At 71.3% G+C, this 57,671-nt stretch carries 46 protein-coding genes and 1 tRNA gene (1 of these 47 running past the window's edge); 39 read left to right on the top strand and 8 right to left on the bottom strand.

What is annotated here, in order from left to right:
- From ACWCPY_RS31290 to secD, 6 genes are all read left to right on the top strand, one after another.
- Positions 1-77: the final stretch of a hypothetical protein gene (locus ACWCPY_RS31290; protein ID WP_451270605.1), read on the top strand. 337 nt of this gene lie to the left of the window's left edge; only the last 77 of its 414 coding nucleotides appear in the window; its start codon lies off the left edge, out of view; the stop codon is at positions 75-77.
- A gap of 98 nt (positions 78-175) precedes the next feature.
- Positions 176-2,275: an alkaline phosphatase family protein gene (locus tag ACWCPY_RS31285; protein WP_451270603.1), complete on the top strand. Its 2,100-nt coding sequence runs from the start codon at positions 176-178 to the stop codon at positions 2,273-2,275.
- Positions 2,276-2,302: 27 nt separating this feature from the next.
- Positions 2,303-4,411 carry an NAD-dependent DNA ligase LigA gene (gene ligA, locus ACWCPY_RS31280; protein WP_451270601.1) on the top strand — a complete coding sequence of 703 codons (2,109 nt, stop codon included), beginning with the start codon at positions 2,303-2,305 and terminating at the stop codon, positions 4,409-4,411.
- 149 nt (positions 4,412-4,560) lie between these two features.
- A complete protein-coding gene (locus tag ACWCPY_RS31275; protein ID WP_451270599.1) occupies positions 4,561-5,394 on the top strand; it encodes a rod shape-determining protein in 834 nt (277 codons plus the stop codon).
- Positions 5,395-5,423: 29 nt separating this feature from the next.
- Positions 5,424-6,035 carry a hypothetical protein gene (locus tag ACWCPY_RS31270; RefSeq protein ID WP_451270597.1) on the top strand — a complete coding sequence of 204 codons (612 nt, stop codon included), beginning with the start codon at positions 5,424-5,426 and terminating at the stop codon, positions 6,033-6,035.
- A 30-nt stretch (positions 6,036-6,065) separates the two neighbouring features.
- The gene (gene secD, locus ACWCPY_RS31265; protein WP_451270595.1) at positions 6,066-8,369 is read left to right on the top strand and encodes a protein translocase subunit SecD; all 2,304 of its coding nucleotides are present in this window, start codon (positions 6,066-6,068) and stop codon (positions 8,367-8,369) included.
- A 159-nt stretch (positions 8,370-8,528) separates the two neighbouring features.
- Here secD and ACWCPY_RS31260 read toward each other — a convergent pair whose 3' ends face one another.
- A complete protein-coding gene (locus ACWCPY_RS31260; RefSeq protein ID WP_451270593.1) occupies positions 8,529-9,323 on the bottom strand; it encodes a helix-turn-helix domain-containing protein in 795 nt (264 codons plus the stop codon).
- A 63-nt stretch (positions 9,324-9,386) separates the two neighbouring features.
- Here ACWCPY_RS31260 and ACWCPY_RS31255 point away from each other — a divergent pair, with 63 nt between their 5' ends.
- Positions 9,387-9,692 (top strand): 4a-hydroxytetrahydrobiopterin dehydratase, encoded by a 306-nt coding sequence (locus ACWCPY_RS31255; RefSeq protein WP_451270591.1) that lies wholly within the window; start codon positions 9,387-9,389, stop codon positions 9,690-9,692.
- Between the two features lie 22 nt (positions 9,693-9,714).
- Here the strand turns inward: ACWCPY_RS31255 and ACWCPY_RS31250 are convergent, their stop codons facing one another.
- Entirely contained in the window at positions 9,715-10,677 is a 963-nt protein-coding gene (locus ACWCPY_RS31250; protein WP_451270590.1) for a LysR family transcriptional regulator, read from the bottom strand.
- A 169-nt stretch (positions 10,678-10,846) separates the two neighbouring features.
- Here ACWCPY_RS31250 and ACWCPY_RS31245 point away from each other — a divergent pair, with 169 nt between their 5' ends.
- Together ACWCPY_RS31245 and ACWCPY_RS31240 are read left to right on the top strand one after the other, a co-directional pair.
- Positions 10,847-11,800: a class I SAM-dependent methyltransferase gene (locus tag ACWCPY_RS31245; RefSeq protein ID WP_451270588.1), complete on the top strand. Its 954-nt coding sequence runs from the start codon at positions 10,847-10,849 to the stop codon at positions 11,798-11,800.
- A gap of 440 nt (positions 11,801-12,240) precedes the next feature.
- Positions 12,241-12,798 (top strand): hypothetical protein, encoded by a 558-nt coding sequence (locus tag ACWCPY_RS31240; RefSeq protein ID WP_451270586.1) that lies wholly within the window; start codon positions 12,241-12,243, stop codon positions 12,796-12,798.
- A 606-nt stretch (positions 12,799-13,404) separates the two neighbouring features.
- Here ACWCPY_RS31240 and ACWCPY_RS31235 read toward each other — a convergent pair.
- Positions 13,405-14,241, bottom strand: coding sequence for an aldo/keto reductase (locus tag ACWCPY_RS31235; RefSeq protein WP_451270584.1), 837 nt, complete (start codon positions 14,239-14,241; stop codon positions 13,405-13,407).
- A gap of 201 nt (positions 14,242-14,442) precedes the next feature.
- Between ACWCPY_RS31235 and ACWCPY_RS31230 the strand changes: the two genes are divergently transcribed.
- The 4 genes from ACWCPY_RS31230 (at position 14,443) to ACWCPY_RS31215 (ending at position 19,931) form a co-directional block, all read left to right on the top strand.
- Entirely contained in the window at positions 14,443-14,949 is a 507-nt protein-coding gene (locus ACWCPY_RS31230; RefSeq protein ID WP_451270582.1) for a hypothetical protein, read from the top strand.
- A 210-nt stretch (positions 14,950-15,159) separates the two neighbouring features.
- Complete coding sequence (locus tag ACWCPY_RS31225) at positions 15,160-16,206, top strand: chitinase (protein WP_451270580.1); 1,047 nt, start codon at positions 15,160-15,162, stop codon at positions 16,204-16,206.
- A 9-nt stretch (positions 16,207-16,215) separates the two neighbouring features.
- Positions 16,216-17,856 (top strand): glycosyl hydrolase family 8, encoded by a 1,641-nt coding sequence (locus ACWCPY_RS31220; protein WP_451270578.1) that lies wholly within the window; start codon positions 16,216-16,218, stop codon positions 17,854-17,856.
- Between the two features lie 11 nt (positions 17,857-17,867).
- Entirely contained in the window at positions 17,868-19,931 is a 2,064-nt protein-coding gene (locus tag ACWCPY_RS31215; RefSeq protein ID WP_451270576.1) for a PQQ-dependent sugar dehydrogenase, read from the top strand.
- Positions 19,932-19,974: 43 nt separating this feature from the next.
- On the opposite strand, the gene ACWCPY_RS31210 is transcribed toward ACWCPY_RS31215, so the two are convergent.
- A complete protein-coding gene (locus ACWCPY_RS31210) occupies positions 19,975-21,774 on the bottom strand; it encodes an AMP-dependent synthetase/ligase (protein ID WP_451270574.1) in 1,800 nt (599 codons plus the stop codon).
- Between the two features lie 336 nt (positions 21,775-22,110).
- Positions 22,111-23,025 carry a LysR substrate-binding domain-containing protein gene (locus ACWCPY_RS31205; protein ID WP_451270572.1) on the bottom strand — a complete coding sequence of 305 codons (915 nt, stop codon included), beginning with the start codon at positions 23,023-23,025 and terminating at the stop codon, positions 22,111-22,113.
- 119 nt (positions 23,026-23,144) lie between these two features.
- Here ACWCPY_RS31205 and ACWCPY_RS31200 point away from each other — a divergent pair, with 119 nt between their 5' ends.
- Positions 23,145-24,176, top strand: coding sequence for a bile acid:sodium symporter family protein (locus tag ACWCPY_RS31200; RefSeq protein ID WP_451270570.1), 1,032 nt, complete (start codon positions 23,145-23,147; stop codon positions 24,174-24,176).
- Between the two features lie 42 nt (positions 24,177-24,218).
- Here the strand turns inward: ACWCPY_RS31200 and fdhD are convergent, their stop codons facing one another.
- Entirely contained in the window at positions 24,219-25,067 is an 849-nt protein-coding gene (gene fdhD, locus ACWCPY_RS31195; protein WP_451270568.1) for a formate dehydrogenase accessory sulfurtransferase FdhD, read from the bottom strand.
- Between the two features lie 276 nt (positions 25,068-25,343).
- Between fdhD and ACWCPY_RS31190 the strand changes: the two genes are divergently transcribed.
- Positions 25,344-26,294 carry a beta-ketoacyl-ACP synthase III gene (locus ACWCPY_RS31190; RefSeq protein ID WP_451270566.1) on the top strand — a complete coding sequence of 317 codons (951 nt, stop codon included), beginning with the start codon at positions 25,344-25,346 and terminating at the stop codon, positions 26,292-26,294.
- A 107-nt stretch (positions 26,295-26,401) separates the two neighbouring features.
- On the opposite strand, the gene ACWCPY_RS31185 is transcribed toward ACWCPY_RS31190, so the two are convergent.
- Positions 26,402-26,767 (bottom strand): DUF6083 domain-containing protein, encoded by a 366-nt coding sequence (locus tag ACWCPY_RS31185; protein ID WP_451270564.1) that lies wholly within the window; start codon positions 26,765-26,767, stop codon positions 26,402-26,404.
- A gap of 119 nt (positions 26,768-26,886) precedes the next feature.
- On the opposite strand from ACWCPY_RS31185, the gene ACWCPY_RS31180 reads away from it, so the two are divergent.
- The 24 genes from ACWCPY_RS31180 (at position 26,887) to ACWCPY_RS31065 (ending at position 56,943) form a co-directional block, all read left to right on the top strand.
- Positions 26,887-28,299 (top strand): VWA domain-containing protein, encoded by a 1,413-nt coding sequence (locus ACWCPY_RS31180; RefSeq protein ID WP_451270562.1) that lies wholly within the window; start codon positions 26,887-26,889, stop codon positions 28,297-28,299.
- Positions 28,300-28,462: 163 nt separating this feature from the next.
- Entirely contained in the window at positions 28,463-29,644 is a 1,182-nt protein-coding gene (locus ACWCPY_RS31175; RefSeq protein WP_358944890.1) for an ROK family transcriptional regulator, read from the top strand.
- Between the two features lie 155 nt (positions 29,645-29,799).
- A complete protein-coding gene (locus tag ACWCPY_RS31170; RefSeq protein WP_451270560.1) occupies positions 29,800-31,326 on the top strand; it encodes a sugar ABC transporter ATP-binding protein in 1,527 nt (508 codons plus the stop codon).
- On the top strand, positions 31,323-32,372 hold the full coding sequence (locus tag ACWCPY_RS31165; protein ID WP_451270558.1) for an ABC transporter permease: 1,050 nt from the start codon (positions 31,323-31,325) through the stop codon (positions 32,370-32,372). Before ACWCPY_RS31170 ends, ACWCPY_RS31165 begins: the two co-directional genes overlap by 4 nt.
- Positions 32,373-32,445: 73 nt before the next feature.
- Complete coding sequence (locus ACWCPY_RS31160; RefSeq protein ID WP_451270556.1) at positions 32,446-33,483, top strand: substrate-binding domain-containing protein; 1,038 nt, start codon at positions 32,446-32,448, stop codon at positions 33,481-33,483.
- Between the two features lie 68 nt (positions 33,484-33,551).
- The gene (locus tag ACWCPY_RS31155; protein ID WP_451270554.1) at positions 33,552-34,790 is read left to right on the top strand and encodes a Gfo/Idh/MocA family protein; all 1,239 of its coding nucleotides are present in this window, start codon (positions 33,552-33,554) and stop codon (positions 34,788-34,790) included.
- Between the two features lie 12 nt (positions 34,791-34,802).
- On the top strand, positions 34,803-35,807 hold the full coding sequence (locus ACWCPY_RS31150; protein WP_451270552.1) for a sugar phosphate isomerase/epimerase family protein: 1,005 nt from the start codon (positions 34,803-34,805) through the stop codon (positions 35,805-35,807).
- A 316-nt stretch (positions 35,808-36,123) separates the two neighbouring features.
- Entirely contained in the window at positions 36,124-39,852 is a 3,729-nt protein-coding gene (locus ACWCPY_RS31145) for a ThuA domain-containing protein (protein WP_451270550.1), read from the top strand.
- A gap of 132 nt (positions 39,853-39,984) precedes the next feature.
- A complete protein-coding gene (locus ACWCPY_RS31140; protein WP_451270548.1) occupies positions 39,985-41,103 on the top strand; it encodes an inositol-3-phosphate synthase in 1,119 nt (372 codons plus the stop codon).
- Entirely contained in the window at positions 41,100-42,164 is a 1,065-nt protein-coding gene (locus ACWCPY_RS31135) for an SCO3242 family prenyltransferase (protein WP_451270546.1), read from the top strand. Before ACWCPY_RS31140 ends, ACWCPY_RS31135 begins: the two co-directional genes overlap by 4 nt.
- Positions 42,161-43,078, top strand: a complete 918-nt coding sequence (locus ACWCPY_RS31130; RefSeq protein WP_451270544.1) for a sugar phosphate isomerase/epimerase family protein — start codon at positions 42,161-42,163, stop codon at positions 43,076-43,078. The genes ACWCPY_RS31135 and ACWCPY_RS31130 overlap by 4 nt, the downstream gene beginning before the upstream one ends.
- A 21-nt stretch (positions 43,079-43,099) precedes the next feature.
- A complete protein-coding gene (locus ACWCPY_RS31125) occupies positions 43,100-43,762 on the top strand; it encodes an EboA domain-containing protein (RefSeq protein ID WP_451270542.1) in 663 nt (220 codons plus the stop codon).
- Positions 43,762-44,610: a TatD family hydrolase gene (locus ACWCPY_RS31120; protein WP_451270540.1), complete on the top strand. Its 849-nt coding sequence runs from the start codon at positions 43,762-43,764 to the stop codon at positions 44,608-44,610. The genes ACWCPY_RS31125 and ACWCPY_RS31120 overlap by 1 nt, the downstream gene beginning before the upstream one ends.
- A gap of 4 nt (positions 44,611-44,614) precedes the next feature.
- Entirely contained in the window at positions 44,615-45,790 is a 1,176-nt protein-coding gene (eboE, locus tag ACWCPY_RS31115) for a metabolite traffic protein EboE (RefSeq protein ID WP_451270538.1), read from the top strand.
- Positions 45,787-47,193 (top strand): alkaline phosphatase family protein, encoded by a 1,407-nt coding sequence (locus ACWCPY_RS31110; RefSeq protein ID WP_451270536.1) that lies wholly within the window; start codon positions 45,787-45,789, stop codon positions 47,191-47,193. The genes eboE and ACWCPY_RS31110 overlap by 4 nt, the downstream gene beginning before the upstream one ends.
- A gap of 30 nt (positions 47,194-47,223) precedes the next feature.
- Positions 47,224-48,255, top strand: coding sequence for a sugar phosphate isomerase/epimerase family protein (locus ACWCPY_RS31105; RefSeq protein ID WP_451270534.1), 1,032 nt, complete (start codon positions 47,224-47,226; stop codon positions 48,253-48,255).
- A 373-nt stretch (positions 48,256-48,628) separates the two neighbouring features.
- Positions 48,629-48,716: transfer RNA gene (locus ACWCPY_RS31100), tRNA-Leu, on the top strand.
- 285 nt (positions 48,717-49,001) lie between these two features.
- On the top strand, positions 49,002-50,018 hold the full coding sequence (locus ACWCPY_RS31095; RefSeq protein WP_406740498.1) for a LacI family DNA-binding transcriptional regulator: 1,017 nt from the start codon (positions 49,002-49,004) through the stop codon (positions 50,016-50,018).
- Complete coding sequence (locus ACWCPY_RS31090; protein ID WP_451270531.1) at positions 50,015-51,574, top strand: sugar ABC transporter ATP-binding protein; 1,560 nt, start codon at positions 50,015-50,017, stop codon at positions 51,572-51,574. The genes ACWCPY_RS31095 and ACWCPY_RS31090 overlap by 4 nt, the downstream gene beginning before the upstream one ends.
- A complete protein-coding gene (locus tag ACWCPY_RS31085) occupies positions 51,564-53,537 on the top strand; it encodes an ABC transporter permease/substrate-binding protein (protein ID WP_451270529.1) in 1,974 nt (657 codons plus the stop codon). Before ACWCPY_RS31090 ends, ACWCPY_RS31085 begins: the two co-directional genes overlap by 11 nt.
- A gap of 95 nt (positions 53,538-53,632) precedes the next feature.
- Positions 53,633-54,559, top strand: a complete 927-nt coding sequence (locus ACWCPY_RS31080) for a ribokinase (RefSeq protein ID WP_451270527.1) — start codon at positions 53,633-53,635, stop codon at positions 54,557-54,559.
- Positions 54,556-54,945: a D-ribose pyranase gene (gene rbsD / locus ACWCPY_RS31075; protein ID WP_451270525.1), complete on the top strand. Its 390-nt coding sequence runs from the start codon at positions 54,556-54,558 to the stop codon at positions 54,943-54,945. The genes ACWCPY_RS31080 and rbsD overlap by 4 nt, the downstream gene beginning before the upstream one ends.
- A 157-nt stretch (positions 54,946-55,102) precedes the next feature.
- Entirely contained in the window at positions 55,103-56,056 is a 954-nt protein-coding gene (locus ACWCPY_RS31070) for an ATP-grasp domain-containing protein (RefSeq protein ID WP_451270523.1), read from the top strand.
- Entirely contained in the window at positions 56,053-56,943 is an 891-nt protein-coding gene (locus tag ACWCPY_RS31065; protein WP_451270521.1) for an ATP-grasp domain-containing protein, read from the top strand. The genes ACWCPY_RS31070 and ACWCPY_RS31065 overlap by 4 nt, the downstream gene beginning before the upstream one ends.
- On the opposite strand, the gene ACWCPY_RS31060 is transcribed toward ACWCPY_RS31065, so the two are convergent.
- Positions 56,918-57,550, bottom strand: coding sequence for a class F sortase (locus ACWCPY_RS31060; protein WP_451270519.1), 633 nt, complete (start codon positions 57,548-57,550; stop codon positions 56,918-56,920). The two genes, ACWCPY_RS31065 and ACWCPY_RS31060, sit on opposite strands and share 26 nt — an antisense overlap.
- Positions 57,551-57,671: the final 121 nt, after the last annotated feature.

Genomic DNA, 57,671 nt, shown 5'->3' with positions numbered 1-57,671 from the left:
CGCCGTACAACGCCCGGACGAAGGCGAGCGTGCACCGCAGGCTCTCCATGCCGACCGCCGGCTACGACGGCCGCTGACCCGGCTCCCGGCCGCTGCGGCCGGGGCCGCGGGCCCGCTGTGAAAAGCTGGGGGCCGGGACCCGGAACGGCGGGGTCCGGACGTGAGGTGGAACGGCGTGGGTGACGGGCGATGGCGAACAGCCGGGAGCGCCCTGATGCGAGTGGTCGTGGTGTGGGCGGTCTCGACGCTCACGATGCTGGTGCTCGCCGGGATTCTGCCTGACTTCCAGCTCCAGTCGGCCGACGGCGACAGCATAACCAAGATCGCGTTCACCGCGGCCTGGGGCGCCGGCGCCTTCGGTCTGCTCTCCGCGCTGGTCTGGCCGGCCCTGGTGCGGGCCCTGCTCATCGTGCCCGCACTGGTCCTCGGGCTGCTCGTCTTCTTCCTGAACGGCTCGCTGCTGCTGGTGGCCCTGCGGCTCATCCCGGACGGGCGCGGCGCCGCCGACCCGGAGACGGCCGTCGTCGTCGCGGCCGTGATGTCCGCCGTCGCCTCGGCGACCTCCACCGCGCTCGCCGTCCGCGACGACAACGCCTACCGGCGCAGGCTCTCCCGGCTGGCCGTCCGCCGCCGACGGCGCAGCGGTGCGGACAACGGGCGCAGCGGGCCGCCGGGAACCGTCTTCATCCAGCTCGACGGCGTCGGCCACGACGTGCTCGCCCGCGCCGCCGACGAGGGCCTGATGCCGACCGTCGCGCAGTGGCTGGCGGACCGGGACGGGCACCGGCTCACCCCGTGGCGCACCGACTGGTCCAGCCAGACCGGGGCCAGCCAGCTCGGCATCCTGCACGGCAGCAACCACGACGTCCCCGCCTTCCGCTGGTACGAGAAGGAGACCGGCGACGTCATGGTCTCCAGCAGGCCCGCGAGCGCTCTCGAACTCCAGCGCAGGGCCGTCGCGCGCACCCACGACGGCGGGCTGCTCAGGCTGGACGGCGCCAGCCGCGGCAACCTCTTCAGCGGCGGCGCCGACCAGCTGGCGCTCGTCCTGTCCATGGCGGCCCGGTTCGGCAAGGGCCGCCGCTCCAGGGCCGGGTACTTCGCGTACTTCTCCGACCCGGCCAACGCCGTACGCACCGCCGTGTCGTTCGTCGCCGAGGTCTGCCGGGAGATCGGCCAGTCGACCCGGGCACGGATGCGGAAGGTCACGCCCCGGATCAAGCGCGGTGGGCTCTACCCCTTCATCCGCGCCTTCGCGACCGTCGTCGAACGCGATGTGGTGGTCGCCGCCGTCATCGGGGACATGTTCGCCGGCCGCACCGCCGTCTACGCCGACCTGGTCGCCTACGACGAGGTGGCGCACCACTCCGGACCGAACAGCCGCGACGCGGAGAAGGTGCTCGCGCGCCTGGACCGCTCGCTGGCCCTGATCGTCAAGGTCGCCGAACACACCCCGCGCACCTACCGGATCGTGCTCCTGTCCGACCACGGCCAGAGCCCCGGGGAGACCTTCGCGGGGGCGTACGGGCTGACCCTCAAGGACCTGGTGCGGGCGGGCTGCGGGCTGCCCGTGCCCCGTCGGGCGCAGCGCACCCGCAGCGGCTCGGAGGCGCGCGACGCGGTACGGATCGCCCTGCACCGGCCGGTCGACGAGGGGGTGGCGGAGCACCTCGCGAAGCCGTCCGACCCCGTGGTCCTCGCCTCCGGGAACCTCGGCCTGATCTCCTTCCCCGACATCGAGGGGCGGGCCTCGCGCGAACAGCTCGACCACTGCCACCCCGCCCTGCTCGGCACCCTCGCCAACCACCCCGGCATCGGCTTCCTGCTGGTCCGCAGCGAGCGCCACGGATCGGTGGTGCTGGGCCGCGGCGGCACGGAGATCCCGGTCTCGGAGCTGGTCGACGGGGAAGGGCCACTGGCCCCGTTCGGCCCCGGAGCGGCCGCGGCGGTGCGGCGGACGGACACCTTCCCGCACGTCGCCGACATCATGGTCAACTCGATGTACGACGGCGCCACGGGCTGTGTGCACGCCTTCGAGGAGCAGATCGGCTCGCACGGCGGCCTGGGCGGCGAGCAGTCCCACCCGTTCCTGCTGTGGCCGTCCCAGCTGTCCGCGCCGGTGGCACCCGGCACGGAGCTGGTGGGCGCCGAACAGGTGCACAAGGTACTGCGCCGCTGGCTGGGGGAGTGTCCGGGCCCGCAGATTCCCGTGTCGGTGCCGGGTGAGGCCGGAGGCGCCGGAGAAGCGGACGGAACGGTCCAGGCCGCCGGCTGAGGGGCGTTGTCAGTGGTGGGCGGCAGGATGGGGGCCATGACGAACTCAGCTGTTGTGCTCGCCGACACCGCCGCCTACGCCGCCGCGGTCGAAGAAGCGGCGAAGGCCGCCGCCGCGTACTACGCCACGGGCGAGAGCACGCTCGACGACGACGCCTACGACCGGCTGGTGCGGGGGATCGCCGCATACGAGCAGGAGCACCCGCAGGAGGTGCTGGACGCCTCCCCGACCGGCAAGGTGGCGGGCGGCGCCGCGGTCGGCGACGTACCGCACACGGTGCCGATGCTCTCGCTGGACAACGTGTTCTCGGCCGACCAGTTCGTCACCTGGACGGCGTCGCTGGAACGCCGGATAGGCCGGCCCGTCGCGGCCTGGAGCGTGGAGCCGAAGCTCGACGGCCTGGCCGTCGCGGCCCGCTACCGGGCGGGCCGCCTGGAGCAGCTGATCACCCGGGGCGACGGCACCGCGGGCGAGGACGTCTCCCATGCGATCGGCACCGTGGTGGGGCTGCCCGAGCGGCTCGCCGAGCCGGTGACGATCGAGATGCGCGGCGAGATCCTGATGACGACCGAGCAGTTCGAGCAGGCCAACGCCGTGCGCACCGAACACGGCGGCGCCCCCTTCGCCAATCCGAGGAACGGCGCGGCGGGCACCCTGCGCGCCAAGGACCGCGCGTACACGGTGGAGATGACGTTCTTCGCCTACGGCGCCCTGCCGCTGCCCGACTCCGGCGGGCTCACCGACATCCTCGCCGGCCTCCCGCACAGCGAGGTCCTCGCGTACGTCGCCCGCCTCGGTGTGCACACCGCCGCGGACACGGACGTGGCGCCGCGCACCGTCGCCACCGTCGAGGAGGTACAGAGCCGGGTCGAGGAAGTCGCCGCCCTGCGCGCCTCGTTGCCGTTCGGCATCGACGGCATCGTGATCAAGGCCGACCTCGCGGCCGACCAGCGCGAGGCCGGTTCCGGCAGCCGGGCGCCGCGCTGGGCCATCGCCTTCAAGCTTCCGGCCGTCGAGAAGGTCACCCGGCTCCTCGGCGTCGAGTGGAACGTGGGGCGGACGGGCATCATCGCGCCGCGCGCCGTGCTGGAGCCGGTGGAGATCGACGGCTCGACCGTCAGCTACGCCACGCTGCACAACCCCGCCGACATCACCCGCCGCGATCTGCGCCTGGGCGACCGGGTGATGGTCTACAAGGCGGGCGACATCATCCCCCGTATCGAGGCGCCCGTCGCCCATCTGCGGACCGGTGACGAAACGCCGATCGACTTCCCCGAGTCGTGCCCGCAGTGCGGCTCCGGGATAGACACCAGCGAGCAGCGCTGGCGCTGCGTCCGGGGCCGCGACTGCCGGCTCGTCGCCTCCGTCTCGTACGCGGCGGGCCGCGACCAGCTCGATATCGAGGGCCTCGGAGCGACCCGTGTCGTCCAGCTCGTCGACGCCGGTCTGGTGGCCGACTTCGCCGACCTCTTCACCCTCGACCGCGAGCAGTTGCTGGGCCTGGAGCGGATGGGCGAGACCAGCACCGACAACCTCCTGGCCGCCATCGAGGCGGCACGGACCCAGCCGCTCTCCCGGGTCTTCTGCGCGCTGGGGGTGCGCGGCACCGGGCGCTCCATGTCGCGGCGGATCGCCCGGTACTTCGCGCACATGGACCGCATCAGGACGGCCGACGCCGAGGAGCTCCAGCGGGTCGACGGCATCGGCAAGGAGAAGGCCGCGGGTGTCGTCGCGGAGCTGGTGGAGCTGGCCCCGCTGATCGAGAAGCTGGTGGCCGCCGGGGTCAACATGACGGAGCCCGGCGCCACGCCGCCGCCCGAGCCGGGGGAGGAGAGCGAGGAGGCGGCCGCCGCCACGGACGGGGAGCGCGGCGCCCTGCCGCTGGACGGGATGACGGTGGTGGTCACCGGTGCCATGACCGGCGTACTGGAGAAGCTCTCCCGGAACGAGATGAACGAGCTGATCGAGCGGGCCGGCGGCAAGTCCTCGTCCAGCGTCTCCAAGCGCACCTCGCTCCTGGTCGCCGGGGAGAAGGCCGGATCCAAGCGCACCAAGGCGGAGGACCTCGGCATCCGGATAGCCGCGCCGGACGAGTTCGCCGACCTGGTCGCCGTGTTCCTGCCGTCGGAGGTGTGAGGCACGGCGCCGTGTGACCGGCCCTTGGATTTTGCCCGGGAGTGGCTTTCTTTGCCTCCCTATTGCATAGTGAGGGCTCGACCATGCCTCGCTATCAGCGGGTTCATGGGTGTGTGCGCGGCCGCGACGGCAGGCCGGTGGGAGGGGCGATGCGTTCTCTGCACGAGGGGCGACGACTCGGCTCCTCCGTCCGCCGGGACCACCAGGACCACCGGGGTGTCACCCGTGGCCTCGCACTCGACCTCGGCAGCTCCCGCACGCGCGTCTGGGTGCCCGGACACGGGCTCCTGGCCGACACCGACGTCTGTGGCGAAGCGGGTACGGGAGCCGGGCACGGCCGCCCGGTCCGGCGGGGACGCATCGTCGACCCCGAGTCCTGCGGCCGGATGCTCGGCCGCATCGCCGACACCGCACTGGGCGCGGACCGCACCGGCACCGTGATCGTCCTCAGCCACCCCGTCCTCGCCGGGGCCCGCCGGCGCGCCGAGGCGAGGGAACTGATCGCGGCCCTGGGGCCGACCACCGTCATCGTCCTCGACAGCGCGAGGGCCGCCGCCGCATACGCCGGACCGCGCGACGGCGGCCCACTGCTCGTCGTCGACATCGGCGCCGAACTGACCGAGGCGACCCTGCTCGTCGACGGGCAGGTCCGCGACGCCCGCCAGGCCGAGACGGGGCTGGGCGACCTCGCCCCGGCGCAGCCGCCCACCGAGGTGGTCCGCACCGTCCTGGACATGATCATGGAGATGTGGAAGCAGGACCGGCACGGCGCCGTCCTCGGGGCCCTGCGCAGGGGCCCGTTGCTCACCGGGGGCGGCGCCGCCCGCCCCGACGTCACCAATCGGATCGCGGTCCGCCTCGGGGCCCCGGTGCGTCTCGCCGACGACCCGGCGACCGCCGTCGTACGCGGCGCCGGGATGGTCCTCGACTCCGTGCTCCGCCGGGCCGGCGCGGCCCCGGCCCTGACCGGCCGAACCGGGTGACCCCCCTCCCGGGGCCGCCCCCGGGGAACGTGCCCCCGGGGGCCTGTCCGACGGATCAGGGCCGGACCGGCCCGAGCGCACGGCCGGGCAACCCGGCACACCACGGCACCGCGCAGGCGGCCCGGCTGCTCCTCGCCGCCCTCCTGCTCGCCGTCCTCACCGTCGTCGGCGGCACCCCCGCAGCCGCCGGATCCGCACTGCCGGCCCGGCCGTTCGCCGGCGTACCGCCGTCCGCCGCGTACACCCCGGGCGCCCACCAGCCCACCCCGCACACCGACCGGACCGCCCGCACGGGCACCGCCCACGACACCCGGCGCACCCGCACGGCCACGGCGACCGACCACCACCGGTCCGGGCCGCCGACCGCGCCCCGCCCCCAGCCCCGGGCCGGCAGCGACCAGGCCCGCACCGCGCACCACCTCCCGCCGCCCGGCCCCGACGCCCTGCTGCCCGGCACGCCCGGCGTCCACACACCTCACCGGGCCGACCGCCCGGCCCCCACCGCACCCCCTCGTGCCACCGACCACGCGCGCCTCGCGCTCCCCGGCGTACGCGGGCCTCCACGGACGGCCGTTCACCGGCCACCGGTCCTGCCACCGGTCCCGTCCCACAGAACCGCCGTGCCGCCCCCGCCGAGGTGAGGGCGCCCGGCGCCCCCTCGGAGGAAACCCATGACTCGCGCCACCACGGTGCGAGCGGTGCTGGCTGCCGCCGTACTGCTCGTCTCCGTGCTCATCACGCTGACCATGTCACCCAGACTCGGCCTCGACCTTCAGGGCGGCACCAGAATGGTGCTCCAGGCCAAGGACTCGGACACCGCGAAGGCGGACCGGGAGAGCACCGAACGCACACTCGAAGTACTGCGCCAGCGCATCGACTCGCTCGGCGTCGCCGAACCCACGCTGACCCGCTCCGGCGAGGACCGGATCATCGTCGAACTCCCGGACGTCCAGGACCCCCGCAAGGCCGCCGAGGTCATCGGCAGAACCGCACAGCTCAGCTTCCACGCGGTCCAGGGCCCGGGGAGCGGCGGCGAGGACAGGGCCGGCGCGGGGCCGACCCTCCCCGACGAACAGGGGCGCGCCCTCGACCTCGGCCCGGCCAGGCTCTCCGGCGCGGGCGTCAAGGACGCCACCGCGGCGTTCGACGGCCAGCAGGGTGCCGGCTGGACCGTGTCCCTGGACTTCCACAAGAAGGCCGGCCGGGACTGGACCCGGCTGACCGGCGAAGCCGCCTGCCACCCGGTCCAGGACGACCGCCGCCGCGTCGCCATCGTCCTCGACCAGCAGATCATCTCTTCGCCACAGGTCTCCCCGACGGTCGCCTGCAACGCCGGTCTGCCCTCCGGATCCACCCAGATCACCGGATCGTTCAGCGCGGACGAGGCCCGTGAACTGGCCCTGCTGATCAAGGGCGGTGCCCTGCCGCTCCCCGTCGAGATCGTCGAGCAGCGGACCGTCGGACCGACGCTCGGCGCCGCCGCGATCGACGCCAGCGCCCGCGCCGCCCTCATCGGGGCCGCCGCCACCGCCCTCTTCATCACCGTCGTCTACCGGCTCTTCGGCGCACTCGCCGCCGTCGCGCTCGCAGCCTACGGACTGATCTCCTACGCCGCCCTGGTCGGCCTCGGTGTCACCCTCACCCTGCCCGGCCTCGCCGGATTCGTCCTGGCCATCGGGATGGCGGTCGACGCCAACGTACTGGTCTTCGAACGGGCCAGGGAGGAACATGCACAGCATCCGGGCCGCTCCCTGCGCTCCTCGCTGACGGCCGGGTTCAAGGGCGCCTGGAGCGCCGTAGCCGACTCGAACGTGACGACGCTGATCGCGGCCGGGCTGCTCTTCTTCCTCGGCTCCGGACCGGTGAAGGGCTTCGGCATCACTCTCGCCATCGGTGTGATCGCCTCCATGTTCTCCGCCCTCGTCATCGCCCGCGCACTCACCGAGATCGCCGCGGGCTCCCGGTTCGTCAGCGCCTACCGGGGCGTCAACGGCATCGCGTTCCCCGGCCGGGTACGCACCTGGCTGACCCGCCGCGACCCCCGGCTGATGCGGTCTCCGCGCCGCTGGCTGATGGTCTCCGCCGCACTGGTCGCCGTCGCGGTCCTCGGCATCGTCGTACGCGGTGTCAACCTGGGCGTCGAGTTCACCGGCGGCCGGCTCATCGAGTACTCGACCAGCCGGCCCGTCGACGTGGAGCGGGCCCGCACCGCGCTGGCCGGCGCGGGCTTCGGCGACGCCGAGGTCACCACGGCCGGGGCGGGAGACCTCTCCGTACGGACCGGTGAGCTCGACAACGACGGCGAACACGCCCTGCGCGCCGCCCTCGCGGAGGAGGGCGGCAGGACGACCAAGGTCCGCGACGAGCTGATCGGCCCCAGCCTCGGCGACGAGCTGCGGCGCAATGCCCTGATCGCGCTCGGCATCGCCGTGTTCGTGCAGCTGGCCTATCTCGCGGTCCGGTTCCGCTGGACGTTCGCCGTGGCCTCGGTCGGGGCGCTGGTCCACGACGTGATCATCCTGGTCGGCGCCTTCGCCTGGCTCGGCCGCACCGTCGACGGCATCTTCCTGGCCGCGCTCCTCACCGTCATCGGATACTCCGTCAACGACTCGGTGGTGGTCTTCGACCGGGTGCGGGAACTCTGGGCGAAGGCCCGTCGCGTACCGCTGGCCACCATCGCCGACCGGGCCGTTCTCCAGACCGTCCCACGAACGGTCAACACCGGAATGGGCGCGCTCTTCATCCTCGTCGCGCTCGCGGTGCTGGGCGGTGACTCCCTCGCGGACTTCGCCCTCGCCCTGCTCATCGGCATCTGCGTCGGTACGTACTCCTCGGTGCTGACCGCCGTGCCGGCCGCCCTCGTCCTGGAGCGCAGCAGCAAGGCCCCGCCACCGGCCCGCACACGGGCACCGGGACGCCGGTCCGGTACGGGGCGGGCGCGCAGGGATCCGCTCGACAACGGAGCACGCGTCTGACGTCGTGAAATCGGCTGCTCCGGATCAGCTCCGGCGCTCGAAGTCCGCTTCGGGCGCCGGTCGCCGACCACCTGACCGCAGAAGGTCACCGGCGAGCAGTACGACCGCCCCGCACCCGCAGCCGGTATCCGTGCGGCCCGCGGTCACGCGTCCCGCGTCTCAGGGGGCGAGGGACCGCAGATGGTCGGCGGTGGCCCGGTCGGCGGGCAGGAAGGTCTCGATCGCCAGCTCGGCCACCGTCACATCCATCGGTGTGTTGAACGTCGCGATGGAGCAGACGAAGGAGAGCACCCGCCCGTCGTGCTCGATGAGCAGGGGCAGCGCGAAGGGCAGCGAAGCAACGGGCCCGGGGCCGGTGCCCTCCGGTACGGGATAGCCCGCGATCTCCTCGTACAGCTCACGCAGCTCCGTCGAACGGGCCAGGGCGATCTGGCGGTCCATCTGGTCCAGCAGATCGGCCCGCCACTCCCGCAGATTGCGGATGCGCGGGGCCATACCTTCCGGGTGCAACGTGATCCGCATGGCGTTCAGCGGTGGTACGAGCAGGTGATCGGCGACTCCCTCCAGCAGCGTCGCCATGCCCCGATTGGCCGCCACCACGTTGTACGTACCGTCGACGACCAGCGCCGGATACGGGTCGTACGCCTGGAGCAGCCGCTCCATCCCCTCGCGCAGCGCGTCCAGCGCCGGGTCGTCGAACGCGGTCTGCGCGTAGCGGGGTGCGTAACCGGCCACCAGCAGAAGGGCGTTGCGTTCTCTGACGGGGACGTCGAGATGCTCGGCCAGTCGCAGGATCATCTCCTCGCTGGGGCGGGAGCGGCCCGTCTCGATGAAGGAGATGTGCCGGGCGGATGAATCGGCACGGAGCGCCAGCTCCAGCTGGCTGATCCGGCGCTGCTCACGCCAACTGCGCAGCAGCGGCCCTACCCCCGTGTCAAGCGCGACAGTTGTCATACCCAGACCGTAACGTCACCGGCACCGCCGACCGGCACCGATCGCCGACGAGGGAGTCGCCGTATGCCCGCCGCACCGCTGTCGCAGGAAGAGATCGAGGAACGTCTGGCCGGACTGCCCGGCTGGTCGCTGGAAGGGGACCGGATCACCTGTACGTACCGGCTCCACACCCACTTCGCCGCCCTCGGGCTGACCGTGCATGTCGCCGCCATCCAGGACGAACTGAACCATCACTCCGATCTGACCCTCGGGTACAACACCGTCTCCCTCTCCGTGAACACGCACGACGCGGGCGGTGTGGTCACCGAGAACGATCTGAACCTGGCCGCGCGGGTGGCGGCGATCGCCGACGGGCACGGTGTGCGGTAGCCACGGCGACCCGAGCGGCAGGTCACATCGCCGCGCCGAACCGTGGATGCGCGGCGAGCCAGCGCGCATAGCTCTCGCTGCGCTCCACCGCCTCCGTGTACGCCGCCCGTGTGTACCCGCTCACCGCGCCCGCCGCCGCGCCGGCCGCCGTCGAACGGGGATGCCAGCCCAGCAGGTGGCGCCAGCTGAGCGGTGAGCCGGTGATCGGCCGGGTCACCACGCCCGGGGTGGGCGGGAACGTCGCCCGGCACAGTCCGACCGCCCGTCCCACCTGCACCAGATGGACGACGGAGGCCGTATCCGTCTCGTACACCGAGACGGGGCTGAATCCGGCCCGCGCGCAGGCGCCGATGAAACAGTCGGCGAAACAGCCCTCGCCCGGCACGTCCGTCCAGCATTCGTCCGCCAGCGCGGAGAGGTCGAGCTCCTGTTCACCGGCGAGCGGGTGGGAGTCCGGCAGCATCACGAAGACCGGGTCGACGCCGATCACCTGCCATGTCAGCCGGTCGCTGCCGGGCGGCGGGCTCTCCCCGCAGGTCCCGATGAGGGCGAAGTCGAGTCTTCCGTCCACCAGCTGGGAGGCGATCTCGCCGACCGACCAGGAGGTGTACGTCGACACGGGCGCGGTCGGGTGCGCGGTGACCAGGCGGTCCACGAGGCCGCCCAGCAGCGGACCGTGCGTACCGCCCAGCCGGAAGCGCTCCATCGTCCCCCACGCGTTGGCGAACCGCACCGCCTCCTCCTGGAGCTCGCTCACGGCGGGCAGCACCACCCGGGCCCGTTCGAGCACCAGCTCACCGAGGAGCGTGGGCCGGGCGCCGGTGTGGTCACGGTCGAAGAGCGGGCCGCCGAGCGCCTTCTCGATCCTTCGCAGCTGTGCGCTCAACGCCGGCTGGGCGAGCCCGAGCGTCGCGGCCGCCTTGGTGAGGCTCCCGGTGTCGGCGATGGCACGTACGGTTCGCAGATGGCGTAACTCCAGCTCCATAAACGCAAGTTATGGGCCCGGCGGCGTACCGGCAATATGCAGGTGTCCAATGAGCGCGATGTGTCCGGACTCGGACGGGTGCCGGGCGCGCGGCGTCGGCGGGAGCGAGTGACTTGCTGAACCGGCAAGGAAACTTGCCATGAGGTCGGTCCGTAATGACGCTGTTTCCATGAGCCAGCACACCGGACACGGTCATCACCAGAACACCGCCCACAGCCACCACCCGGACGCGGCCCATGGCCGGCACGGCGACCGGACCCATGGCCACCATCACGACGCCGGAGACATCGACTGGGACGTGATGGGGCCGCAGCTGGAACAGGAGGCCGAGGTCAGCCGTCCGCAGTACGAGGCGGCGGCCCGGTGGATCGCGGGGCTCCCCACGGCCCCGAAGGTCCGCCGGGTGCTCGACATCGGCAGCGGACCGGGTGTGATCACCTGCCTGCTCGCCGAGGTGTTCCCCGAGGCGGAGGTCGTCGCAGTCGACGGCACCCCGGCGCTCCTGGAACGCACCCGAGGTCACGCCGAGCGCCTCGGTCTCGGCGACCGGGTCCGCACGCACGAGGCGGACCTCCCCGAAGGCCTCGCCGGACTGGCGGAGGCGGACCTGATCTGGGTGGGCAACGCCCTGCATCACATGGGCGACCAGCGCGCCGTCCTGGCCGGATTCGCCGCGCTGCTGCGCCCGGGCGGGACCGTCGCCCTGGTCGAGGGCGGGCTGCAGCCCCGCCGGCTCCCGCGTGACATCGGCATCGGGCGGCCCGGCCTGGAGGCCAGGCTCGAAGCGATCAACGCGGCCCGGTTCGAGGACATGCGGGCGGCACTGCCCGGCGCCACGCGGGAGACCGAGGACTGGAGCGCCCTGTTCACGGCGGTCGGACTGGCCCCGCAGGGCACTCGCAGCTTCCTGCTCGACCTTCCGGCGCCGCTCTCCGACCGGGCCCAGGACCATGTCGTCACCGAGTTCGCCCGTCGGCGCCAGATGTTCGAGGAGGAGCTCACGGCCGAGGACGTCGCCGTGCTGGACCGGCTGCTCGACCCCGACGATCCGGCCGGGCTGCGTCGGCGCCCCGATGTCCACCTGCTCTCGGCGCGCACCGTGCACCTGGGCCGACGAGGCTGACGGCGCGCGACCGCATCGGACGGGAGTCGGGTCGGGCCCGGCTCCCACCAGGGCAGGAGGTCCGTGCGGGGGCGTATTCCCGGGCCTTCCCGTACCCCGCCGCGGCCCGTACCGGAGGAGTGCGGGCAAGCCGCGGATGACGGATATTCACGGGTTCCGGCCGCTGCCCGGGCCCTGTCAAGAAAAGACACGCTGCTACCAGGGTGAGCGCGTATCAGGAAGTCCCCTGTGCGGTCTAATCGCAGATCAATTCGCCCAAAAACAGGGGCAATTGGCAGCTCATCAAATTATGCGAATATCGCATATGGCGCATTTATGTACCTCGATCGGAGTGTGGGTGTCGAACTTCGCCGTGTCCGATATGACACGTATGAAGATCTTCAGTAATTTCATCCACGGGTCGACTGCTCAGCCGACCTTTCTGAGACAGGAGAAGCGAAATGATTACGCGTTCCACCGTCGTCACTGCCGCCGTCGCGGCCGCTGCAGCCCTGGCCGCCACCGGTATCACCTACGCCTCGGCCGCCACCTCGGAGCCGGCCCAGGCGACCCAGGCCGTCCAGCAGGCCGTTCCCGCTTCGGCTCTCGGCGGCGGCGACGTCGGCAAGGGTAACGAGGGCAAGGGTAACGAGGGCCGTGGCGGCAACGAGGGCCGTGGCGGCAACGAGGGTCGTGGCCACTACTACGAGGGCCGTATCCACATCAACGAGCGGACGTACGCCGACGAGCTCGGCGGCTGCGTGACCGTGGTCAGCGGCCTCGGTTCCAACAGCCTCAACATCCGCAACGACAGCCGCCGGACCGTCGAGGTCTTCCGTGGCGCCACCTGCGACAACGGCGCGCCCATCGCCACCGTCGGACCGCACAGCTCCAGCGACGGGGTGTTCCCCGGTCACGTCAAGGGCGGCGTGTGGGTCAAGAACGGTGTCGTGGGCAGCTTCCGCGTCATCGAGCGTCACTTCGACGAGGGCCGTGAGGGCGGTGGCCGGGACTGGTGACCGAGTCACCAGGTTGACGTGAGCCCCGGCCCGCCGTAATCGGGCCGGGGCTCCAGTCAGGGTATCCGACCGGAGTGATCCGGTCGGATATCCGCACCTGAACGACGACTGACACTCACAAACACCTGCAAGGTCATATTAGATCCGGACGGTGAGGCGTTGCCAGTCGACTGGAGGGGCCGCGCCGCACGCGGCCACCAGGGTCGGGTCGGCGCCTTTCGGTCCGGGTTCCGGAATTCGGCTTCCGGTTTCGTTTCTCGGCCCGCGGCCCTCGGCGGAGCCCGGCAACCGGGCGGCAGAACGTGGCGCCGGCGTGGCAGACGCCGCCCATGTCCCGTCCGTCAGGGGGTCGACGGGTCGTCTTGGTCCGGGTGGGGGACGGCCCGGTCGGCATGGCGTCGAAGGGCCGTTCGGAGTTCTGGTCCGCACGCATCCGTACAGATCGCCGTGCCGGCCCGTATCCGGCCCTTGCCCCGGGGTGTTCCCGCATCGGCTCCAACTGTCACCAGTGGCTGCTGCCGTTCCGGTCGCTCCCCGCGGGCGGACCGCCGCCCGGCTCGGCAGCCGGGCGGCGGTCCGTATGCGTCAATGGCGCGATGGCGGGGCTCAGGCGCCGACGTTGAATTCGCCGGGGTTCGGGCCCAGGCGCCTGCCCTCGTCCAGCGCGGCGAACGCGGCGAGGTCGTCGGCGTCCAGTTCGAAGCCGAACACATCGAGGTTCTCCGCGATGCGCGACGGCGTCACGGACTTCGGGATCACCACATTGCCGGTCTGGATGTGCCAGCGGAGCACCACCTGGGCGGCCGTGCGGTCGTGCTTGCGGGCGATCGCGACGACCGTCGGGACCTCCAGGAGGCCCTTGCCCTGCCCCAGCGGCGACCAGGCCTCGGTCGCGATGCCGTGCTCGGCGTGGAACGCGCGCGACTCGGCCTGCTGGAGCTGCGGGTGGAGCTCGATCTGGTTGATCACCGGGACCACCGAGGTCTCGCCGAGCAGACGCTCCAGGTGCTCGGGGAGGAAGTTCGAGACGCCGATGGCCTTGGCACGGCCGTCGGCGTGGATCTTCTCGAAGGCCTTGTACGTGTCCACGTACGCGTCCTTGGCCGGCACCGGCCAGTGGATCAGGTACAGGTCGACGTAGTCGAGCCCCAGCTTGTCGAGCGAGGCGTCGAAGGCGCGCAGGGTCGCGTCGTAGCCCTGCTCGGAATTCCACAGCTTCGTGGTGACGAACAGCTCCTCGCGGGCGACCCCGGAGGCCGCGATCGCCCGGCCGGTGCCCTGCTCGTTCTCGTAGATCGCGGCGGTGTCGATGCTCCGGTACCCGGACTCGATGGCCGTGGTGACCGCTTTCGCAGCCTCGTCGTCCGGCACCTGCCAGACACCGAAACCGAGCTGCGGCATCGCGACACCGTTGTTGAGGGTGATGGAGGGGACCTGGCTCACGAGCGGTCGATCCTTACGTCGTCGGTTGGTACTCCCCTGGTCAACGATCACCGGCGGCCAGGCATTCCCCGCAGACCTCATCCGTACAGGGCATTGACCGCGTCCGGTCATCACGCAACTCTGGAGCACGTCACTGAACGACGACCACTCTTGTGAACGTGTACTCCGGGATCACGGCGAGCGACTCCGAGCGAGGTCGACATGACGAACCCTTCCGGGAGGGCGCTGTTGGGTGCGGCCATCGGCGGCGCCGTCGCCGCGACCGCCGGGCTCCCCGCCACCGCGCACACGGCGAGCCGGAAACTGCGCTGGTCGCCCTCGGCCGGCAGTGGCGGACTCGACGCCTTCGAGACCGTCGAGGACGACCGGGCCGACTCCCATCCGGCGGGCCGGCCGCACATCCTCGCCGAGGGGGACAACTTCAGGTTCAACATGCACACCGCCGACCGGGACACCTCGACGGACCGCCGGCACCAGGAGGTCACCGGGCTGCGCACCGTCGGTGACGGTGCGTCAGATGCGGTCCGCTGGATCCTGAAGGACGGGGCGACCACCGTCGTCGGCAGGTCGAAATCCGGCGTCGACGCCCTCCTCGCCGACCGGGTCCGGCCCGAATGGGGCATCTACCGGCCGCTCGGCGACACCTCGGGATCGCTTCAGGACGCCCACCTCCTGCTCACCGGGATGCGCGGGTACCAGCTGGTCTGACCCGTCCCGGGAAGCAGGAGGCGAAGGGCCCTGGCACGGCAGGGCGGCGGGGTGTGCCCCGCCGCCCCCGAGGGCTGCCCGCGCTCCATCCAACCCACCGGCGCCGCTTGGGATTTGGGCCCGCGCGGGGCATTGACAGAAAGCTCCGCAGGGAATCCTATGCAGTGTCGGTTAGGAACCTTTCCTAACACCGAACCGGAAGGGATCACCGTGCACCCTGCCGCACCCCCACGCCGCTTGGTGGCCGCCCTCGCAGGACTCAGCTGTCTGCTCCTGCCCCTGCTGGGCCATCTGCCGAAGGCCTACGCCGCCGCGGACGAGGCCGCCGACGCCCACGACTTCCCGGCCGCGAGCGCGACCGCCGCGGCTCCCGGCGCCATGGCCGCGGCCCCGTACGAATACCTCGGCTGGGGAGACCCGCAGAGACCCGACGATGTGATGGCGGCCACCGGCGTGAAGTGGTTCACGCTCGCGTTCGTCCTCTCGGACGGCACCTGCAACCCGAAGTGGGACGGGGACCGGCCGCTGACCGGCGGCTCGGACGAGGACGCCATCGACGCCATCCGGGCGGCCGGCGGCGACATCGTCGTCTCGGTGGGCGGCTGGAGCGGCGACAAGCTCGGCGAGAAGTGCACCGGCGCCGCCGCCCTGGCCGGGGCCTACCAGAAGGTGATCGACGCCTACCACCTCAAGGCGCTGGACATCGACATCGAGGACACCGAGTTCTCCAGGGCCACCGTGCGGCAACGGGTGGTCGACGCGCTGAAGACCGTCAGGAAGGCCAACCCGGGCCTCGTGACGTACGTGACGATGGGGACCACCCCGACCGGTCCCGACGCCACCGGCAAGGACCTCATCGAGCGAGGCGCGGCAGCGGGGCTCGACAACGACGGCTGGGTCGTCATGCCCTTCGACTTCGGCGGGCACAGCGGCACGATGGGCGCGGCCACGGTCGGTGCGCTGGACGGGCTGAAGTCTGCCGTGAAGAGCGCCTACGGCTACAGCGACGACGCCGCCTACCGGCACATCGGGGTCTCCTCGATGAACGGGAAGACGGACGAGCCGGACGAGACCGTCACGACCAAGGACTTCCGCACGATCCTCGGCTACGCGCAGCAGCACCACATCGCGCGCTATGCCTTCTGGTCCGTCAACCGGGACCGGTCCTGCGGCTCCGGCAGCGACGGGGACACCTGCAGCGGGGTGTCCCAGTCCCCGTACGAATTCACCAAGATCGTCGTCCAGTACAAGGGCTGAGGAGATCCCATGCGTACCACCACGAGCAGAGTGACCCTCGCCGGAGCGGCACTCGCCACCGCCGGGCTGCTGATGCCACTGCTCGGCGCGCCCTCGGCCGCCGCAGCGGACACCCGCTACGAGGCGGAGGGGGCGAAGCTCTCCCAGGCGGCCGTGGCGACCAACCACACCGGCTACTCCGGCACCGGCTTCGTCGACTACACCAACGTCGCCGGATCCTCAGTGGAGTTCACGGTGAGCACCACCGCGGCCGGCAATTCGCTGGCCATCCGCTACGCCAACGGAACCACTACCGACCGTCCACTGGACATCAGCGTCAACGGCACGGTCGTCGCCTCCGGCGTCTCGTTCGGCTCCACCGGATCCTGGGACACCTGGGCGACGAAGACCATCGGCGCACAGCTCCCCGCCGGAACCAGCACCGTGCGGGCCACCGCGACCACGGCCGACGGCGGCCCCAACCTCGACTACCTGGACACCGCGATCCCCGCCACCGGCGGTCCCGCCGTGCCCTTCGGCAGCCACACGATCCCGTACGCCGCGGGGACGCTGAAGCCCTCGGGCTCGCAGTCGGCACTCGACCAGGCCGTGGTCAGGACGTACAACGCCTGGAAGTCCGCGTTCGTGAAGAAGAACTGCGGCAACGGCTGGTACGAGGTCATCTCGCCGGACGCCGACCACCCCTACGTCGCCGAGGCCCAGGGCTACGGGATGGTCGTCACCGCGACGATGGCGGGCGCCGACCCGGAGGCGAAGACCGTCTTCGACGGCATGGTCAAGTACATGCTCGCGCACCCCTCGGTGAACAACGCCAACCTCCTCGCCGCCGAACAGGACGCCTCCTGCAAGAGCGTCGACGGCTCCGACTCGGCGACCGACGGTGACCTGGACGTCGCCTACGGGCTGCTCCTCGCCGACCGGCAGTGGGGTTCCACCGGGACGTACAACTACAAGGACCTCGCGGTCAAACACATCAACGCCATCAAGAAGAGCGAGGTCAACCCGACCACGCACCTGATGCTGTTCGGCGACTGGTCGGACTCGGGGGAGTCCCACTACTGGATGACCCGCTCCTCCGACTGGATGATCGACCACTTCCGCGCGTTCAGGGCCGCCACCGGTGACAGCACCTGGGACACCGTCCGCACCGCGCACCAGGACCTGATCACCTCCCAGCAGTCCAAGTATGCGGCCGGCACAGGGCTGTTGGCGGACTTCGTCGTCAACACCAACACCACGGCCAAGCCCGCCCCGGGCGAGGTGCTCGAAAGCCCCAACGACGGCGACTACTCCTGGAACGCCTGCCGCGACCCGTGGCGCATCGGCGCCGACGCCGTCACCAGCGGGGACAGCGCCTCGCTCGCCGCGGCCCGCAAGCTGAACACCTGGATCAAGGCCAAGACGGGTGGCGACCCGGGCAAGATCGCCAGTGGCTACCACCTGAACGGCTCGGTGTTCGACAGCGGCAACGACATGGCGTTCACCGCCCCGTTCGCCGTGACCGCGCTGACCGACCCCGGCTCCCAGGCCTGGCTCGACGCGCTCTGGAACAAGCTCGCCACCACCCCGATCGACCCGGATCTCTACTACGGCGGGAGCGTCCAGCTCCAGTCGATGATCGTCGCGTCCGGCAACTACTGGGTTCCCTGATGGAGGGTCAGATGCAGACCGGCACGCTCACCACGTCACGAGGAAGAGTGGCGGCCCTCACCGCCCTACTGCTCTGTACCGCCCTGGTGCAGGCAATCCCGCAGCCGGCCTCCGCGGCTGCCACCCGCTACGAGGCGGAGTCCGCGACGATCGTCAAGGGCGCCGCCGAGTCCAACCACTCCGGCTACTCGGGCACCGGATTCGTCAATGGCGACAACGTCGCCGGGAGCTATGTGGAGTTCACCGTCGACGCGGCCTCCGCCGGCACCGGGAAGATAGCCGTCCGCTACTCCAACGGCACGGCGGACGCCCGGCCCGCCGATGTCGCCGTCAACGGCTCGGTGGTCTCGGCCGCCCGCGCCTTCAGCGCGACCACCGACTGGGACACCTGGGCCACCTCCACCCTGACCACACCGGTCAAGGCGGGCAGCAACAGGATCCGGCTGACCTCCACGACGGCCAACGGGCTGCCCAACCTCGACTATCTCGACGTCACGGTCACCTCCTCGGACACCGAGGCGCCCACCGCACCCACGGCACCGAGCTGTTCGGGGATCACCGAGAACAGCCTCACGCTCGGCTGGGGCGCCGCCACGGACAACGTGGGAGTCGCCGCGTACGACATCTACGAACACGGCAACAAGTTCGGTGAGGCACCCGGCACCGCCACCACGAAGAACCTGACCGGGCTCACCCCCGACACCACCTACAACCTCACGGTGTTCGCACGTGACGCGGCCGGCAACGTGTCGTCGGTCAGCCCGATCGTGGACTGCACCACCCTGCGCAGCTCCGACACCACCGCACCCACGGCACCCGGCACCCTGTCCACCTCAGGCCTCACCGCGAACAGCGTCGCCCTGACCTGGGGGGCGTCGACGGACGACAAGGCCGTCACCGCCTACGAGGTACGCAGCGGCAGCACCGTCTACAAGACCGTGACCGGCACCCCACCGGCCACCACGACCACCCTCACCGGGCTCGCCTGCGCCAGCCCGTACAGCCTGGACGTCGTCGCCGAGGACGCGGCGGGCAACACCTCACCGCCGAGCAACACGGTCACCTTCACCACCCCGGACTGCGCCACCGACGGCGGTGTGCCGTCCGGCATCGCCACCGTCTCCGGCGGCTGGTCCATCCCCTGGGGCACCTACTGGATGCCCGACGGCAAGAGCGCGCTCGTCACCGAACGGGACAGCTTCAAGGTCCTCAAGGCCACCCCCGACGGCACCAGGACCCAGGTCGGGACCGTGCCCGACGCCGTCACGACCGACGGCGAGGGAGGTCTGCTCGGCGTCGCCGTCGACCCGAAGTGGTCCACCAACCACTACGTGTACTTCATGCACACCGCGTCCGAGGGCAACCGCGTGGCACGCATGACCTACGACGGCAGCTCGCTCGGCGGGTACACGGTCCTGCTCCAGGGGATCAAGAAGAGCAGGTACCACAACGGCGGGCGGCTGCTGTTCGGCCCCGACGGCTACCTGTACGTGTCGACCGGCGAGGCGCAGACCCCCGACCTGGCCCAGGACAAGAACTCGCTGAACGGCAAGATCCTTCGGATGACGACGGACGGCAGGGCCGCCCCGGGCAATCCCTTCGGCAACTACGTCTACAGCTACGGCCACCGCAACCCGCAGGGGCTCGCCTTCGACCGCAACGGCCGGCTGTGGGAGGCGGAGTTCGGCGACAGCAAGAAGGACGAGCTCAACCTCATCAAACCGGGCAAGAACTACGGCTGGCCGGTCTGCGAGGGCACCTGCACCACCGACGGCATGACCAACCCGAAGAAGACCTGGAACATCTCCGAGGCCTCGCCCAGCGGGATCGCCATCGTCCGCAACGTCATCTACATGGCCGCGCTGAAGGGCGAACGGCTGTGGCGGGTGCCGATCACCGGTGACACCGAGAACCTCGGCACGCCGAGCGCGTACTACGTCGGAACGTACGGCAGGCTGCGCACCGTCACCAAGGTGCCCGGCCAGGACCAGCTCTGGCTCTCCACCACCAACTGCGACAACAAGGGCAACGAGCCCGACGGCTCGGACAAGCTGTTGCGCGTCTCGATCACGTAGCACGGGACGCCGTACGCGCTGTACCGCCGGGGCACGCCGGGCCTCAGCGGTACAGCGCGTCGACCTCCGCCGCGTACGCCGTCTCGATCGCCCGGCGCTTCAGTTTCAGCGACGGGGTGAGCAGGCCGTGCTCCTCGCTGAAGGGGTGCGCCAGGATCCGGAACGTACGGATCGACTCGGCCTGGGACACCGCCGTGTTGGCGGCCACCACCGCCCGCCGGACCTCCATCTCCAGCTCCGGGTCGCGCACCAGGCCCTCCGGCTTCAGCGGCTCCCGTCCCTGCATCTGGAGCCAGTGGTCCACCGCCTCCTGGTCGACCGTGACCAGCGCCGCGATGTACGGCCGGTCGTTGCCGACCACGATGCACTGCGCGACCAGCGGATGCGCCCGCACCCGCTCCTCCAGACCGGCCGGCGCCACACTCTTGCCGCCCGAGGTCACCAGGATCTCCTTCTTCCGCCCGGTGATCGTCAGATATCCGTCCTCGTCGAGCGAGCCCAGGTCACCGGTGGCCAGCCAGCCCTCGCGCAGCACCGCCTCGGTGGCCTGTGGGGCGCCGAGATAGCCCGCGAACACATTGTCGCCGTGCACCCACACCTCACCGTCCTCGGCGATGTGCACGGTCGTCCCCGGGATCGGCAGCCCGACCGTGCCGTACCTGGTGCGTTCCGGCGGGTTGGCCGTCGCCGCCGCGGTCGACTCCGTCAGCCCGTACCCCTCGTACACCGTGACGCCCGCGCCCTCGAAGAACAGCCCGAGCTGCCGCTCCATCCCGGATCCACCGGACATGGCGTGGCGGATCCGGCCGCCCATCGCCTCGCGCACCTTCCTGTACACGACCTTGTCGAAGAACTGGTGCTGTATGCGCAGCCCGGCCGACGGCCCCGGGCCGGTCCCGAACGCCCGCGCCTCCAGCGCCTCGGCGTACTTCACCGCGATGTCCACGGCCTTGTCGAACGGCCCGATCCGGCCCTCCGCCTCGGCCCTGCGCCGGGCGGCGTTGAAGACCTTCTCGAAGATGTACGGAACCGCCAGGATGAACGTCGGCCGGAAGGACACCAGATCCGGCATCAGCGCCTTGGCCGACAGCTCGGGCTGATGGCCCAGCTTCACCCTGCCCCGGATCGCCGCGACCTCGACCATCCGGCCGAAGACGTGGGCCAGCGGCAGGAAGAGCAGTGTCGCCGCCTCGTCACCCGGCCGGGAGCGGAACACCGACTTCCAGCGGGCGACCATGGTGTCCGTCTCGAACATGAAGTTGGCGTGGGTGAGCACACAGCCCTTGGGGCGTCCGGTCGTCCCCGAGGTGTAGATGACGGTGGCCACCGATTCGGGCGTCACGGCGCGGCGGTGGCGGTGCACCACCTCGTCCTCGACGTCCGCCCCCGCCTCGATTAGCTCGGCCACCGCGCCGGCGTCCAGCTGCCAGAGCCGCTTGAGGCCGGGCAGCCGGTCGATCACCGAGGCGATCGTCATCGCGTGGTCCTCGTGCTCGACCATGACGGCGGACACCTCGGAGTCGTGCAGCATCCACAGCACCTGCTCGGCCGAGGAGGTCGGGTAGACCGGGACGGACTGGGCGCCCACCGTCCACAGCGCGAGGTCGAAGAGCGTCCACTCGTAACGCGTACGCGACATCAGGGCCACCCGGTCGCCGAATCTGACGCCGTGGGCGATCAGTCCCTTGGCAAGCGCCAGCACCTCGTCACGAAGGGCCGCAGCGGTGACATCCCGCCAGTTTCCGTTCGTGTCCTTGCGGCCGAGCGCGACCCGGTGCGGGTCCTCCTCGGCATGGTCGAAGACCACGTCGGCCAGCCCGCCCACGAGGGGCGCGGCCGCCATGGGTGGGACAGTGAACTCGCGCAATGACCTGCTCCTTGTGGCGCTCCGCACAGCGCCGTGACGCTACCCCACCGGGCGGCGCGGCGGGAGGGCCCCGAACCGGTGGACAATGTGGCATATGCACAGGTCAGCCACCGAAATCCGGCCAGATGGGCAAGGCTCGGGCATGGCCGGGACCACGGAGCGAAGGGCGGGCGCCGGAATCTCCACCGAATCTGTACGGCACTGCCACTCCCGTTCCGAGGGCATCTGCGGTGGTTCATCCTTGTTCACGCCGATCGGATGGGGCGTGTGTGCGACCGCCGGTGTGTCCGTGGCTCCCGAGCGCCCGGGCCGTCATGCGTGTGGCCGTGCGCCGTCCCGGCCGCTGACCGGAGCGAGGGGGCCGACGCCGCGGATCAGCCGGTCGCCGCCTGCCAGGATCGCCGTCGCCAGCGCGTCGGCGGCCTCGTGGGCCCCGTCGCGACGGCGGCCGTGCGACAGGACGAAGTCCACCCCGCCCAGCTCCGGCAGCCCCGCCCTGGCCGGCACCGGCACCAGGCCCGGCGGGATCAGACCCCGGCTGTGGACCATCACGCCCAGCCCCGCGTGGGCCGCCGCGACCAGCCCGCTCAGGCTGGTGCTCGTGCAGGCGATCCGCCAGGACCGGCCGTGTTCCTCCAGGACCTCCAGGGCGCGGGCCCGGGTGATGCCCGGCGGCGGGAAGACGATCAGGGGCACCGGGCGGTCCGGGTCGACCCGGAGCTGGGGTGCGCCGATCCAGGCCAGCGCGTCCTGCCAGACCAGTTCGCCGTGCGTGTCGCCGGTGCGCCGCTTGGCCAGCACCAGATCGAGACGGCCGGCCGCGAGACGTTGCTGGAGCGTCCCGGAGAGCTCCACCGTCAGTTCCAGCTCGACCTCCGGATGGTCGTGGCGGAACGACTCCAGGATCTCCGGCAGCCGGGTCAGCACGAAGTCCTCGGAGGCGCCGAACCGCAGCCGCCCGCGCAGCCGGGTGCCGGTGAAGAAGGCCGCGGCCCGCTCATGGGCCGCGAGTATCGTCCGGGCGAAGCCGAGCATGGCCTCGCCGTCCACGGTGAGATCGACGCGGTGCGTGTCCCGGGTGAACAACTGCCGCCCCGCCGCCTCCTCCAGGCGCCGCACATGCTGGCTCACCGTGGACTGCCGTACCCCCAGCCGCCGGGCGGCCCGGGTGAAGCTCAGCGTCTGGGCGACGGCGAGAAAGGTACGGAGCTGTGCGGGGTCGTACATGGCTGCCAGGCTATCGCGCTCCGTGATGACAGTGAGAACGGTGTGCGGGATTCCCGATCGCCTCGATGGGGAGCAGCATGGGGCGGGCACGACCGGAACCAAGAGAGCATGTGGAGCACATGAGCCGCCGCACCCTGAAGCTGCCGTCCTGGCTGCCGCTCGACCCGTACATCCTGGCGCTGATCGGCACCGTCGTGCTCGCGGCGATACTGCCGGCCTCGGGGGCCGCGGCCGATGTGGCGGGCGGTGCCTCCACCGGGGCGGTCGCCTTTCTCTTCTTCCTGTACGGCGCCCGGCTCTCCACCGCCGAGGCCCTGGACGGGCTCAGGCACTGGCGGCTCCACCTCACGGTGCTGATCTGCACCTTCGTGGCGTTCCCGCTGCTCGGGCTGGCGGGCAGGGGACTGGTTCCGTACGTTCTGACGCCGCAGCTGTACAGCGGTTTCCTCTTCCTCTGCCTCGTCCCGTCGACCATCCAGTCGTCGATCGCCTTCACCTCGATCGCCCGGGGCAATGTGCCCGCGGCCATCTGTGCGGGATCCTTCTCGTCGCTCGCCGGGATCTTCCTCACCCCGCTGCTCGCGGCCGCCCTGCTCGGCAACGACGGCGGCGGATTCTCGGCGGACGCGCTGCTGAGGATCTGCGTCCAGCTGCTGCTGCCGTTCGTCGCCGGGCAATTGCTGCGCCGCTGGATCGGCGGTTTCATCACCCGCCACAAGAAGGTCCTCGGCTACGTCGACCGCGGTTCGATCCTGCTCGTCGTCTACACGGCCTTCAGCGAGGGCATGGTCGCGGGCATCTGGCACCAGGTCACCCCCGCCCGGCTCGGGGCGCTGCTCGGCGCCGAAGCGCTGCTGCTCGCGCTGATGCTCATGCTGACCTGGTACGGGGCGAAGCGGCTCGGCTTCGACCGGGAGGACCGGATCGCCATCCAGTTCGCCGGTTCGAAGAAGAGCCTGGCCTCGGGGCTGCCGATGGCGAGCGTGCTGTTCGGGGCGCAGGCCTCGCTCGCCGTGCTGCCGCTGATGCTCTTCCACCAGATGCAGCTGATGGTCTGCGCCGTGATCGCCAAGCGCCGCTCGCGCGACGCGGAGCGGGAGAGCCCGGCGAGCGGAGCGGTGCCACGGGAGCCTGCCGCAGTGGTGGGCTGAGCCGGGACCGGGGGGCCGGGACCGGGGCGGCCCGAAGGGGCCTCAGCCCCGGCCGACCGGCGTCTCCAGGGCGATGCGGTGCTCGCCCGCGTACACGTTCATCGAAGGGCCCCGCAGGAAGCCGACCAGGGTCAGTCCGGCCTCGGCCGCCAGGTCGACGGCGAGGGACGACGGCGCCGAGACCGACGCGAGCACCGGGATCCCGGCCATCACCGCCTTCTGGGCCAGCTCGAACGAGGCCCGCCCCGACACCAGCAGAATGGCCCGGGACAGCGGCAGCCGGTGGTCGGTGAGGGCCCGGCCGACCAGTTTGTCGACCGCGTTGTGCCGGCCGACGTCCTCCCGGACGTCGAGCAGCTCGCCCGCTTCGGAGAACAGCGCCGCCGCGTGCAGCCCGCCGGTCCGGTCGAAGACCCGCTGCGCGGCGCGCAGCCGGTCGGGGAGTGCGGAGAGAAGGGCGGGCCCGACCCGCAGCGGGGGAGCGTCGGCGACCGGGTGCCGGGTCGTGGTGCGCACCGCGTCGAGGCTCGCCTTGCCGCACAGCCCGCAGGACGAGGTGGTGTACACATTGCGTTCGAGCGTGATGTCGGGGACCGGGACACCGGGGGCGAGCTGGACGTCGACCACGTTGTACGTATTGACGCCGTCGGCGGTCGCTCCGGAGCAGTAGACGATGGACTGCACCTCGGAGCCGTCTCCGATGACGCCCTCGCTCACCAGGAACCCCGCCGCCAGGGCGAAGTCGTCACCCGGGGTGCGCATCGTGATGGCGAGCGGCTTGCCGTTGAGCCGGATCTCCAGGGGCTCCTCGGCGACGAGCGTGTCGGGCCGGGTGGAGACGGCCCCGTCCCGGATGCGGATGGTGCGGCGACGCTCGGTGACCCGTCCCATAGCGGTTGAACCCGATTCTGTACGTACGGGAGGCCGAACCGGCCTCTGAGGAACTCATTGTCCTGTATGGAGCGGACCCGGCGAGGTGCCGCAAACGGCGCCAAGTCGACAGAACACTCTCCACAAATCCCTACGAGGTGTCAATGCTGTCGTCAAGCCATGTTGTCAAGCCTCCAACGGTCGGGCGCTATTCCTGTGGGAACACGTGCCCCTGTACCGGGCGGTAGCGACCAAGACTGGATGGTTCCTGCCATACGTAGCGAGGGGACCCCGTACATGACCGGCTCACGTGTCGTGGCGCTCGGCCACTACCAGCCCGCCAAGGTGCTCACCAACGACGACCTGGCGGCCCTGGTCGATACCAGCGACGAGTGGATCACCAGCCGCGTCGGCATCAGGACCCGCCACGTCGGGGGGCCGGACGAGCCGGTGGACGAGATGGCCGCGCACGCGGGGGGCAAGGCGCTGGCCGCGGCGGGGCTGCGGCCGGCCGAGGTCGATCTGGTCCTGGTCGCCACCTCGACGGCGATCGACCGCTCGCCGAGCATGTCGGCGCGCGTCGCCGCCCGGCTCGGGATGGGCTCGCCCGCGGTGATGGACATCAACGTGGTCTGCTCCGGCTTCACCCACGCCCTCGCCACCGCCGACCACGCCGTCCGGGCCGGGTCCGCCGAGCGTGTCCTGGTCATCGGCGCCGACAAGATGGCGGACATCGCCGACTGGACCGACCGCAGCACCTGCGTACTGCTCGGCGACGGAGCCGGTGCGGCGGTCGTGGTCGCGGAGCCGGACGGGAGCGACCGGCCCGGGATCGGTCCCGTTCTGTGGGGCTCGGTGCCGGAGATGGGCAACGCGGTGCGGATCGAGGGGACGCCGCCGCGGTTCGCCCAGGAAGGGCAGTCCGTCTACCGCTGGGCCACCACACAGCTGCCGCCCATCGCCCGCAAGGTGTGCGAGAAGGCCGGTGTGGCGCCCGAGGAGCTGGGAGCGGTGGTGCTGCACCAGGCCAACCTGAGAATCATCGAACCCGTCGCCAGGAAGATCGGCGCGGTCAACGCGGTCGTCGCCAGGGACGTCGTGGACTCCGGCAACACGTCCGCGGCCTCGATCCCGATGGCCCTGTCCAAACTGGTCGAACGCGGCGAGGTCCGCAGCGGCGCGCCGGTTCTGCTCTTCGGCTTCGGCGGGAATCTCTCGTACGCGGGCCAGGTGATCCGCTGCCCCTAGCGGGCATGGACACGCGCAGGGCGTACCAGTGGCGCGAGGGGGGGCAGGGCCCGTCCCCCCGATCACGGCCGGAGTCGGGGGAACGCCGCTGCTGCGACCGGAAACGATCACCGGGCCGGGCCGGCCCGGTCGGGGGCGGCGCGCGGGCAGACCAGGTGGTGGCTGATCCGGCAGCACTCCCCGGCGCCCGGTTCGCGGTCATGGGCGTTCCACGCCGTGCCGTCCCGGTCGAGGCGCCACCGCTGTCCGGGCGGCACGGTGTGCGCGAGGAGCGGCGCGGGGCCGGGCGGTTCGAGGCGGATCCACCACCGGTAGTGGGTGGGGCGGACATCGACGGTGAGCCCGCAGTCCGGGCAGTCGGGCGCGGGTTCAGGGCCGGGGAGCGCCCCGTCCCGGAGGCCCTGCTCGTGATCGGTCGAGCGTTGGAGATCGGTCCATTCCTCAGCGGTCCGCGGCGTTCCGGAAACCCCCATGGTCAAAGGGTGCGGGCAGGCCGTGAGGCGCGGTAGGGCGCGATCCGGCCGCGTGCGGTGGGTGGGGAGCCGCGCGGGCGTCGGAACGGGTGCGACGGGCAGCAGGCAGACTTGCCGGTGTGACGATACTGAGCAAAGGCGCCAACGTGCCCGTCGCGGCATCCGCGGTCAGGGCCGTACTCGGCTGGTCGGCAGGGTCCGGAGTACCGGACGTGGACGCTTCCGCCCTGGTTCTGGGCAGCGGCGGACGGGTGCGATCCGATGACGACTTCGTCTTCTACAACCAGCCGAGGCACGCCTCGGGCGCGGTGAGTCACGTCGGCAAACGGTCCGGCAGCGACTCACTGGACGTCCACCTGGCCGCGCTGGGGCCGGACGTCGAACGCGTCGCGCTCTGCGCCTCCGCCGACGGCGGCACCTTCGGTCAGGTGCCGGGGCTGTGTCTGCGGCTGCTCGATTCGGCGTCCGGTGCCGAACTGGCGCGCTTCGACATCACCGCCGCGACGGAGACCGCCCTGGTCGGCGGCGAGCTCTACCGGCGCGACGGCGGCTGGAAGTTCCGTGCGGTCGGACAGGGTTACGCCAGCGGGCTGGCGGGACTGGCGACCGACTTCGGGATCAGTGTCGACGACGAACAGACCGCGGCCGGGCCCGGCTCCCGGCCCGTGACGCCTCCGCACCCCGCCCGGGCGCCCTCGTCCGACGCCCCCGCGCCGCCGGCCGGTGCCCCCGCGCCGGGGCGCGTCGCAGGAGAGCCCCGGCCCCGGCTCACCAAGGGCGAGGAGCACCTGCCCGTGGACATGCGCAAGCGCCTGTCGCTGCGCAAACAGCAGGTCCTGGTCAGCCTGGGCAAACACGGCGTGCCGGAGCTGCGCGCACGGGTGGTCCTCGTCCTCGACGCGTCGGGTTCGATGAGCGGCCTCTACCGGCGCGGCACGGTCGGGGGTGTCGCCGAGCGGATGGTGGCCGTCGCGGCGCAGCTCGACGACGACGGCCGGATGCAGGCGTGGACGTTCGCCAGCAACCCCGCACGGCTCCCGGACCTTGCCGTGGGCGACCTGCCCGAGTGGCTCAGGCTGCACGTGCGCGTGGGACAGGTCTTCGGGTTCGGGCGCAGGAAGCCCCCCAGGGGACTGGAACCCGGCCAGATCGACATGCGTACGGTCGGGATCCAGAACGAGGAACAGAAGGTCATCGCCGAGGTGCGGGCCTTCGTGCGGGCGTACCCGGTGCCCGACCCCACTCTGGTCCTGTTCTTCTCGGACGGAGGTGTGCACCGCAACAGGGAGATCGAGCAGGAACTGCGGGCCGCCGCCGAGGAGCCGGTGTTCTGGCAGTTCGTCGGCCTCGGCAGCTCTCAGTACGGCGTGCTGGAACGGTTCGACACCATGCCGGGCCGACGCGTCGACAACGTCGGCTTCTTCGCCGTCGACGACATCGAGAGGATCTCCGACCAGGAGCTGTACGACAGGGTCCTGTCGGAGTTCCCGTCCTGGCTGCGGGCCGCCCGGCAGGCCGGAATCCTGCGCTGAACGGGTCGGCCCCCGCCGCCCGGCCGACCGGCTTTGTCCTCAGTGTGGAGAAAGTTGTAGTGGATTCCTGCGCAACTTCTTCCCACTCCCGGCAACCGCTGCTACGTTCCCCTCGAAAGCCCGACGGACAGGCCGATGTGGCGGGGAGGGGCGCGTGAGACGTATGACGGCACGACCCGCGAATGCGCATCAGGCGCGACTGCTCCGGCTGTTGCGCGACGGCGGGCCCAACTCACGGGCACAGCTGGGGGATCAAGTCGATCTCTCCCGCTCCAAGCTAGCCGTCGAGGTCGACCGACTGCTGGAGACCGGGCTCGTCGTGGCCGACGGACTCGCCGCGTCCCGCGGCGGGCGCCGCTCGCACAACATCCGGCTCGCGCCACAACTCCGGTTCCTCGGCGTCGACATCGGTGCCACATCCGTCGATGTGGCCGTCACCAACGCCGAGTTGGAGGTCCTGGGCCACCTCAACCATCCGATGGACGTACGCGAAGGCCCCGTCGCCATCTTCGAGCAGGTGCTGTCGATGGCGGCCAAGCTCCGGGCCTCCGGGCTCGCCGAGGGTTTCGACGGCGCGGGCATAGGTGTACCCGGACCGGTCCGCTTCCCCGAAGGCGTCCCGGTCGCACCGCCGATCATGCCCGGCTGGGACGGCTTCCCGGTCCGCGAGGCGCTCAGCCAGGAACTGGGCTGCCCCGTCATGGTCGACAACGATGTGAACCTGATGGCGATGGGGGAACAGCACGCGGGCGTCGCACGCTCCGTGGGCGACTTCCTCTGCGTCAAGATAGGCACCGGCATCGGCTGCGGCATCGTCGTCGGCGGCGACGTCCACCGCGGTACGACCGGCAGCGCCGGGGACATCGGCCACATCCAGGTGGAACCCGAGGGCCGTGCCTGCGCCTGCGGCAACCGGGGCTGCCTGGAGGCCCACTTCAGTGGTGCCGCGCTCGCCCGCGACGCCGAGGACGCGGCGCGCACCGGGCGGTCGGCGGAGCTCGCCGGCCGGCTGGAGGCCGCCGGGAGACTCACCGCCGCCGATGTGGCCGCCGCCGCGGCGGCCGGTGATGCCACCTCGCTCGATCTGATCCGCGAAGGCGGCAACCGGGTCGGCCAGGTCATCGCGGGGCTCGTCAGCTTCTTCAACCCCGGCCTGGTGGTGATCGGGGGCGGTGTGACCGGCCTCGGCCACACGCTCCTCGCCAGTGTCCGGACCCAGGTCTACCGGCAGTCGCTGCCGCTGGCCACCGGAAATCTCCCCATCGTGCTCGGTGAGCTGGGACCGGCCGCCGGAGTGATCGGCGCCGCCCGCCTCATCAGTGACCACCTCTTCTCACCGGCCTGACCCCGGGCCGACCACGTACGGGCGCCCCGGAAACACCGGGAGCGCCGGGAACACCCGCACCACCGCACCTGGTACAGCCCTGCCCGCTCACCGGCCCTCCCCGAGTTCTCGGCTGTGTCCGGGCAGGGGAGACCCCATTCGCCGAGGGGATCGTCATGGCACCAGAACCACCCCTGCTCACCATGTCCGGCATCACCAAGTCGTTCCCCGGAGTGCGCGCCCTCGACGGCGTGGACCTGGAGGTCCAGGCCGGCGAAGTCCACTGTCTCCTCGGGCAGAACGGCGCCGGAAAGTCCACCCTCATCAAGGTGCTCGCCGGGGCCCATCAGCCCGACGGCGGCGAGATCACCTGGCGTGGCGAACCGGCCGCGCTGAAGTCGCCCATCGCCGCCATGCGGCTGGGCATCGCCACGATCTACCAGGAACTCGACCTGGTCGAGGGCCTGTCGGTCGCCGAGAACGTCTTCCTCGGCCACGAACCCACCACCGCCCGCTTCGTCGTCCGCACCCGCGAGGGCCGCACCGCCGCCGCGGCCCTGCTGAAGCGGCTCGGCCACCCGGAGATCGACCCGGCCCGCCCGGTCGGCGAGCTGTCCGCCGCGCAGCAGCAGATCGTCTCCATGGCACGGGCGCTCTCGCACGACGTACGGCTCATCGTCATGGACGAGCCGTCCGCCGCACTCGACCCGGACGAGGTCGACAACCTCTTCCGCATCGTCGCCGCGCTCACCGCCGACGGCGTCGCCGTCGTCTACATCTCGCACCGCCTGGAGGAGATCCGCCGGATCGGCGACCGGGTGACCGTGCTCAAGGACGGTCGTGCCGTGGCCGTCGGGCTGCCCGCCGATTCCACACCGACACGCGACATCGTTGCCATGATGACCGGCCGCAATGTCGAGTACGTCTTCCCTCCCCGTACCGCGGACCGCGCGGAAGCCGCCGTCGCGGAGCCCGTCCTGAAGGTCGAGGGGCTGGCCAGGAAGGGCGAGTTCGACCCGGTGGACCTGGAGTTGAGACCCGGGGAGATCGTGGGCCTGGCCGGGCTCGTCGGTTCGGGGCGCTCCGAGATCCTGGAGACCGTCTACGGCGCCCGCAGGCCGAGCGCCGGACGGGTGACCGTGGCCGGCAAGCAGCTGAGGCCCGGCAGCGTCCGCGCGGCCGTCGCCGCCGGAATCGGCCTCGCCCCCGAGGAACGCAAGGCACAGGCCCTGCTGATGCTCGAATCGGTCACCCGCAATGTCTCCGTCTCCTCGATGTCCCGCTTCTCCAGGGCCGGCTGGATCGACCGCGCGGCCGAACGCCGGGCGGCCCGCGAAGCCACCCGAGAACTCTCCCTGCGCCCCGACAACCCGGACACCCCCGTCCGCACGCTCTCCGGCGGCAACCAGCAGAAGGCGGTCCTGGCCCGCTGGCTGCTGCGCGGCTGCCGGGTCCTGCTGCTCGACGAACCGACCCGCGGTGTGGACGTCGGTGCCCGCGCCGAGCTGTACGCCGTGATCCGCCGGCTGGCCGACGAAGGCCTCGCCGTCCTGCTCGTCTCCAGCGAGGTGCCCGAAGTGCTGGGCCTCGCCGACCGGGTGCTGGTGCTCCGCGAGGGCCGCGTCGTGCATACGGCGGACGCCCGGGAGCTCGACGAGCACCGCGTACTCGACCTAGTGATGGAAGGGAGCCCGACGTCATGACGCAGCCCGTCTCCTCGGCGCAGCAGGGCGGGCCGGACAAGGGGGCCGCCCCCGCCCCGGTCCCCGAACCCCGGAAGAAGGACGGACCCGCCCGCACCCCGGGCCTGCGCCTGGACGTCCGTAACCTCTCGCTCCTCGGTGTCCTCGCGGTGCTGGTCGCCGTCGGCGGATTCACCGAGCCCGACGCCTTCCTGGACACCGGGAACCTTCAGCTGATCCTGACCCAGTCGTCCGTCATCGGTGTCGTCACCGTCGGGATGACCTTCGTCATCACCAGCGGCGGGATCGACCTCTCGGTCGGAGCGATGGTCGCGCTCGCCTCCGTCTGGGCGACCACGGTCGCCACCCAGGAGTACGGCTTCGCGGGGATCCTGTTCACCGCGGTGATCGTCGGACTCGCCGCAGGGCTGGTGAACGGGCTGCTCATCGCGTACGGGCGGATGGTGCCGTTCATCGCGACGCTGGCCATGCTCGCGTCGGCCCGCGGGCTCGCCCTCCAGATCACCGACGGGAAGACCCAGATCGTCACCGTCAAGTCGGTCCTCGACCTGGGCCTGCCCGACTCCTACGTCCTCGGCATCCCGCCGCTGGTCATGATGTTCGCCGCGGTCACCGTCATCGGCTGGCTGGTGCTGAACCGTACGACCTTCGGGCGGCGCACGGTCGCGGTCGGCGGCAACGCCGAAGCCGCCAGGCTGGCGGGCATCGACGTACGGCGCCAGCGGCTCTTCCTCTATCTGCTCTCCGGGCTGTGCTGCGGCATCGCCGCCTTCATGCTGATCATCCTGTCCGGCTCGGGTCAGAACACCAACGGCAATCTGTACGAGCTCGACGCCATCGCGGCCGCGATCATCGGCGGCACCCTGCTCAGCGGCGGGCGCGGCACCATCGTCGGCTCCGTACTCGGTGTCCTGGTCTTCACCACCATCACCAACATCTTCGCGCTCAACAATCTGCAGAGCGACGTCCAGCAGATCGCCAAGGGCGCGATCATCGTCGCCGCCGTCCTGGTCCAGCGCCGCACATCGGCGCACGGGGAGACCTGACGCCCCGCTTCCCACCCACCGCCCCGTTCGCCCCATGTGACATGTCACGCACCGGATGAAGGGTTTGACAGCCATGCCAGAAACCAGCCGCAGACGACTGCTCCTCGGCACCGCGGCCGTCTCCGCGGGCGCCCTCCTCACCGCCTGCACCAGCAACGACCCCAAGAGCGAGGACACCGCCAAGAGCACCGGACCCGCCGCCGACAACAAGCCCGGCAAGCCCGTCACCATCGGCTTCGCGGGTCCGCAGGCCGACCACGGCTGGCTCAACGCCATCAATGAGAACGCCAAGTCACGGGCGGCCACGTACTCCGAGGTGACGCTGGAGACCACCGAGGGCTCCAACGACACCGCCGCCCAGATCGGCCAGGTCAAGACCCTCATCAACAAGAAGGTCGACGTCCTCGTCATCCTCCCGGCCGACGGCAAGGCGCTCACCCAGGTCGGCCTGGAAGCCATGCGTGCAGGCATCCCCGTCGTCAACCTGGACCGGATCTTCGCCTCGCCGCAGGCCTACCGCTGCTGGGTCGGCGGCGACAACTACGGCATGGGCCTCAACGCCGGCACGTACATCGGCGAGCAGCTCAAGGACAAGGCGGCAGCCAAGGTCGTCGAGCTGGCCGGCATCGACAATCTGGAGCTCACCAAACAGCGCAGCCAGGGCTTCGCCGACGCGCTGAAGAACTACTCCAACATCGAGCTGGTGGCCCGTCAGGCCGCCGACTTCACGGTGGAGTCGGGCCAGGCGAAGATGGCCCAGCTCCTCCAGGCGCAGAAGAAGATCGACGCCGTGTGGAACCACGACGACGACCAGGGCGTGGGCGCGCTGCGCGCCATCCAGCAGGCCGGCCGGGACGAGTTCCTGATGGTCGGCGGCGCCGGGGCGAAGTCCGCGATGGACGCCATCAAGGCCGACAACAGCGTCCTGAAGGCCACCGTTCTCTACCCGCCCACGATGGCCGCGTCCGCCATCGACCTGGCCCGCGCGCTGGCGCAGGGCAAGGGCGTCAGCGGCCTGGCCGAGCTGGAGATCCCGACCAGCCTCACCCTCTACTCGGCCGTGGTCACCAAGGAGAACATCGACCAGTACCTGCCGACGGGCTTCAGCTGATCCGCCCCGCAGGAGGGTGCTGACCCTCCTGCCGCACCCATCGAACGACCGACGAGGAGGAAGCCCGGATGGCCCGTAGGGAAGAGACGGATCAGGAGGCCGCAGCGCCGCCGACGCACCGGCCGGCGACGAGTGTGCCGGTGCTCGGGGTCGGCATGGTCGGATACGCGTTCATGGGCGCCGCCCACTCACAGGGCTGGCGCACCGCCGGACACGTCTTCGACCTGCCGATGAGACCGGCTCTCGCCGCGATCTGCGGACGCGACCGGGCCGCTGTCGACGCGGCGGCCGCCCGTCACGGCTGGGCGGCGGCCGAGACCGACTGGCGGGCCCTCATCGCCCGGGAAGATGTGCACGTCGTCGATATCTGCACCCCCGGCGACAGCCATGCCGAGATCGCCATCGCCGCCCTGGAGGCGGGCAAGCACGTGCTGTGCGAGAAGCCGCTCGCCAACACGGTCGCCGAGGCCGAGGCGATGACCGAGGCAGCGGAGCGCGCGGCCGCCCGCGGCCAGGTCGCGATGGTGGGCTTCAACTACCGCCGGGTGCCCGCGATCGCCTATGCCCGGCAGCTGATCGCGGGGGGACGGCTCGGCACCCTGCGCCATGTCCGCGCCGCCTACCTCCAGGACTGGCTCGTCGACCCCGAGTCGCCGCTCACCTGGCGGCTGGAGCGGGAACGCGCCGGCTCGGGCGCCCTGGGCGACCTGGGTGCACACATCGTCGACCTGGCCCAGTATCTGGCGGGGGAGCCGCTGGTCGGGGTATCGGCGGTCAGCGAGACCTTCGTACGCGAACGGCCCCGGCTCGCGGGCCCGCCGGCCGGACTCTCCGGCGCCGCGGACACGGCCGGGCGGGGAGCGGTGACCGTCGACGACGCGGCCCTGTTCACCGGACGGCTCGCCTCCGGGGCGCTGGCCTCCTTCGAGGCGACCCGGATGGCGGCCGGACGGAAGAACGCGCTGCGGCTGGAGATCAACGGGGAGCGCGGCTCACTCGCCTTCGATCTCGAACGGCTCAACGAACTGTCCTTCCACGACCACACCGAACCCGCCGCCACGGCAGGATTCCGGCGTGTCCTCGTCACCGAACCCCAACACCCCTACCTGGAGGCGTGGTGGCCGCCGGGCCACGCCCTCGGCTACGAGCACACCTTCGTCCACCAGGCCCGCGACCTGGTGCGGACGATCGCCGAAGGAACCTCCCCGGCACCGTCGTTCGCCGACGGACTGCAGGTGCAGCGGGTGCTCGCAGCGGTGGAGGAGAGCGCCGAGAAGAACTCCGTACACACCCCCGTGGCTCTCTAGGAGGCCTTGCCCATGCCCCGTCCCTTCACACTCTTCACCGGCCAGTGGGCCGACCTGCCGCTGGAGGAGGTCTGCCGGCTCGCCCGGGACTTCGGTTACGACGGGCTCGAACTCGCCTGCTGGGGAGATCACTTCGAGGTCGACAAGGCGCTGGCCGACCCCGGCTATCTGGACGGACGGCGACAGCTGCTCGACAAGTACGGGCTGAAGTGCTGGGCGGTCTCCAACCACCTCGTCGGGCAGGCCGTCTGCGACGACCCGATCGACGAGCGGCACCAGGGGATCCTGCCCGCGCGGATCTGGGGCGACGGCGAGCCCGAAGGGGTCCGCCGCCGGGCCGCCGAGGAGCTCAAGGACACCGCCCGCGCGGCCGCCGCCTTCGGGGTGCGTACCGTCATCGGCTTCACCGGCTCGTCGATCTGGCACCTGGTCGCGATGTTCCCACCGGTTCCGCCGCACATGATCGAGCGGGGCTACGAGGACTTCGCCGAGCGCTGGAACCCGATCCTGGACGTCTTCGACGCGGAGGGCGTGCGCTTCGCCCACGAGGTGCACCCCAGCGAGATCGCGTACGACTACTGGACCACGCACCGCGCACTGGAGGCCGTCGGTCACCGGGCGGCGTTCGGGCTGAACTTCGACCCGAGCCACTTCGTCTGGCAGGACCTGGACCCGGTCGGCTTCCTGTACGACTTCCGGGACCGCATCTACCACGTGGACTGCAAGGAGGCACGCAAGCGCCTCGACGGCCGCAACGGCCGGCTCGGCTCCCATCTGCCGTGGGGCGATCCGCGGCGCGGCTGGGACTTCGTCTCGGCCGGGCACGGTGACGTGCCCTGGGAGGACGTCTTCAGGATGCTCCGGTCCATCGGGTACGACGGGCCGGTCTCGGTGGAGTGGGAGGACGCCGGGATGGACCGGCTGGCCGGCGCGCCGGAGGCACTCGCCACGCTGAAGCGGTACGACTTCGAGCCGCCGTCGGCGTCCTTCGACGCGGCGTTCGGGGGCGGCGACTGACCGACTCCCGCCCGGGGACGGAGTGTCCCCGGGCCTCCGGTCCGGGCAGGGGCGGACCGGAGGCGAGAGCTCCGCGACCGCCCCGTACCCACCCCTGCCCTCACCCTGCTTTGTCCTGACGCAGGAAAAAGTTCGACCGGACCGCTGCGCAAGGGCTTTCCGTTCCGGACGAACAGGTCTACGGTCCACAGCGTGTACATGGCATAACTCGGGTCGCGGGTGTCCCACACACCCCGAACGACCCGCGCGGCAGTCCCCGCGCAGAACGGCACGGCAGCACCCCGCCCGTACAACCGGCACTCTCCGGAGGACACTCGTGCACAGAACCCCAACCGGAAACAGGAGCAGAACACGGCTCCGCGTACGCAAATCCCTCGCGCTGCTCACCGGCGGCCTGCTCGCCGCGGCCACCCTGGCCCTGGGCGCCACACCCGGAGCAGCCGCGACAGGGCCCTCCTCGCCGGCCGCCGCCGACGCGGCGGCCGAGGAATTCCAGCAGGTCACCCTCGCCAAGGGGGTGGCCGAGACCGGCGAGCCCATGACGCTGGCGGTGCTCCCCGACCGCAGCGTCCTGCACACCGCGCGCGGCGGCGAGCTGTGGCTCACCGACAGCGGCGGCGACACCACGCTCGCCGGTGTCCTCCCCGTCTACTCCCACGACGAGGAAGGCCTCCAGGGCGTCGGCGTCGACCCGGACTTCAGCAGGAACCGGGCGATCTACCTCTACTACGCGCCCCCGCTGGACACGCCGTCCGGCGACGCCCCCGAGAACGGCACCGCCGCCGACTTCGCCAAGTTCGACGGAGTGAACCGGCTCTCGCGCTTCGTCCTCAAGGAGGACGGCACGCTCGACACCGCCAGCGAGAAGAAGGTCCTGGACATCCCGACCTCGCGCGGCATCTGCTGCCACGTCGGCGGTGACATCGACTTCGACGCGCAGGGCAATCTGTACCTGTCGACCGGCGACGACTCCAACCCGTTCGCCTCCGACGGCTACACCCCGATCGACGACCGGCCCGACCGCAACCCCGCGTTCGACGCCCGCCGCACCTCGGGGAACACCAACGACCTGCGCGGCAAGATCCTCCGCATCAAGGTCGCCGACGACGGCTCGTACACCGTCCCCGACGGCAACCTCTTCGCCCCGGGCACGGACAAGACCCGCCCCGAGATCTACGCGATGGGCTTCCGCAACCCCTTCCGCTTCACCGTCGACAAGCCCACCGGCATCGTGTACGTCGGTGACTACGGGCCCGACGCCGGTGCGGCCGACCCCAAGCGCGGACCGGGCGGCCAGGTCGAGTTCGCCCGCGTCACCGAGGCCGGCAACTTCGGCTGGCCGTTCTGCACGGGCAAGAACGACCCGTTCGTCGACTACGACTTCGCGACCAAGACATCCGGTGCGACCTTCGACTGCGCCGCACCCAAGAACACCTCCCGGTACAACACCGGACTGGTCGATCTGCCGCCGTCCCAGCCCGCCTGGATCCCGTACGACGGCGGATCGGTGCCCGAGTTCGGCACCGGCTCCGAGTCCCCGATGGGCGGCCCGGTCTACCACTACGACGCCGACCTCGACTCGCCCGTGAAGTTCCCCGAGGCCTACGACGGCAACTTCTTCGCCGGCGAGTTCGGCCGGCGCTGGATCAAGCGCATCGACCAGGACACCGACGGCACGGTGAAGTCCATCAACGCCTTCCCGTGGTCGGGCACCCAGGTGATGGACATGACGTTCGGCCCCGACGGCGCGCTGTACGTACTCGACTACGGCACCGGCTACTTCGGCGGCGACCAGAACTCGGCGCTCTACCGCATCGAGAACGCCACCGGCGGACGCTCGCCGATCGCCGAGGCGAGTGCCGACAAGACCTCGGGCACCGCACCCCTCAAGGTCGCCTTCTCCTCGGCCGGAACCACCGACGCCGACGGCGACACGCTCGGCTACAGCTGGGACTTCGGCGACGGCGGCACATCGACCGCCGCCAACCCCACGTACACGTACAAGAAGAACGGCACCTACACCGCCACCGTCACCGCCACGGACCCCACCGGCCGCACCGGCTCGGCGAACGTCCATGTGACGGTCGGCAACACCGCTCCGGTGGTGAAGCTGGAACTCCCCGGTGACGGGCAGCTGTTCTCCTTCGGCGACGACATCCCGTTCAAGGTGACCGTCACCGACCCCGAGGACGGGACCATCGACTGCTCGAAGGTCGAGGTCCGCTTCATCCTCGGCCACGACAGCCACGGCCACCCCATCACCTCGGCGCACGGCTGCACCGGCACCATCAAGACGGAGATGGACGGCGGACACGACCCCAACGCCAACATCTTCGGTGTCATCGACGCCTCGTACACGGACGGCGGGGGAGGCGGTCAGGCCGCCCTGTCCGGCCATGACCAGGCCGAACTCCAGCCCCGACACCGCCAGGCCGAGCACTACAGCGACTCCCACGGCGTCGCCCCGCAGAACAAGGCCACCGCCCACGGCGGCAAGACGGTCGGCGACATCCACAACGACGACTGGATCTCCTTCAAGCCGTACCTCCTGGCCGGTTCCACCAAGCTGACCGCGCGGATCTCCTCCGGCGGCGCCGGCGGCTTCCTCGAAGTCCGCACCGGCTCGGCGACCGGCAAGATCCTCGGCTCCGCACCCGTACCGGTGACCGGTGCCTGGGACAACTTCCAGGACATCGACGTACCGCTGCGCGGAGTCCCGAAGAAGACCACCGAACTCTTCCTGGTCTTCAAGGGAGGTGACGGAGCGCTCTTCGACATCGACGACTTCGAGCTCTCCAACAGCGCCCCCGACAAGACCGCCAAGCGGGTCCTGGTCTTCTCGAAGACGGCCGGCTACCGCCACGACGCGATTCCGGAGGGCATCGCGGCGCTCAAGGAACTCGGCAAGGACAGCAACATCACCGTCGACGCAACCGAGACGGCCGGCCAGTTCACCACCAGCAACCTGGCCCGCTACGACGCCGTCGTCTTCCTCTCCACCACCGGTGACGTGCTCAACGCCGACCAGCAGAAGGCCTTCGAGAACTACGTGGCCACCGGCGGCGGCTACATGGGCGTCCATGCGGCGGCGGACACCGAGTACGACTGGGCGTTCTACGGCGGACTCGTCGGGGCCTACTTCTCCTCGCACCCCGCCATCCAGCCCGCCACCGTCCGCGTCGAGGACCACAAGCATCCGGCCACCGCGCACCTCGACGACGAATGGAACCGCACCGACGAGTGGTACAACTACCGCACCAATCCGCGAGGTCAGGCCAAGGTCCTCGCGACACTCGACGAGACGACCTACACCGGCGGCTCCATGAAGGGCGACCACCCCATCACCTGGTGCCAGACCTACCAGGGCGGCCGCTCCTTCTACACCGGCCTCGGCCACACCAAGGAGTCGTATGCCGAACCGGCCTTCCGCCAGCTGCTCCTGGGCGGCATGCGGTACGCGGCCGGACAGGTGAAGGCCGACTGCAAGCCCGACACCGGCTACCGGTCGATCTTCAACGGCAAGACGCTCGAAGGCTGGAAGCAGGCGGGCCCCGGAAAGTTCGACGTCGTCGACGGTGAACTCCGCTCGCAGGGCGGCATGGGCCTGCTCACCTACCAGGCCAAGGAGCTCGGTTCGTACTCCCTCAAGCTCGACTGGAAGATGCAGGGCGACGACAACTCCGGTGTCTTCGTCGGCTTCCCGGAGTCCGACGACCCCTGGTCCGCGGTGAACAACGGTTACGAGGTCCAGATCGACGCCACCGACGCGCCCGACCGCACCACGGGCTCCGTCTACACCTTCAAGGCGGCGAACGCCAAGGCCCGTGACCAGGTCCTGCGGCCGCCCGGCCAGTGGAACAGCTACGAGATCAAGGTCCAGGGCGAACGCCTCCAGGTCTTCCTCAACGGGGTGAAGATCAACGACTTCACCAACACCGATCCGGTACGGAGCCTGAAGAGCGGCTACATCGGCATCCAGAACCACGGTGCCGACGACCATGTGTCCTTCCGCAACATCCAGCTGAAGGAACTGCCCTCGGCGTAGGGCGCCCGTCCCGGTGACGGCGGGCGAGGAAGGGACACCCTCCCCGCCCGCCGTCCCCGCCCGGTCCCGTGCCCCTGTCGTACAGCGCCACCCGCTCTGCCCAGCCAGCACCCCCAGCCAGGGAGGCAGCCCGTGTCAGCAACCGCCGTACGTACCGGAGTCTGGTTCATCGGAGCACGCGGCTCCGTCGCCACCACCGCCACCGCGGGGTGCGCGGCGATCGCGGCGGGGCTCCACCCGGCGGCAGGCATGGTCACCGAGACCCCGCCCTTCACCGGCAGCGGGCTGCCCGCACTCACCTCACTCGTCTTCGGCGGACACGACACGGCCGGCTGCCCGCTGCCGAAGCGGGCCGAGGCACTGGCGGCCGGGGGAGTACTGCCGCACGGCCTGCCCTCGGCGGTGCACTCCGAACTCGCCGCCGCGGACGCGGAGATACGGCCCGGTGGTCCCCTGCCCGGCGACACCCGCAACGACGAGGAACTCATCACCGCGTTCGCCGCCGACCTCACCGGCTTCGGGCAGCGCAACGGCCTGGCCAGGACGGTCGTCGTCAATGTGGCGTCCACGGAACCCGTCCCGGTCCCCGGCGAACAGCGGCTGCCCGCCAGCTCGCTCTACGCGGCGGCGGCGCTGCGGGCCGGCTGTCCCTACATCAACTTCACCCCCTCCACCGGGCTGCGCACCCCTGCCCTCCAGGACGCCGTCGCGGCCTGCGGACTTCCTCACGCGGGCCGCGACGGCAAGACCGGCCAGACGCTGCTCCGCTCCGTACTCGCCCCGATGTTCGTGCAACGCGCCCTGCCCGTACGGGCGTGGTCCGGAACCAACCTGCTGGGCGGCGGGGACGGAGCTGCGCTGGCCGACCCCGCCGCTGCGGCCGCCAAGAACGCCGGCAAGGAACGCGTCCTCGCCGACACCCTGGGCGCCGCCCCCGAGGGCGAGGTCCACATCGACGACGTACCGGCGCTCGGTGACTGGAAGACCGCCTGGGACCACATCGCGTTCGACGGATTCCTCGGCGCGCGGATGGTGCTCCAGACCACCTGGCAGGGCTGCGACTCCGCGCTGGCCGCACCCCTGGTCCTGGACCTCGCCAGACTGGTGGCCCGCGCCCACGAGCGGGGCATGAGCGGCCCGCTGCCCCAGCTCGGCTTCTACTTCAAGGACCCGGACGGCGGCCCGGCCGCGCTCTTCGAGCAGTACCTCGCGCTGCTCGCCTTCGCCGGGACGCTCCGGGGGGACCGGTGACGGCACGCGCCTGGGCGGAGCTGCTACGGGTCTCCGCGCTCTTCACCGTCCCCGGTGACGCGCTCGCCGGGGCTGCGGCCAGCGGCCGGCGTCCCGACCGCGGAACCGCGCTCGCCGTCGGAGCCTCGCTCTGCCTGTACGAGGCGGGCATGGCGCTCAACGACTGGGCCGACCGCGAGGAGGACACCATCGACCGCCCGCACCGGCCGATCCCCTCGGGCCGGATCGCACCCGCCGCGGCCCTCGCGGCGGCCGGCGCGCTGACGGCCGCCGGGCTGGGCCTCGCCGCCCGGGCCGGCCGCCCGGCCCTCGCGGTGGCCACGGGGCTGGCGGCGACCGTATGGGCGTACGACCTCCGCCTGAAGCACACCCCGGCCGGTCCGGCGGCGATGGCGGCGGCGCGCGGGCTCGACCTGCTCCTCGGCGCCACCGCGACCGGGGCGGCACGGCGGACGACGGGTGCGGTCCGGCCGGGGACGGGTCCGGGTCCGGAGGTGATGGCGGGTACGGGATCCGCCCGAGGCTCGGATCCTGCTGGGCGTGGCTCCGTCCGCGCCGCCCTTCCCGCCGCCGGCCTGCTGGGCGCGCACACCTACGCCGTCACCGCCGTCTCCCGGCACGAGGCGCACGGCGGATCCACCACCGCGCCCCTCACCGCGCTCGCGGCCGTCGCAGCCCTGGGCGCCGCGGCCGTGCACGAACAGCGTGGACGGCACGGAACCCGGGAGACGGATCCGCACACGGGCAACGGCAGCCGGAACGAGCACCCCCGGTCCCACCCTCCGCACCGCTCGCCGATGGCCCCCGCCCCGACCGTCCCCGGTCTCCTGCGCACCGCGCTGACCGGCTCCTACTTCCGGACCGCCGCGGTCCCCCTCCTGCATGCCGCGCTCAACCCGTCCCCACCGCTCACCCAGCGAGCCGTCGGCGGCGGTATCCGGGCGATGATCCCGCTCCAGGCCGCCCTCGCCGCCCGTGCGGGAGCGGTGGGGACGGGCCTCGCCGTCATGGGACTCGTACCGATCGCCCGCACCCTCGCCCGGAAGGTGAGCCCGACATGACGATCCGCTTCGGCTACGGCACCAACGGGCTCACCGACCTCCGCCTGGACGACGCCCTCGGACTCCTCGCCGACCTCGGCTACGACGGCGTCGGCCTGACCCTCGACCACATGCACCTCGACCCCCTCGCCCCGGACGCGGCCGCCCGCACCCGCCACGTGGCGGCCAGGCTCCGGGCGCTGGGGCTCGGTGTCACCGTGGAGACCGGCGCCCGCTACATCCTCGACCCGCGCCGCAAGCACGGCCCGTCCCTCCTCGATCCGGATCCGGAGGCCCGCGCCGCCCGCACCCGGCTGCTCGTCCGGGCCGTCTCCATAGCCGCCGACCTCGGCGCCCACGCGGTGCACTGCTTCAGCGGCATCACCCCGCCGGACACCGCCCCCGACACCGCATGGCAGCGGCTCACCGGCTCCCTCGCCCCGGTACTGGAGGCCGCCGACCGCTCCGGCATTCCCCTGGCGATCGAACCCGAGCCCGGACACCTCCTCGCCAACCTCGCCGACTTCCACCATCTGCGCGTCCTCAGCGGCGACCCGGCACCGCTCGGGCTCACCCTCGACATCGGCCACTGCCAGTGCCTGGAGCCCGCCCTGCCCGTCGACTGCGTCCGCGACGCCGCACCCTGGCTGCGCCACGTCCAGATCGAGGACATGCGCCGCGGCGTCCACGAACACCTCCCGTTCGGCGAGGGCGAGATCGACTTCCCGCCCGTACTCGAAGCACTCGACACCCTCTCGGGCACCGGCTACCGCGGCCTCACCGTCGTCGAACTGCCCCGCCACTCCCACGCCGGCCCCGAACTCGCCCGCACCTCCATCGAATTCCTCCGCGACCACAGTCCGTCGAAGGCCGGCCCGCCGAGCCACAACACGTCGAAACACAGTCAGTCGGAACACAGCCCGTCGAGCCGCTGAACCGCCGAAGGGAGCGAGGCCATGCCGATGTCCCCGACGAACCCCCCACTGCTGACCCGCAAGGAGCTCGACGCACGGCTCGGCGGAGCCGCGCGGGCCTGGCTCGACGAGGCCCTCGCCGAGGCGGAGCACTCCGCCGCCCACCAGGACGCCGAACAGCCCGGCGGACCGTATGCCGCCCCGTCGTGGGAACTGCGGTACGCCGCGGCCGGCCGGCACTGCGGACTCGAACACGCCGACTCCGTACGCGCCCTGCTGCTCATCGAGGCCCGGGCCGCGCTGCCCGCCCTGACCAGGCTCTACGAACAGGGCACCGCCGCCGAACGGCGCGCCGTCCTGCTCACCCTGCACCGGCTGGACCTCGGCCCCACCGCCCTTCCGCTCGTCGAGGACGCCCTGCGCACCAATGACACCCGGCTGGTCGCCGCAGCCGTCGGACCGTACGCCGCCGCTCATCTCGGCCCGCACAACTGGCGCCACGCCATCCTCAAATGCCTCTTCACCGAGGTCCCCGTCGACGCCGTCGACGGACTGTCCCGACGCGCGCGCGGCGACGCCGAACTCGCCCGCATGCTCGGTGACTTCGCCGCCGAACGCATCGCAGCGGGCCGCAGCGTCCCCACCGATCTCACCCGCGTCCTCGAACTCACCACCCCCGGTGCCGCCCCCACGGAGGAGCCCTGATGCGCATCTTCGACCCGCACATCCACATGACCTCCCGCACCACGGACGACTACCGGGCGATGTACGACGCGGGGGTCCGCGCCCTCGTGGAACCCTCCTTCTGGCTCGGCCAGCCCCGCACCTCGCCCGCCAGCTTCTTCGACTACTTCGACGCCCTGCTCGGCTGGGAACCCTTCCGCGCCGCCCAGTACGGCATCGCCCACCACTGCACGCTCGCCCTCAACCCCAAGGAGGCCAACGACCCGCGCTGCGCCCCCGTCCTGGACGCCCTGCCCCGCTATCTCGTCAAGGACTCCGTCGTCGCCGTCGGCGAGATCGGCTACGACTCCATGACCCCGGCCGAGGACACCGCCCTGGCCACCCAGCTCCAGCTCGCCGCCGACCACGAACTGCCCGCACTCGTGCACACCCCGCACCGGGACAAGCTCGCCGGGCTGCACCGCACCCTCGACGTCGTCCGGGAGTCCCACCTCTCCCCGGAACGGGTCCTGCTCGACCACCTCAACGAGACGACCGTGAAGGACGCCCTGGACAGCGGCTGCTGGGCAGGCTTCTCCATCTACCCCGACACCAAGATGGACGAGGACCGCATGATCGCGATCCTCAGGACCCACGGCACCGAGAGGATCCTGGTCAACTCGGCCGCCGACTGGGGCAGGAGCGACCCGCTCAAGACCCGCAAGGTGGGCGATGCGATGCTCGCCGCCGGGTTCGGCGACGACGACGTCGACCAGGTGCTCTGGCGCAACCCCGTCGCCTTCTACGGACAGAGCGGCCGTCTCCAGCTCGGCGTCGCCGCGCCGGAACCCCTCCACGAGGGCAACTCCATCCTGCGCGGCGGGGAGTGAGGCGATGCGCTTCCGCCACCCCGACGGCTCCACCGTCCACCTCGCGTACTGCACCAACGTCCACCCCGCCGAAACGCTCGACGGCGTCCGCGCCCAACTGCGCGACCACTGCGAACCGGTCCGCAGACGCCTCGGCCGCGACCGGCTCGGCATCGGTCTCTGGCTCGCCCGGGACGCGGCCCGTGCCCTGATCAACGACCCGGCCGAGTTGCGGTCCCTGCGCGCCGAACTGGACCGCCGCGGCCTGGAGGTCGTCACCCTCAACGGCTTCCCGTACGAGGGATTCGGCGCCGACGAGGTCAAATACCGGGTGTACAAGCCGGACTGGACGGACCCGGAGCGGCTCGCCCACACCACCGACCTCGCCAGGCTCCTGGCCGGCCTGCTCCCCGACGACGCCACCGAAGGCACCATCTCCACCCTCCCGATCGCCTGGCGCACCCCCTTCGACTCGGACCCGGAGGCGGCCCGCACGGCACACACCGCGCTCACCACCCTCGGTGAACGTCTCGACGCACTCGCCGAGCTCACCGGCAAGTCCATCCGCATCGGCCTCGAACCCGAACCCGGCTGCACGGTCGAGACCACCGCCGACGCCATCGCACCCCTCACCTCCGTCGGACACCCACGCATCGGCATCTGCATCGACACCTGCCACCTGGCCACCTCCTTCGAGGACCCCGGCACCGCGATCGGCGCACTCGGCGCAGCGGACATCCCGATCGCCAAGGCACAACTCTCCGCCGCCCTGCACGCCGAACACCCCCACCTCCCCGAGGTACGCACCGCACTCGCCGCCTTCGCGGAGCCCCGATTCCTGCACCAGACCCGCACCCGCACCGCCGCCGGGCTGCGCGGCACCGACGACCTCGGCGAGGCCGTCACCGGCCGGGTCCTGCCGGACGGCGCCCCCTGGCGCGCCCACTTCCACGTCCCCCTGCACACACCACCCGCACCACCGCTCACCTCCACCCTTCCCGTGCTCCGATCCGCACTGACCCGCCTGGTGGGCGGCGCACGACCCCTCACCAGGCATCTGGAGGTCGAGACGTACACCTGGCAGGCGTTACCGGCCGCACAGCGCCCCCGTACCCGCACCCAGCTCGCCGACGGCATCGCCGCCGAACTCACCCTCGCCCGCGACCTCCTGGTCGACCTCGGCCTCAAGGAGCTCCCGTGACCACCGCCGAGCAGCCCACCGGGCCCGCCACACCCACCCCTCTCCTCGTCGTCGACGTCGTCGGCCTCACCCCACGGCTCCTCGACCACATGCCGCACCTGAAGGCTCTGGGGCAGTCAGGCACCCACGCCGCCCTCGGCACCGTCCTCCCCGCCGTCACCTGCGCCGCCCAGTCCACCTTCCTCACCGGCACCACCCCCGCCGAACACGGCATCGTCGCCAACGGCTGGTACTTCCGCGAACTCGGCGACGTCCTGCTCTGGCGCCAGCACAACGGACTGGTCGCGGGCGACAAACTCTGGGACGCCGCCCGCCGCTCCCACCCCGGCTACACCGTCGCCAACATCTGCTGGTGGTACGCGATGGGCGCCGACACCGACATCACCGTCACTCCGCGCCCCGTCTACTACGCCGACGGCCGCAAGGAACCCGACTGCTACACCCGTCCGCCCGCGCTGCACGACGAACTCACCGAGAAATTCGGCACCTTCCCCCTCTTCCACTTCTGGGGCCCCGGCGCGGACCTCGTCTCCTCGCAGTGGATCATCGACGCGACCCGGCACATCCTCGACACCCGCCACCCCGACCTGGCCCTGTGCTACCTCCCGCACCTCGATTACGACCTTCAGCGCTACGGCCCCGACGACCCGCGCTCCCACCGGGCCGCGGCCGAACTCGACCGCGCCATGGCCCCCCTCCTGGACGACGCCCGCCGCGAGGGCCGCACCGTCGTCGCCCTCTCCGAATACGGCATCACCCGTGTCGACCGGCCCGTGGACATCAACCGGGCGCTGCGCCGGGCCGGCCTCCTGGAGGTCCACACCCAGGACGGCATGGAGTACCTCGACCCGATGGCCTCCCGCGCCTTCGCCGTCGCCGACCACCAGCTGGCCCACATCTACGTACGCCGCCCCGAGGACCTCGAAGCGACCCGCGAAGCCCTCCAGGACCTCCAGGGCATCGAGCAGCTCCTGGACGACGAGGGCAAGAAGGCGCACGGCCTGGACCACCCGCGCTCGGGCGAACTGGTGGCCGTCGCGGACCCCGATGCCTGGTTCACGTACTACTACTGGCTCGACGACGACCGCGCACCCGACTTCGCGCAGCTCGTCGAGATCCACCGCAAACCCGGCTACGACCCCGTCGAACTCTTCCTGGACCCCAAGGACCCGTACGTCCGGGTCAAGGCGGCCACGGCCGTCGCCCGCAAGAAGCTCGGCATGCGCTACCGCATGGCGGTCGTGCCCCTGGACCCGTCACCTATTCGCGGCAGCCACGGCCGCCTTCCGCAGAGCGACGAAGAAGGTCCGCTCATCCTGTGCTCCACCCCCCACGCGTTCACCGGCCCGGTCCGGGCCACCGAAGTGAAGTCCTTGCTCCTCGAGCTTGCCGGACTGCACTGACAACGTCCCACCCCCAGAAGGAGTTCCCCCATGAGCCGCCGCACCCCCGTCGATGCCGAACTCGCCCATAAGCTCAGCAGGCGTTCCATGCTCGGCGTCGCCGCCGGAGCCACCGCAGCCGCCCTGCTCGGTGCCGCAGCCCCTTCCGCCACCGCCCAGGGCAGGCCCCAGGGCGACCCGCTGCTGCCGCCCGGCCGCCTCGGGATCCAGCTCTACACCCTCCGTGACAAGGTCTCGACCCTCGGCTTCGACAAGGTCTTCGCCGAACTGGAGGCGTACGGCTACGACGAGGTCGAGTACGCCGGATACACCCAGGGCTCGGCCGGTGCCATCACCCTGGCCCAGCTCAAGAAGCTCACCCGCGACCACGGACTCAAGGGCATCGGCAGCCACGTCGGCTACTACGACGACAACAACCCCAACGCCTACACCTTCGCGCAGAACCTGACCAAGGTCCTCGACGACGCACAGGCCCTCGGCCTCAAGCACGTCGGAACCGCCTCGGGACCGTTCCGCTACGGATCGACGGTCGACGGCTGGAAGCGCGCCGCCGAGGAGTTCAACACCTACGGCGCCGCGGCCAGGGAGCGTGGCATGAAGTTCTACCAGCACAACCACGCCGAGGAGTTCTCCTTCGCCACCGACCGGCCCGACGTCCGCCTCTACGACGTGCTGCTCGCTGAGACCGACCCCGATCTGGTCTTCCTGGAGATGGACATCTACTGGGCCTACGTCGGACAGTTCCGGTTCGGGAAGCGGGCCGACGGCACCCCCGACACCTTCGACCCGTTGCACTACGTACTGAAGCAGCCCGACCGCTACCCGCTCTTCCACGTCAAGGACGGCGAGCACGACATAGCGGCCCGCGACGGCTACCGCATGGTGGACGTCGGGGACGGCGACATCGACTACAAGAAGTTCCTCGACGCCGTCACCAGGACCCATGGCGGCCGCCGTGACCACCACTGGCAGGTGGAGCACGACCAGCCGATCGTCGACTCCTTCACCACGGCCCGCCGCTCGGCCGCCTACCTGCACACCTTGCGCCGCAAGGGCTGCTAGCGACCGTACCCACGACGGCCCCCCTCGCGAAGCGGCGGGGAGGGCCGTCGTGACAGCCGCGCAGCCGGGCCTCCCGGTGATCCGGGCCGGCCGCCGGCCGCGTGGGCGGCGACCTGCTCAGCCGTACGTCCACGGCATCGGCGCGAACTCGGTAGCGACGACCGACCGGCCGCGCGGAGACGGAGCTGCCGGTGGCGATCCACTGTGCGTACGGACGTGAACACGGACCGTGGTTGCGGCTGGGGATGTGGGGCCGCATTGCGCCGGGTGCGTCCGCCGCACCGCACTGACCACGGGAAACGCAGGTGAGAGCCACCCCGAACCCCTGGTATTGTTTTCCATGTCGCCGCGGGAAACCGGGGCCGACCACCTGGTCCGGGTGGCGGAATGGCAGACGCGCTAGCTTGAGGTGCTAGTGCCCTTTATCGGGCGTGGGGGTTCAAGTCCCCCCTCGGACACCAGTAGGAAATCGGTCAAATGCCGGTCGGGATTCTCCCCGATCGGCATTTTGCGTTGCGGGCCCGCGCCCGGATGCCCCTGCGGTGTCGCGCCCCGCTCGTGCGCTCGGCTCACTCCCGTCTCCTCCGTCACGCTCGTTACGATCCGGTCTCGGACGGCGGGTGGGGTCTTGTCTCCGGCCGTGTAATCGTTTCCAATCATCCGTGTAATCGATTCCACGGCTCCGGCCCACAGCTCCGGCCCGCTGGTTTCGAGGCTCACGGAAACCACAAGGAGGTGGTCCGGACATGACGAGCATCAAGGACGTCGCGGCCCAGGCGGGAGTCTCTGTCGCGACGGTCTCCCGTGTTCTCAACAGTCATCCCTCCGTCAGCCCGGACGCGCGGACACGAGTCCTCGCCGCCGTCGACGCCCTTGGCTACCGGCCCAACGCCGTCGCCCGTTCGCTGCGCACCGACCAGACGCGCACCCTCGGCCTGGTCATCAGTGATGTGCTCAATCCGTACTTCACCGAACTGGCCCGCTTCGTCGAGGAGGAGGCCCGGGCCCTCGGCTACAGCGTGATCATCGGCAACGCCGACGAGCGGCCGGAACTGCAGGACCACCACGTCCGCACGCTCCTCGACCGGAGGATCGACGGGCTGCTCGTCTCTCCCGCGGACGGCGACTCCCCGCTGATGGCGGACGTGGCACGCGCCGGCACCCCGATGGTCTTCGTGGACCGGTGGATGCCCGGTGTCGACGTCCCCGTCGTGCGCGCCGACGGCCGCCTCGCGATCCGGGACCTGGTAGCCCATCTGCACGCGCTGGGCCGCCGCAGGCTCGCGATCATCGCGGGCCCCGCGGCCACCACCACGGGCAACGAGCGCGTCGAGGCCTTCCGCGAGGCACTGCGCGCGTACGAACTCACGCTGCCCGACGCCTATATCGGCCAGGGCGACTTCCAGGCGGACAGCGGTCGACGCGTCACCGAGCGGTTCCTGGCGCTTCCCGAACCGCCCGAGGTCGTCTTCGCCGCCGACAACCTGATGGCGCTCGGTGCGCTGGACGCCATCCGCGCGGCCGGCCTGCGTGTCCCGCAGGACATCGGGCTCGCCGCCTTCGACGACATCCCGTGGTTCGTCCACACCGCCCCGCCGATCACGGCCATCGCCCAGCCGACCGGTGAGCTCGGCCGCGCCGCCGTCCGGGCACTGGTCGACATCGTCGAGGGCCGGTCCCCGCAGTCCGTCACCCTTCCCGCCCGCCTCGTCGTACGCCGTTCCTGCGGCGAACCCACTTCGGACCAGAGGAGCAACTTGTGAACGGTCCCGGCGAGTTGCTGCGCATCGAAGGCGTACGCAAGACCTTCCCCGGTGTGGTCGCGCTGGACAGTGTGGACTTCGACCTGCGCAGCGGCGAGGTACACGTCCTGCTCGGCGAGAACGGAGCCGGCAAGAGCACACTCATCAAGATGCTCTCCGGCGCCTACCGCCCGGACAGCGGCCGGATCTTCGCCCAGGGGCGCGAGGTCCGCATCCACGGCGCACAGGACGCCGAACGGCTCAAAATCGCCACGATCTACCAGGAGTTCAACCTGGTCCCCGATCTCACGGTCGCCGAGAACATCTTCCTCGGCAGGCAGCCGCGCCGCTTCGGGCTGATCGACCGCCGTCGCATGGAGGCGGAAGCCGAGGTGCTGCTGCACCGCGTCGGCCTGCATGTCTCGCCGAGGGCCAGGATCCGCGAACTGGGCATCGCCCGGCTGCAGATGGTGGAGATCGCCAAGGCGCTCAGCCTGGACGCACGCGTCCTGATCATGGACGAGCCGACCGCGGTCCTCACCTCGGAGGAGGTCGACAAGCTCTTCCGGATCGTGCGGCAGCTGCGTGCGGACGGCGTCGGTGTCGTCTTCATCACCCATCACCTGGAGGAGATCGCGGCACTCGGCGACCGGGTCACCGTGCTGCGCGACGGCCGGAGCATCGACCAGGTGCCCGCCTCGACCCCCGAGGCGGAACTCGTACAGCTGATGGTGGGGCGCAGCATCGACCAGCAGTACCCGCGCGAACGACCGGAGACCGGAAGCCCGTTGCTGTCCGTGCGCGGTCTCACCCGCGACGGCGTGTTCCACGACATCAGCTTCGAGGTGCGGGCCGGCGAGGTGGTCGGTCTGGCCGGTCTCGTCGGTGCCGGACGTACCGAGGTCGCCCGCGCCGTCTTCGGCGCCGACCCCTACGACGGCGGCAGCGTCGACGTCCTCGGCGAGCGGCTGGCCAAGCATGACGTCACCGCGGCGATGGGAGCCGGAATCGGCCTCGTGCCCGAGGACCGCAAGGGGCAGGGCCTGGTGCTCGACGCCTCGGTGCAGGAGAACCTGGGCCTGGTCACCCTGCGCTCGGCCAGCCGCTCCGGGCTGGTGGACCTCAAGGGGCAGCGCGCGGCGGCCGCCCGGATCGCCGAACAGCTCGGCGTACGGATGGCGGGCCTCGGCCAGCACGTCCGTACGCTCTCCGGTGGCAACCAGCAGAAGGTCGTCATCGGCAAGTGGCTGCTGGCCGACACCAGGGTGCTGATCCTCGACGAACCGACGCGCGGCATCGACGTCGGCGCCAAGGTCGAGATCTACCAGCTCATCAACGAACTGACGGCCTCGGGCCATGCGGTCCTGATGATCTCCAGCGACCTGCCCGAGGTCCTCGGCATGAGCGACCGGGTACTGGTCATGTCCCAGGGCCGGATCGCGGGGGAACTCGCCGCGCACGAAGCGACCCAGGACGCCGTGATGGCCCTCGCCGTCAGCGCACCTCCCACAACAACTCCCACCACACCTTCCGACGCAGCGCCCACGACGACTGAGGAGAGCCCCCGTGGCCACTGACACGCTCAAGAGCAATACGGGCGCCAGCGGCGCCGCAGGGCACACGGTCCGCCGTCTCCTGCTCGACAACGGCGCCCTGAGCGCCCTGGTCGTCCTGCTGGTGGCGATGTCGCTGCTCTCCAGCGACTTCCTGACCACCCAGAACCTGCTGAACATCGGTGTGCAGGCCGCCGTGACCGCGATCCTCGCGTTCGGTGTCACCTTCGTCATCGTCTCGGCGGGCATCGACCTGTCCGTGGGCTCGGTCGCCGCGCTCTCGGCGACCGTCCTGGCCTGGACGGCGACCTCGGAGGGGCTGCCGGTCTGGCTGGCGCTCGTCCTCGCCGCCGCCACCGGTATCGCGTGCGGGTTCGTCAACGGGGCGCTCGTCTCGTACGGAAAGCTGCCACCGTTCATCGCGACCCTGGCGATGCTGTCGATCGCGCGCGGTCTGTCCCTGGTCATCTCCCAGGGCAAGCCCATCGACTTCCCCGACCCGGTCTCCGTGCTCGGCGACACGCTCGGCGGCTGGCTGCCCGTCCCGGTCCTCGTGATGATCGTGATGGGCCTGATCGCGGCGCTGATCCTGGCCCGTACCTACATCGGCCGTTCGATGTACGCGATCGGCGGCAACGAGGAGGCGGCCCGGCTCTCCGGGCTGCGGGTCAAGCGGCAGAAGCTGGCCATCTACGCCCTGTCCGGGCTCTTCGCCGCGGTCGCGGGCATCGTCCTCGCGTCCCGGCTGACCTCCGCGCAGCCGCAGGCCGCGCAGGGATACGAACTCGACGCCATCGCCGCGGTGGTCATCGGCGGCGCCAGTCTCGCCGGCGGGGTCGGCAAGGCGTCCGGAACCCTGATCGGCGCACTGATCCTCGCCGTCCTGCGCAACGGGCTGAACCTCCTCTCCGTCTCCGCCTTCTGGCAGCAGGTCGTCATCGGTGTCGTCATCGCTCTCGCGGTGCTGCTGGACACACTCCGCCGCAAGGCCGGTTCCGGAGCCGCCGCACCGGGCGGTTCGTCCGCGGCGCCGGGCTCACCGGGATCCGGCCGCAAGGGAGCGGGAGCGGTCAAGTTCGGCATCGCCGCGCTGTGCGTCGCCGTCGTCGTGGGCGCGGTCTCGTACTTCAACTCCGGCTCCTCCGGCGGCAACACCAAGGTGGGCATGTCGCTCTCCACGCTCAACAACCCCTTCTTCGTCCAGATGAAGGCGGGCGCACAGGCGGAGGCGAAGGCGGCCGGGGTCGACCTCACCGTCACCGACGCCCAGAACGACGCCTCGCAGCAGGCCAACCAGCTCCAGAACTTCACGAGTTCCGGCATGAAGTCCATCATCGTCAATCCGGTGGACTCGGACGCGGCGGGCCCCGCCGTCCAGGGCGCCAACAAGGCGGACATCCCCGTGATCGCCGCCGACCGGGGCGTCAACAAGGCACGGACCGCGACGCTCGTGGCGTCCGACAACGTCGCTGGCGGCAGGCTCGCAGCCAAGGCGCTGGCCGAGAAGCTCGGGGGCAAGGGCAGCATCGCCGTCCTGCAGGGCACGGCAGGCACCTCGGCCAGCCGTGAGCGCGGCGCGGGCTTCGCCGAGGGACTCAAGGCGTACCCCGGCATCAAGGTCGTGGCCAGGCAGCCGGCGGACTTCGACCGCACGAAGGGCCTGGACGTCATGACCAATCTGCTCCAGTCCCACCCCGGCATCAGCGGTGTCTTCGCCGAGAACGACGAAATGGCGCTCGGCGCGGTCAAGGCGCTCGGCAGCAAGGCCGGAAAGTCGGTCTCCGTCGTCGGCTTCGACGGAACTCCGGACGGCCTGAAGGCGGTCGCCGCGGGCACGCTGTACGCCTCCGTGGCCCAGCAGCCCAAGGAGCTGGGCAGGATCGCCGTGCAGAACGCGGTGAAGGCGGCAGAGGGCAAGAAGGTCGGCAGCACGGTGATGGTGCCGGTCAAGGTCGTCACCAGGAGCAACGTCGCCGACTTCTCCTGAGCCCGGCCCGACGGGACCCCGGCGTGACCGATCGGGACCCGCGGATACCACCTGGCTCGCCCCGAACAGCCGCCCGACCACGGAAAGCAGGAACCATGCACGAGAGCGAACACGACCACGACCGGTACGACCTGCTGGTCGTGGGCTCCGCCAACGCCGACCTGGTCGTCGGTGTCGAGCGGCGCCCCGCCCCCGGCGAGACCGTGCTCGGCTCCGACCTCGCCGTCCACCCGGGCGGCAAGGGGGCGAACCAGGCGGTGGCCGCGGCCCGCCTCGGAGCCCGTACGGCCCTGCTGGCCCGGGTCGGGGACGACGCGCACGGCCGCCTGCTCCTGGAGTCGCAACGGGCGGCGGGCGTCGACACCTCGGGCGTCCTCGTGGGCGGGGCCCCCACCGGCGTCGCACTGATCACCGTGGACCCCTCGGGTGACAACAGCATCGTGGTGTCGCCGGGGGCCAATGCCCGCCTCGCCCCGCAGGACATCCGGGCGGCCGGCCACCTGTTCGGCGCGGCCCGGGTCGTCTCCGTTCAGCTGGAGATCCCGCTGGACACGGTCGCCGAGGTGGCCGGTGCGATGTCACCGGGTACCCGGCTGGTGCTGAACCCTTCGCCGCCCGCGCCCCTGCCCGACCATGTGCGGGCCGCCTGCGACCCCCTGGTGGTCAACGAGCACGAGGCGCGCTACATGCTGGGCGAGGCCGCGGGTGCCGCGCCGGAGGACTGGGCGCGAGCGCTGCTCGCACTCGGCCCGCGGTCGGTCGTGGTCACGCTGGGGGCGGCGGGAGCACTGGTCGCGGAGAGCCGCGGCGACGAGGTCGTACGTGTACCGAGCATCGGGGTCGAGGCCGTGGACACGACCGGGGCGGGCGACGCCTTCACCGCCGCCCTGGCCTGGCGGCTGGGCCTGGGCGAGGAACTCGCCGACGCCGTCGCGTTCGCCGTCAGGGTGGGCGCGGCAGCCGTCACCCGGCAGGGCGCGCAGGCGTCCTTCCCGACCGCAGAGGAAGTCTCCGCGCTGTGAAGAAGGCAGGGATCCTCAACCGCCATCTGGCCGGAGCGCTGGCCGCACTGGGCCACGGCGACGGCGTACTGATCTGCGACGCGGGCATGCCCGTCCCGGACGGTCCCCGCGTCGTCGACCTGGCCTTCCGGGCCGGTGTCCCCTCGTTCGCCGAGGTGCTCGACGGCCTGCTGGACGAACTGGTGGTGGAGGGCGCGACAGCGGCGGACGAGGTACGCGGGGCCAACCCGGAGGCCGCGCGCCTCCTGGCGGAGCGCCTCCCTGAACTCACCCACGTACCCCATGACGAGCTGAAGGCACTCTCGGCGGGTGCCCGGCTGGTGGTGCGGACGGGCGAGGCGCGGCCGTACGCGAATGTGCTGCTGCGGTGCGGGGTCTTCTTCTGAAGGGAACAGCCGGCGAAGGAACGGACCATCAGTAACCCACGGCCGAGGTTGCTTTGGGGCAGACGTGACGTAGCGTTGCCCTTTTGGCGGTGTTCGTAGGAGCACCGCGAGGCACCGTTGTGCCCCCACCAGCTGTGGGGCACCGAGGGGTTTTGGGATGAAGCTCTGCTTCCTCGTCGAAGAGCTGTACCGGCATGACGGCATGCCGCTCGACGTCGTCCGGCAACTGACGTCGTGGGGACACCAGGTGGACGTGGTGCGCCCCGGCGGCTCACTCCTGCGGATATCGGAGGAGGTGCGGGCGGGGACGCATGACGCCTGGGTACTCAAGACCGTGTCCGGCGGCCCCGGGCTCACCCTGCTGGAGGCCGCGGCGGCGGTGGGGCTGACCACGGTGAACGACGCGCGGTCGATCCGCGCGGTGCGCGACAAGGTCCTCACCTCGGTCATCGCGCGGCAGTACGGGCTGCCGGTCCCGGTGACCTATTCGGCACCGAGGGCGACGCTGTTCGCGGACGTTCCCGAGGAGCTCTTCCCCCTGGTGGTCAAGCCCGCCGACGGCAGCTCGGGGCGCGGAGTACGGCTCGTGTCGGACCCCGGGCGGCTGGCGGACGCGGAGCAGCCGGGCGAGGGCCAGCTCATCGCACAGCCCTATGTGTCCAATGCGGGCTCCGACCTCAAGGTCTACTGTCTCGCGGGCGAGTTCCACGCGACCGTGCGCCGCTCCCCGCTCCACCCGGACGCACCGGTCGAGGAAAGGGCCGTCCCCCTGCCCGCCGAAGTGGCCGCGGCGGCGGCGAAGGTGGGAGCGGTCTTCGGCCTCGATCTCTACGGCATCGACGTGGTGCTCGGCCCCGACGGCCCCGTGATCGTCGACATCAACGACTTCCCGAGCTTCCGCCGCGTCCCCGACGCCGCGTCCCGGCTGGCCGGCGCCGTTCTCGAACTGGCCAGGACCGGCGACTCCGACCGGAAGGGCACGATCACCCCTGCCCCGCGCATTCCCGTGCAGCCGGAGGTCTCCCACGGCCGGCACCGTCCGCACCCCGCGGCCGGCCCCGGGCCCGTGGCGGACATGGCGGCGGCCGTACCGGAAGGCGCGCGGACATGAGGGTCTGTGTGCTGACCGACAAGCCGGATCATCCGCTGCTCGCGGCGGCCGCTTCCGCGCTGACCGGGGCGGAGCACCGGGTGACGTTCCTGGACCCGGACGCCGGAACCGGAGCACCGTCGCAACCGGCGGCCGCGGACGATCTCGCCGACGTCTACCTCCTCAAGGCCCACACCCCCCGGGCACTCGCCCTGGCCCGTTCCCTCGAAGGGCTCGGCGCCCGGGTGGTGAACTCCGCGGCGGCGACGGAGCTGTGCCAGGACCGGAGCCGGATCGCCGCCGTGGCGGAGGGCGCCGGTCTGCCGATGCCCCGGACACGGACCCTGGACGCACTGTCCGAAGCCCTCCACGGACCGGAACTGCCGCAGAACGGCTATCCGATCATGGTCAAGAGCCGCCACAGCCGCCGCGCGGACCTGGTCGCCCGCGTGGACGGCCCGGCCGGGCTCCGGTCCCTTGCCACGGAGTGGTCCGACGAGCCCGTCGTGCTGCAGGAGTTCGTCGCGAACAGCGGCTGGGACCACAAGCTCTGGGTGATCGCGGGAGAGGTGTTCGCGGCGGTGCGCCCCGCACCGGTGGGCGCACCGCCGGACGGCGCGCGCCCCGCGCCCCTGGTCCGTGACCTGCCGCAGGACTGGACCCGGCTCGCCCTGCGCACGGGAGACGTCTTCGGCCTGGACGTCTACGGTGTCGACCTGCTGGACCGCGAGGGGGCGCCCGTCGTCGTCGACATCAACGCCTTCCCGGGCATCCGCGGCCCGAAGGGCGCCCCGCAGGCGCTGGCGGCCCTGGCACTGCGACGCCCCGGCCCCCGGCCCGCTCGTGCGACCGGAGACGGCCTCGCACGCCCCGACCCCGCCCTCAGCTCCGGTTCGCGTACACGATGAGGTTGTCCACCGGGTGGCCCTGGTCGTCGAAGGCGCCGTCGCAGGTGATCAGGCGCAGGGTGCGGGTGTTGGTGGCGCCGTAGACCTTCTCGGTCGGGAAGGCCTTCTTGCTGACTGTCTCGGTGGCGGTGACCCGGAAGTGGAGTTCCGCGCCGCGGTCGTTGCGGACGGCGATGTCCGCTCCCTTGCCGATCTTCTTCAGATCGTGGAAGACGGCCTTTCCGAAGCGGGTGTCGTTGTGTCCGATGATGACCGCGGCGCCGCGCTCGCCGGGAGCGGCGCCGCCGGTGTACCAGCCGGCGGTCATGCCCTTCTCGGCGGGCGGGACCTCGACGGTGCCGTCCTGGTTGAGGCCGAGGCGCATCAGCTCGCTGTCGATCCCGAGTGACGGGACGGTGATGCGGACGGGGGCGGCTGCCGGGGAGTCCTCGGGCTTCCCGGTCCCCGTCGAACCGGTCCGTTCCGGAGTGCCGACGGTGGCGGTCGTGCCGCTGCCGGGTGCCGCGGCGGACGAGCCGTCCGTGGCGTCGGAGGAGCAGCCGGCGAGGAAGAGGCAGGCGAGCAGCGGCAGCGCGGCGCGTCGGAGCGGGGGCGAGGTGCGGAACATGGGGGCTCCAGGTCTGGGCGGAATCGGCAGTGGCGCCGCCCGGGAACGGGCGGCGCCACGAAGGGGTGTCGAACGTGACCGGCAGGCTCGCGAGCGACGCCGAGCTCGGTTCGGTCGACTA

This window comes from Streptomyces sp. NPDC002403 (genome assembly GCF_053593015.1).
This window is presented reverse-complemented; position numbering and strand designations above follow the sequence as displayed.

Coding starts and splice junctions, on each gene's coding strand:
- ACWCPY_RS31080 (WP_451270527.1), top strand. CDS start 53,633: ATGCACGAGAGCGAACACGACCACGACCGGTACGACCTGCTGGTCGTG.
- ACWCPY_RS31160 (WP_451270556.1), top strand. CDS start 32,446: ATGCCAGAAACCAGCCGCAGACGACTGCTCCTCGGCACCGCGGCCGTC.
- ACWCPY_RS31245 (WP_451270588.1), top strand. CDS start 10,847: ATGAGCCAGCACACCGGACACGGTCATCACCAGAACACCGCCCACAGC.
- ACWCPY_RS31065 (WP_451270521.1), top strand. CDS start 56,053: ATGAGGGTCTGTGTGCTGACCGACAAGCCGGATCATCCGCTGCTCGCG.
- ligA (WP_451270601.1), top strand. CDS start 2,303: ATGGGGGCCATGACGAACTCAGCTGTTGTGCTCGCCGACACCGCCGCC.
- ACWCPY_RS31125 (WP_451270542.1), top strand. CDS start 43,100: ATGCCGATGTCCCCGACGAACCCCCCACTGCTGACCCGCAAGGAGCTC.
- ACWCPY_RS31260 (WP_451270593.1), bottom strand. CDS start 9,323: ATGACAACTGTCGCGCTTGACACGGGGGTAGGGCCGCTGCTGCGCAGT.
- ACWCPY_RS31170 (WP_451270560.1), top strand. CDS start 29,800: ATGGCACCAGAACCACCCCTGCTCACCATGTCCGGCATCACCAAGTCG.
- ACWCPY_RS31105 (WP_451270534.1), top strand. CDS start 47,224: ATGAGCCGCCGCACCCCCGTCGATGCCGAACTCGCCCATAAGCTCAGC.
- ACWCPY_RS31205 (WP_451270572.1), bottom strand. CDS start 23,025: ATGTACGACCCCGCACAGCTCCGTACCTTTCTCGCCGTCGCCCAGACG.
- ACWCPY_RS31200 (WP_451270570.1), top strand. CDS start 23,145: ATGAGCCGCCGCACCCTGAAGCTGCCGTCCTGGCTGCCGCTCGACCCG.
- ACWCPY_RS31120 (WP_451270540.1), top strand. CDS start 43,762: ATGCGCATCTTCGACCCGCACATCCACATGACCTCCCGCACCACGGAC.
- ACWCPY_RS31250 (WP_451270590.1), bottom strand. CDS start 10,677: ATGGAGCTGGAGTTACGCCATCTGCGAACCGTACGTGCCATCGCCGAC.
- ACWCPY_RS31210 (WP_451270574.1), bottom strand. CDS start 21,774: ATGGCGGCCGCGCCCCTCGTGGGCGGGCTGGCCGACGTGGTCTTCGAC.
- secD (WP_451270595.1), top strand. CDS start 6,066: ATGACTCGCGCCACCACGGTGCGAGCGGTGCTGGCTGCCGCCGTACTG.
- ACWCPY_RS31150 (WP_451270552.1), top strand. CDS start 34,803: ATGCCCCGTCCCTTCACACTCTTCACCGGCCAGTGGGCCGACCTGCCG.
- ACWCPY_RS31275 (WP_451270599.1), top strand. CDS start 4,561: ATGCGTTCTCTGCACGAGGGGCGACGACTCGGCTCCTCCGTCCGCCGG.
- ACWCPY_RS31095 (WP_406740498.1), top strand. CDS start 49,002: ATGACGAGCATCAAGGACGTCGCGGCCCAGGCGGGAGTCTCTGTCGCG.
- ACWCPY_RS31165 (WP_451270558.1), top strand. CDS start 31,323: ATGACGCAGCCCGTCTCCTCGGCGCAGCAGGGCGGGCCGGACAAGGGG.
- ACWCPY_RS31190 (WP_451270566.1), top strand. CDS start 25,344: ATGACCGGCTCACGTGTCGTGGCGCTCGGCCACTACCAGCCCGCCAAG.
- eboE (WP_451270538.1), top strand. CDS start 44,615: ATGCGCTTCCGCCACCCCGACGGCTCCACCGTCCACCTCGCGTACTGC.
- ACWCPY_RS31230 (WP_451270582.1), top strand. CDS start 14,443: ATGACGAACCCTTCCGGGAGGGCGCTGTTGGGTGCGGCCATCGGCGGC.
- ACWCPY_RS31215 (WP_451270576.1), top strand. CDS start 17,868: ATGCAGACCGGCACGCTCACCACGTCACGAGGAAGAGTGGCGGCCCTC.
- ACWCPY_RS31240 (WP_451270586.1), top strand. CDS start 12,241: ATGATTACGCGTTCCACCGTCGTCACTGCCGCCGTCGCGGCCGCTGCA.
- ACWCPY_RS31175 (WP_358944890.1), top strand. CDS start 28,463: ATGACGGCACGACCCGCGAATGCGCATCAGGCGCGACTGCTCCGGCTG.
- ACWCPY_RS31060 (WP_451270519.1), bottom strand. CDS start 57,550: ATGTTCCGCACCTCGCCCCCGCTCCGACGCGCCGCGCTGCCGCTGCTC.
- ACWCPY_RS31185 (WP_451270564.1), bottom strand. CDS start 26,767: ATGGGGGTTTCCGGAACGCCGCGGACCGCTGAGGAATGGACCGATCTC.
- ACWCPY_RS31130 (WP_451270544.1), top strand. CDS start 42,161: ATGACGATCCGCTTCGGCTACGGCACCAACGGGCTCACCGACCTCCGC.
- ACWCPY_RS31255 (WP_451270591.1), top strand. CDS start 9,387: ATGCCCGCCGCACCGCTGTCGCAGGAAGAGATCGAGGAACGTCTGGCC.
- ACWCPY_RS31070 (WP_451270523.1), top strand. CDS start 55,103: ATGAAGCTCTGCTTCCTCGTCGAAGAGCTGTACCGGCATGACGGCATG.
- ACWCPY_RS31155 (WP_451270554.1), top strand. CDS start 33,552: ATGGCCCGTAGGGAAGAGACGGATCAGGAGGCCGCAGCGCCGCCGACG.
- ACWCPY_RS31220 (WP_451270578.1), top strand. CDS start 16,216: ATGCGTACCACCACGAGCAGAGTGACCCTCGCCGGAGCGGCACTCGCC.
- fdhD (WP_451270568.1), bottom strand. CDS start 25,067: ATGGGACGGGTCACCGAGCGTCGCCGCACCATCCGCATCCGGGACGGG.